Consider the following 57196-nt stretch of genomic DNA (forward strand, 5'->3'; position numbering starts at 1 on the left):
CATAGACTGCGAGTAATTGAAGGAGAGCTTAAACTCTGTCCTTATGCGACTTTTTCTGAAGTAATAGCATGGGGAGAACAATTAAAAAATGCAATTGGAAAAATTAAAGCAATACAAGAAAGTAGCGTTATAAAATCAAAAAAAGAGTGGGAGAATTTGCAAGAAAAAATGTTAGATTACATGAAAATAGATAGTGATTTTATTCAAGTGTTCTCTAGTCATGTAATTTTCCTTGTTCAATTGGAACAACGCTATCGTCAAAGATTAAGCATTTTTGCAAATAATTTAGATAATAGTGTTCGCTATCTAAAAAGATACGCAGATGATTTGGAAAAGCAAGGTTTCTCATTACAAGGAGTGCTTGCTGAAAGTAAAAATTTAAGTGATATGAACTGGTTAAGTATTTTAAACTACTAGTTGGTTCAGAAAGGAATATAAAATGGCAGAAATACAAGTCAAAAGAAATTATGCTATGTGGTTTGATGAGTTTATCAAGGTAAAAGGAAAAATAAAGGAAGCGTGTATTTATATAGGGTTAGCTGAAGATGAAGAAGGCTATGATTTTGATTATACTTTTATTCCAGTTGAAGAAAATGAAAATAAAATGATTCTTAATTTTGGGGGAAGTGCAAATTATAAATTTGTTGGTACGAAAACTTTTGAAAACCCTAGATTAAATTACCGTTATCCTCTTGGAACGTATGAATTTACAGAACCAGATGAAGCCACGAGATTTAATTATATGATGTTAAGTAGGTTACAGAGTGACTGTGAGTACGTTGTAGGGCATTTTTCCAATTTTTGTAAAAGAAAGATACCAGAAAGCAGTATTGCTAATGTTCTTTGGGGAACTACGATAGACCGTCATTTTGCGGAAATGTATCGTCTTTATGATAATTTTTCTGAGGAAGAAAGCCCCCAATGGCTCACAAGAGTACAAATTGATGAATACAAAAATAAAATTAAAAAGTTAGTGATAAAAGAATAAATTAAAAGAGCAGGAGAAATCTTGCTCTATTTTTTTGCGTTAGAAAGGTAAGAAAATGGAAAGAGATACATTTGATAAATGGGAAATTGCGGAATTATTTGGTTTTGGAATAAAAGTTGTTGAAAGAGATTTAACAGAAATGAGAAAACATGATGAATTTTCAAATTATGTATATAATCCAAGTAAAAAACGGGTATGTATAGAATTAGTTGGTTATAAAAAGTTTTTACGTTACAAAGATAGCCTTAGAAAAAAGAAGTTATAATGTGTTATAATAAATGCACTGTGTACTTCTTTTCAATTGAGAAGGAGAAATATGTTTATAAAACCTTTAGCAAGTGGCAAATTTCGATATTATCTAAAATTTTATGATGATAAAAAGGAAATTTGGAAACAGGTATCTTGTACAATGAATACTCGTTCAAGGGAAGCCAAAAGAGAAGCAGAAAAACGATTATCAAAGAAAATTGATAATTATTTTGAGAATGAATATTCTTTAATCTTAGATTCAAATAAAATTAAAGTGAAATATGTTTATGAGGAATGGCAAAGTTATAGAAAACAAGAGTTGCGTTCAAGTACATGGGTAGTTGAAAATGAGTATATGAGAAAATTTTTAAATGAGTTTGGGAATATGAATTTAAAAAATATAAATTCTCAAAGTTTACAAAAATTTTTAATATCATTGAATTGGACTCATAAGTCAAAAAAAACATTAAAAAGTAGACTTAATATTTTTTTTAGGTATTGTAAAAATATGGGGTATCTTGAAGAGAACCCTGTATCTTCTGTAATTCTACCCAGATATACTCAAACTATTGAAGAGTATGAGAAAAAACAAAAAAAGTTTTTGTCAAAGGAAGAAATGTCGCTGTTTCTAAAGTCAATGAACAAAGCTTGTTTAGATGTTCGTCAGAAGAGAATGATTTTACTGTTTGAATTTTTATTTCTTACAGGGCTACGTATTGGAGAAGCGTTGGCTTTACGTTGGGAAAATGTAAATCTTGAAGAAAATATAATTCATATAAAATATAATTTGGATTATCACTCTGTACGTGCAAAAGAGAAAAAATTATCATTGCCTAAAACTGCGGATTCTATAAGGAAAATTTTTATAAATGAACGGTGTATTGAAATATTAGTTTGGTATCAAACGGAAAATCAATTAAATAATTTTGATTCAGAGTTTATTTTTTTAAATAGCAAGGGAAATTTACATGCCCTAAATTCTTTAACTGTGTTTTTAAAACGTCAGGCTACAATTGCAAAAATTCCAAACAAAAATCCAAGAGATTTTTCGACACATTTGTTTCGTCACTCTCATATCTCATTGCTTGCAGAAATGGGACTTCCTGTAAAAACAATAATGCAACGTGTAGGTCATAAGGACGAGAAAACAACTTTACAAATTTATACTCATGTTACTCAATCAATGAATGAAGATACTTTAGAAAAACTTAATGAAATAAAATTATGATATATAGTTCTGTAACGAACCATACTATATTTAAATACTAACCCAAAATTAACCATAAACTTATAGAAGTAAGTAGGATATTATAGGAGTATTGAATACTAGATGGTATACAAGAATGAGTGATACAGAAGTATATAGGAGAATGTAGGAGAATAAAGAATGACTGTATTATACGATGAAATCATGGTTCGTTATGGTGAACTTTCAACCAAAGGAAAAAATCGTGGTTACTTTATCAATCGTTTGGCAAAAAATATCCGCGAAGTCCTTGCAGATATGCCTGAATTAAAAATTACAGCAGTAAGAGATAGAGCACACATTGAACTTAATGGAGCAGATTATGCTGAAGTTTCAAATCGTTTAACAAAAGTTTTTGGAATCCAAAATTTCTCACCTTCAATAAAAGTTGAAAAATCTATGCCTACAATCAAAAAAGAAGTTGTATCTCTTTTTAAAAAGATTTATAGCGAAGGGCAGACTTTTAAAATTGCTACCAGAAGAGCTGACCATAACTTTGAACTAGATTCAACAGAATTAAATATTGCTTTAGGAGATGTTGTTTTTGATAATTTCTCTTACGCAAAAGTGCAAATGAAAAAGCCTGACATCACATTGCGCGTCGAAATCAGACAAGATGCGACATATCTTAGTTTTGAAGATATTAAAGGTGCCGGAGGAATGCCAGTCGGAACAGCAGGACGTGGACATCTAATGCTCTCAGGTGGAATTGATTCACCAGTTGCAGGTTATTTAGCGTTGAAACGCGGAGTTGAGATTGAGGCTGTTCACTTTGCTAGCCCTCCTTACACTTCACCAGGAGCTTTGAAGAAAGCCAAAGACTTAGCAGCTAAATTAACCGTTTTTGGAGGTTCAATTACCTTTATTGAAGTACCATTTACCGAGATTCAAGAAGAAATAAAAGCCAAGGCTCCACAAGCATATTTGATGACAATTACACGTCGTTTTATGATGCGCGTGGTTGATCGGGTTCGTGAAGAACGTGGTGGAAAAGTGATTATTAATGGAGAATCTTTGGGACAAGTTGCTAGCCAAACGCTTGGCTCAATGTCTGCCATTAATGAAGTAACTAATACTCCAGTTATTCGACCAGTAGTAACAATGGATAAAAATGAAATTATTGAAATAGCTGAAAAAATCGATACTTTTAATTTATCAATTCTACCATTTGAAGATTGTTGTACTGTCTTTGCACCACCTTCTCCAAAAACAAATCCAAAACTTGAAAATTGTATTCAATATGAAAAGAGAATGGATGTTGAGGGGATGGTTGACCGTGCGGTCAAAGGAATTATGCTCACAACAATTACTGGTGAAAACTGGGACCAAACTGAAGAAGAAGAATTTGCTGATTTCTTATAATAAAAATGCTACTTATAATATTATGAGTAGCATTTTCATTTGATTAGGAAACTACGATTGATAGTCTAAACTTGACAAAGATTGGAAACAAGGATATAATTACCAACGTTATTTATAAACTAATAAAAATTAATTGAGTTCTCAGTATATCAAGGCTTATTAGGAGTTTTATTTAAAGAAGATGATACTCAATTTATAGGAAAGGATTTTATGTCAGACAGAATCAAGGCTTTAATTGCCTTAGGGATATTTACATTTATGTCAACATTGGATGGTTCAATTGTTAATATTGCTCTACCAACAATGTCAAAGGAGCTTCATGTTTCTACTTCTCAGATTACTTGGGTGGTGACAATCTATTTAATTGTAATTTCAGCGATTGTACTGATTTTTGGCCGTTTAGGCGATTTAATAGGTAAATCACGAATTACCCGAATTGGTTGGGGAATTTTTATTTTAGGCTCGGCACTTGCTGGCTTAAATTTTGGATGGGGCTTAGGTTTTCTTCTTTTTGCCCGGGTGATTCAGGCTATTGGTGCGTCAATGTTTATGGCAACCGGCTTTGGGATTATTTCAGAAATTTTTCCAGCTGAAAGTCGAGCAAGAGCACTTTCCATTTCAGCAATGTTTGTATCGGTTGGCTCAATTGCTGGACCTGCCCTTGGAGGACTGATTTTGCAGGTTGCTTCATGGAATTATATCTTCTGGATAAACGTTCCTATCGGAATTTTAGCATGGATTTTTGGAAATCATGCTTTGCCAAAAGAAAAAACCAGTGGAAAATGGTCGGATATTGATTTTAAAGGTGGAACACTAATGACTTCTGTTATTGTTTTACTTTTCTTAGCCCTTAATTTTGGACAATCTTTAGGTTGGACCAGTCCCTTAATTATTATTGGTGTATTGCTTGGCTTTGTTCTCTTTGGATTATTTATTCTAACTGAGAAAAAAGTCGCTCAGCCTTTGCTTGATTTAGGAATTTTTAAATCAAAATTATTTTCAATGAGTATTATTATGGCTCTTTTTAATTTCACAGTAGCGATGTTCTCAAGTATTTTATTACCATTCTACTTACAAGATTTTAGAAATTATGGGCCAGGCTTGGCAGGGATGATTATGATGGCTTATCCTATTGCTATGCTGATTGCGAGTCCGATAGCAGGAGCAGCGGCAGATAAAATGGACAAAGAAATAGTTACTTTTGTAGGTATTTCAGGGATTGTTTTATCGCAACTTGGTTATCTATTGATTAATCCGCATTCTGCTCCATGGTTAGTTGTTGTTATTCTTTTAATTCAAGGAATGTCTATGGGGATTTTTCAAAGTCCAAACAATGTTTTAATCATGGAAACTGTTGATCGTAAGTATTTAGGGATTGCTGGATCAGTTAATTCTCTTGCCCGTAATATGGCCTTTGTTTTAGGAACTTCTTTAGCAACATTGATTTTATTCACAGCAATGTCAAATCAGTTGGGCTATAAGGTAACAACGTATTTGCACAATCAACCAGATGTGTTTTTACACGGTTTCCATGTGGCCTTCTATTTTTCAACATTTCTTGTTTTAGTGACTTGGCTTCTTGGCCTATTCCGCTTGTTGGGGCGCAAAAAGTAAAATATAAACAATCATGATGATTGTTTTTTTTACTTACAGAAAAGTCTGTCAGCGAAATGTTTACATGTGTAAATTTTCACGTACTAAATATATTGAGAATTTATAAAAGTTTGCTATAATTATTTTTATAACACAAAAATATTTTCTATAAAGGAACAAAATATGTCTAAACTTCTTGTTGTAAAAGGTCACCCACTTACTGCTGATTATTCACTTTCACTCAAAGGTCTTGATGCTTTCGTCAAAGCCTATAAAGCCGCTCACCCAGAAGATGAAATTGAAGAACTAGATGTTTTCAGTGCTGATATTCCAACTTTGAATACTGAATTGGTCAGTGCAATGTTCGCAGGTGAAAATGCTGAACTTACAGCTTCACAAAAAGATAAATTGGCTCGTTTTGCTGGTTTTACAGAACAATTTTTGTCAGCTGATAAAGTAGTTATTGCTAATCCAATGTATAACTTGATGATTCCTGCTGAACTTAAATCTTGGGTTGATACAGTTAACGTTGCTGGTAAAACATTCAAATATACAGCTGAAGGTCCTGTTGGTTTGGCAAATGACAAAAAAGTCCTGCACTTACAAGCTAACGGTGGTGTTTATGGAGCACAAGACCCAGCAACAATTTACATGTCAGCAATCTTCAATTTTATCGGTAGCGACTTTAGACAAATTGCCGTTGAAGGGCATGCTTATGATCCAGAAAAAACAGAAGAACTTCTTGCTGAATTCATTAATAAAGTAGAGTTAGAAGCTCAAACATTCTAAAAAAGTCTGTCATTGAACAGACTTTTTATTAAATTTACTGATAGAAAATAGGATGAGTCATTTTTTTCTGTCAGTAAATTGAAAGGATAAAAAATGGTAAAACATCTTTTTAATTCACATATTGATTGGGTGGGAGGAAGAAATTCAATCGGTGATTTACAAGCTGGGGCACTGAATGAAAAAATTTCAATTCCTAAAACAATGGACGGTCCAGGAGTTGGAACAAATCCTGATGAAATGCTACTCGGAGCAGCAAGTACTTGTTATTCGATTACATTAGCTGCCATGCTTGAGCGAAATGGTATTCTCCTAGAACATCTAAAAGTAGATGCTAAAGGAGTGGTTGATGTGACCAAGGGAATTTTTACTTATGAAAAAATTACTTATCATGTCGCTATGAAATTGACAAGAGAGTCTGATGATGTTAAAGCAATTAAACTTGCCAAACGGGCAGAAAGTTCTTGTATGATTTCAAGAGCTATTCAAGGAAATATTGAGTTAGAAACGATTATTAGAATTGAAAAATAGAAAGTTACTGACAGGTCTGTCAGTAACTTTTTGTTTTAATTTTTATTTTTCCGACGTTCTAAAAAGTCAAAAAGTAAAGTATGGTGATTACTTGCAAGTGAATAATCTTCAAGAACATTCACATTAAGCCGCATATCTTTAGCTTCTCTTGCAGTAATTGCCCCAGAAAGCTCATGTTCAAAAATAACTTTACGTTCCAAATAGTATGCTCGCATCATTTCAGTAATGTTATTAGGCTGAGCTTTATTCATCATTCGCGAAATGTGACCACCAGTTGCGACAATTTCAGATGTTCGCAAACGCTCAGATTGCAAGAAGTTTAAAAGTTGTTCATCAAAGACCCCATTTAAATTATCCAAAGCTTGCAAGATAAGTTCGGTATTATTGAAATAAAGTTCGGTAATTTCATCCCGCGTTGTTTCCATTGCTGCCTTTGTTTTCTTGAAATAAAAATCAACATGTAAGACACGAGAGGTAAGTAAATGAAAAGCACGCAAGGCAATGACATAAACAAATTGAATACTAGAAACGAGTGAATGGACAATACTTGATTCCAATGAGCGGATATATCTTTGATAAGTTCGATAAGTATACATCGAAATCTTATTTTCACGCAAGGCGACCTCAAGACCTTCAGATTCAATTCTTATAATCAAAAGTTGCAAATCATTGTAATCAATCGCCATATCTGTTGACTCTTGTTCAATAATTAATTGTTGAATTCGTTCTTGATAAGCATCAATGGCTACCTCATAACCCTGAGGGTTTTTAGCCGATTTCATATCATGACGTAATTCATCAACTACCTCAGATAAAATCGCAATTTTAGAGATATTATTAACTTTAGAAACTTTTTTAACTGCAAAGAAAGGAAGAATGAACATCCCGACTAGGAAACTTAAACCAGTTACCGCAGCTGCTAGGAAGACGAGAACCGGTTGAATATCGACAGTTCGTGGAACCAAAAGAATCGTTGCAATACTTACTGTTCCCTTAGAACCAGCAAAGGTTAGAAGAAATACATCATTCCAATAAGCAGAAAACGGTTGTTTTTGTTTAAGGGAACGAAGCCAATAATAGAAAGTAATGACAATAAATCTCAGTGCAAATAATCCAGCAGTTAAAGCAAGAGCAAGAACAATTAAAAGTGCTGATGAATAAACAGGATCAACTAAAAGTGGAACTACAAGTTGATAAAGTTCAATTCCCAAGAAAAGAAAGACAAAGGAATTTAAAATAAATGTTAAAGTATCCCAAATTGTACTTTTTAGTTTTTCAACTTGAGCATCAAACAGTGTTGTTCTTTTAAGGCCATTTGCCGACATGACTCCAGCAACAACTGCAGCAATGATTCCAGAAACATGTAATTCTTCAGAAATGAGAAAGGCAGCAAGAGGAACAACCAGTTCTAAAAGAAGATAACCAGAAACATCTCGGGCGTCAACATCTTCCAAAAGTCTTAAGACAAGTCCTTTGATATAAATTAAAGTAAAACCAATAGCAGCCCCACCAAGTGCTGAAATAACTAATTTCATTGTTGCATCTGGAAAAGAGAAATAACCTGTAACTAAAGCAACTAAAGCAATCTGAAAGGAAATAATCCCGGAAGCATCATTAAGCAAACCTTCCCCTTGTAAAATACTCATGACTCTTCGAGGAAAAGAGAAGTTTTTGGACAGAGCTCCGACGGCTACGGCATCGGTAGGAGCAAGACTTGCTCCTAAAGCAAAACAAGCAGCTAAAGGTAATCCCATGTAAATCCAATTAGAAATCAAACCTAACCCAAGGGTTGTGATGAAGACAAGAGGGAAAATTAAAACTAAAATAATTTTACTATGTTTTAAAATATGTTTGACATCAGCTTCCTCACTCTCTCTAAAAAGAAGAGGAGCGATAATAAATCCTAGGAAAAATTCAGGTGCAACATGTAAAACTTCGTCAGCACCAAAAAAGCCCAAAATAAGTCCTAAAACCACTTGAATAAGAGGGAGGGCAAGTTTTGGGAAAACTTTGTTGAGGACATTTGAAAAAACTAATACCAAAAGGAAAATAATGACATAAAAAATAATATGGAGCATAGAGTCCTTTCTGTGTAATTGATTAATGAGCGCCAAAAAGTACAAAGTAGAGCTATCAAAGCTAGCTCTACCGTACCTAATCTACTAATTTATCTCAAACGATTAATTGCTTTTTTCTTCAAAGCAATCTTTTCATTGATTTTTGAGCAGTCTTTTTTACCTAAAAGTGCCTTACAACGTTTGAGTTCCAAATCAGTGAGCTGACGTTTTACACGTTCTTTACGAGCAGCATCAAACTCACCATTTTTAATTAATTCGAGTTTTTGTTCAAGAATTAATTTTTTATTTTTAACTGCATCAATATAATATTTAAGCTCGGAAATATCGTCGGAACTTGCGTCGTTAGCTAACAAATCCCCTAATTTTTCATCAAGGCTGACGAGCTTATCAGTAAGTATTTCAAGTTTAGCGTTGAGCTTTTCTTCTTTTTCTTCATCCGAAAGGGCCATGAAAGCTTCAAATTTCTTACTATCATCAAGTTTTTCAGATTCTTCAGGACGTTTATTGATGTACATCTCACGCAATTTATTTAACTTATCTTCAAATTTTTTATCTATCATTTTGATCACCTAAAAACATATTCAGTACAGTTATTATAACATATTGTAGCCTAAAAGAAAGAGCAATGCTCAAAATTTTTTAATAAAAAATTCTGTTCCCAATTGAACAGAATTTTTGTTTTATTAATAAGTTAATACGAAGTTTTTCTTTTTCCCACGACGAATTACAGTTAAACGGTTTTCAATTTTATCTGAATTTGAAAGAACATAATCAAGTTCTTGAACACGTTCACCATTGATATAAATCGCACCATTTGTAATATCTTCACGAGCTTGTCTTTTTGATGGAGCTATACCGGCAGAGATTAAAAGTTCAACTAATGTTAAATCTTCATCATCAGCAACTTGATGTTGTGGTGCTGCTTTAAGACCAGTTAAGATTGATTTAGCGTCTAATTGACGCAAATCTCCACCGCCAAATAAGATTTCTGATGTTTTAACTGCTTGTTCATAAGCAGCTTTTCCGTGAACCAAGCTGACAACTTCACGAGCCAAAACTTTTTGGGCTAAGCGCTCATGGCGAGCTGCTTCAAATTGTTTCTCAATTTCAGCAATTTCTTCTAATGAAAGAAACGTGAAAATTTTCAACATTTTTACAGCATCCGCATCATCAACATTAAGCCAGAATTGGTACATTTCATAAGGAGATGTTTTATCAGCGTCAAGCCAAATTGCATTCCCTTCTGATTTACCGAATTTTTTACCAGTTGAATCTGTAATTAAAGGAATAGTGATAACATGCCCTTGCTTATTGGCTTTACGACGCAAAAGCTCCGTTCCAGCAGTCATATTTCCCCATTGGTCAGAACCACCAAGTTGCAGAGTGACATTGTGCAATTGGTTCAATTCGTAGAAATCATAACCTTGCATAATTTGGTAAGCAAATTCTGTATAAGAAATTCCACTTTCCATCCGTGATTTTACAGAGTCTTTAGAAATCATGTAGTTAACGGTGAAATGTTTACCCACATCTCTGAGGAAATCAATAAAAGTCAGATTTTCAAACCAGTTGTAGTTATTGGTCATTTCTGCCTTATTTTCACCATTTTCAAAATCCAGGAAACGCTCAAGCTGACTACGGATTTTTCCAGACCATTTTGTTACAGTGTCTTTTGTTTGAAGTGAACGTTCTGAATCTTTGAAAGAAGGATCACCAATCAAACCAGTTGCACCACCAACAAGCGCATAAGGTTTATGTCCAGCCATTTGTAGACGTTTCATTGTCAAAATTAGTACAAGATTACCTAAATGAAGGGAATCAGCGGTAGGGTCATATCCTACATAATAGGAAACCATGTCCTCCGTCAGCGCTTTAGAAAGCGCAGCTTCGTCCGTTGTTTGGAAAACCAAACCACGTGCTTTAAGTTCGTCAAAAATGTTCATAAAAAAATCCTTTCTATAATGATTGAGCTGTCCACTTTGGATAAAAAGTAAAAAAATTAACAGCACTGTTTTACATTATAACAAATTAATAAAAAAAATTCTGAAAGTGGCGAAAAATCATTTTAAATTTGATATAATAAAGGCATGAAAAAATCCTCAATTGACTCGCAAGAAGAAGCACGTGCGCGTTTAAAAGAAAAAATGGAAAATAAGCGGCGGAAGAAAAGTAAAGCTCTGTCCAAAAGTCCGAAAGATTCTAAAGATAATGATGAAAAAACAGGGTGGTCCATCACCTTTAAGGTGATACGCGGGCTTAGCGTAATTTTTGGAATAATTTTTGTTTTAGTTGGTATTTTTGGTGCGGCTACAGGTGTAGGTTATTTCGCTAGGTTAGTTGAACAAACGAAGGTACCAGACAAAACTGAAATGCTTGCAAAAATTAATGATATTCATGGTGTGTCTGTGATTAATTATAGTAATGGTCAGCCAATTTCAGACATTTCTAGTGATTTGGTGCGTGTTACCGTCAAAAGTGACGAGATTTCTCCTAATGTTAAAAATGCTTTAATTGCAACGGAGGATGATAGTTTTAAAACAAATAAAGGCGTCGTCCCTAAGGCTGTTATCCGTGGGATTATTGGTTCAGTGGGAGGAGGCACAAGTTCTGGTGGCTCAACCCTTACTCAACAGTTAATTAAACAACAAGTTTTAGGAGACAGTGTTACTTTTCAACGTAAAGCTAGTGAAATTGTCTATGCCCTTAAACTCAATAACTACTTGACTAAAGACCAAATTTTGACTGATTATTTAAATGTTTCACCTTTTGGGCGAAATAATAAAGGCCAAAATATTGCTGGAATTCAAGAAGCCGCTCTTGGTATATTTGGAAAATCTGCTAAGGATTTAACAATACCTGAGGCTGCCTTTATTGCTGGGTTGCCACAAAGCCCTATCGTCTATTCTCCTTATGCGGCTGATGGTTCTCTAAAGTCAAAAGAAAACATGAGTTACGGCCTCGAGCGTCAAAAAGAAGTCTTGTTTTATCTTTATCGTGGGGGCTATATTTCAGAAGCTGATTACAAGAAATACAAAGCTTATGATATTTCAACAGAATTTTTACAACCAGGAGTAGCTCAATCACAAGAACATGGTTATTTATATAATGTTGTTTATAATGAAGCAATTACTGATATCTATAATTATTTGATTAAGCGAGATAAAGTTTCGACAACTGATTTAGGAAATGATAGTACTAAACAACGTTATCGAGAGTTAGCTGAACAATCATTGCAAAATGGTGGTTATACAGTGACTACAACTATCAATCAGCAAGTCTATGATGCGATGCAAAATGCTGCAAAGACCCAAAATTACTTGATGCAAGATGGTACGGGCCTTATACAAACTGGTAATGTCTTAATGGATAATAAAACAGGGGCTGTTTATGGCTTTATTGGCGGATTAGACTTCTCACAAAGCCAAGTAAACCATGCTTTTGATACTAAACGCTCACCTGGTTCTTCAATCAAACCGATACTAGCTTATGGACCGGCAATTGACATGGGATTGATGGGTTCAGCAAGTGTTCTTTCTAACTATCCGGCAAAATATACTGGCGGACAAGATATTGAACACGTCGGTGATAAGGGAACGGAGATGATGCCATTTTCAGAAGCCTTGAATGTTTCTTATAATATTCCTGCTTATTGGACCTACCAAACGATTTTGAATAAAGGAAAATCTGTTGAACCATACATGACAAAGATGGGATATGATATTGCAGATTATTCTGTAGAATCGCTTCCTCTTGGGGGAGGAGTTGATCCGACGGTTGTTCAACATACGAATGGCTATCAAACTTTAGCCAATGGTGGAAAATATGAACCATGGTATATTGTTGATAGTATCAAAGATGATACAGGAAATGTAATTTATCAACATCAAAGTACTGGAGGGACTCAGGTATATTCTGAAGCAACATCTACTATTATGGAATATATGCTTCAAAATGCTATCAAATCTCAAAAAACAAGTAAGTTTTATGGTGAGTTACAAGGCCTTAATTCCTCTCTTGCAACTAATGTTCAATGGGCTGGTAAAACAGGAACAACTGATAATTATACAGACGTTTGGATGATGCTTTCTACACCTTCAGTCACACTTGGTAGTTGGGCTGGTCATGATGACAATTCACCAATGTCTAAGGAGTCAGGCTATATTAATAATGCCAAATTTACAGCCCAATTGGTGAATGCAATTAATACTGCTGATTCTAATATTTTTGGACCTGGTCAAAAATTTACTGACCCTAATAGTGATCCAAATGTGACTAAGAGTAAAGTATTAGTTTCTACGGGTGAAAAACCAGGAAAAGTTAATGTTAAATTATCAAACGGTAAGACACAAGAGGTTAATCTCGGTGGAGACACTACGACAAGCTTCTGGGCTACAAAGTCTGGTGCCCCTACAACCACATATGATTTTTCCATTGGTGGTTCGGCAAGTGACATAGCTGCTGGTTGGAAAAAGATATTGCCTAATTATAACTTTGGTCAATAAAATACAAAAATCACTAGGATAGACTTCCTAGTGATTTTTTCTTTTGTTTTTAAAATTTAATAGTTTTTAATTTCAGCTACTTTTTCAGTACTAAGTGATGTTACGATATTTCTCAAGAAAGTTTGAGCTTGATTGAAATCATCAATATTGAAAATTGTTTGATGGCTGTGAATATAACGAGCAACAACACCAATCGTTGTTGAAGGGACTCCATTATTAGCTAAATGGGCAGCACCTGCATCAGTTCCACCTTTAGCCATATAAACTTGGGTTTTAACTTTAGCATTATCAGCAGTTTCAAGCAAGAAATTTTTCATTCCAGGGAGCATGATATGACCAGGGTCGAAGAAACGAAGCGTTGTCCCTTCTCCAAGACGACCATTATCATCACCAAAAGTATCACTAGCAGGTGAACAATCAACAGCAAAGAACAAATCAGGATTGAACATAGTTGTAGAAACTTTGGCTCCACGAAGACCAACTTCTTCTTGAACATTGGCTCCGATAATCAATGTAACCGGTAATTCTTTGTCAGCTAAAAATTCAAGCAGTTCGAGAATCATTAAACAACCGTAACGATTGTCCCAAGCTTTAGAAATAATATTTTTACCATTAGCAGAGAGAATGGTTTCAGTTTCTGGAATAATGACATCACCTTGAGCAATTCCGAATTCAGTAGCTTCGGCAGCATTCTCAAAAGCTCCATCAAATACAATGTCAGAAATAGCTGGAATTTGGGGAGTAAGACCAGTTCCACGAAGAAGGTGAGGAGGAAGTCCACCGGTTACGACAGGAATTTTTTTACCTGTACGTGTGAATAATGTAAAACGTTGTCCAGAGACAACTAAAGGATTCCAACCACCAAGTGGAACGACCCGGAATGTTCCATCAGCTTTGATTGAGCTGACCATAAAGCCAACTTCATCCATGTGGGCTGCAATCATAATACGTGGGGCATTTGCTATTTTTGAAGTTTTAGTGACAAATATACCACCAAGCCCATCGAATTTTGGTTGATAACCAAGAGCAATCATGCGTGTTTTTAAATAGTCACGAACAGGTCCCTCAAAACCAGAAGTCGCTTGAATTTCTGTCAGTGCTTTTACTTTGTCGAATAGTTCCATTTTTCTCCTCCGGAATACTGAAAAATTTACTGACAGATTTGTCAGCAAAAATTTTGATGATTTACACTATAATTATACCAAGAAATATGTTAAAATTTCCATATGAAAAAAATACTAAAGTTTGGTTTGGGAATTATTGCGGGTGCAACAGTTGCTCACGTTGCTTATCATGGCTATAAAACTATGGAAGAAGAAGTGATTCATGAACTTACTGCCAGAGCTCGGCAACATTTTTCAACAAGAAAAATAGACGCTTTTTGGATTTTTGAGGAGCCAACTACGGGTGCTCTTTTTGAGGGAGGACTTGTTAGCGAAAATAAGGCAATCACTTTTGAAATCAATGCTAAAACTTTAGAAGTCTTTGAAAAAAATGAAGAAATTCTGTAAGAAAACTTGGTATTCATATAGAAATAAAAGGAGAATGTAGAATGATTATTCCAGAAAATATTGAAAATTTAGCCGAACTTGTAAAAGGACCAGAAAAGACAGTCTTCTTTTTCACGGCTGGTTGGTGCGGAGATTGTAATTTTATTAAGCCAAAAATGCCAGAAATTGAAGTAGAAAATCCAGACTTTAAATTTGTTGAAGTGGACCGCGATGAATATATGGATCTTGCTATTGAATGGGGAATTATGGGAATTCCAAGTTTTGTCGTGATTGAGGATGGCAAAGAAAAAGCTCGTCTAGTAAATAAATTACGTAAAACAAAAGAAGAAGTCAATACTTTCTTAGCGAGTGCGAAATAGTATCATCGCAGGATAAGCATTGATATATTAAGAATTATATTCTATAATAATCAATGTTAAGAAATTAAAAGGGAAAAATAAGAAAATGATTGCAACATACAACACAAATGTCGGTGATGTTTTAATGCTTATCACTGCAAATGACAAGGGAGAAAAAGTAAACTTCGAACGTAAGGGAAAAGTAGCTCGTGTTTTTCTTGAAGAAACTGGAGCGACGGTTGCTTGGAATATTTTTGAAGCGAAATCTCTATTGGCTAATTTGTCAGGAAATGGTCAAGTCAACTTATCATCTGATGATATTGAAATATTGAACAAAGAGCTTGGAAAATCAGGATTTAGCGATGTTCTTGTTCACGATGCACAACCTAAATTTGTTGTTGCTGAAATTGTTGAAATGGAAGATCATCCAGATTCAGATCATTTACATATCTGTAAAGTTAATGTTGGTTTTTCCGACCCGGTACAAATTGTTTGTGGTGCTCCGAATGCAGCCCTTGGTTTAAAAACAGTTGCTGCTTTGCCTGGTGCTATGATGCCTAATGGCTCATTGATTTTCCCAGGTGCTCTGCGAGGTGTTCAATCTTACGGAATGCTTTGTTCAGCTCGTGAACTTGAATTACCAAATGCTCCGGAGGTTCGTGGAATCATTGAATTATCATCAGATTTATCCGCTGGTAAAGCTTTTGATCCAGAAACAATGTGGCAAGCATAATAAGAAAACTGTCCAAATATTTTATTTTGGCAGTTTTTTTATCTAAAAAAATTAAAATAATTTTTTCACAAAGTTCACAAGCGCTTACAAAAGAAAATAGAATGACTTATGCTAAACTGAATAATGTAAAAACAATTTTACATTTAAAGGAGAGTTATTAGCATGAAAATCGTAGTTATCGGTACGAATCACGCAGGCATTGCTACAGCAAATACATTAATTGATCAATATACAGGCCATGAGATTGTTATGATTGACCGTAACAGTAATATGAGCTATTTGGGGTGTGGAACAGCTATTTGGGTCGGAAGACAAATTGAAAAACCAGATGAGCTGTTTTATGCCAAAGCAGAAGATTTTGAAAAAAAGGGAGTAAAGATATTAACAGAAACAGAAGTTTCAGAAATTGACTTTACTAATAAAATGATTTATGCCAAGTCAAAAACTGGAGAAAAGATTACAGAAAATTATGATAAACTCGTTCTGGCAACAGGTTCACGTCCAATTATTCCTAACTTGCCAGGAAAAGATCTTAAAGGAATTCATTTTTTAAAGCTTTTTCAAGAAGGACAAGCCATTGACGAAGAGTTTGCTAAGAATGAAGTGAAACGTATCGCGGTGATTGGTGCTGGTTATATTGGGACAGAAATTGCTGAAGCTGCCAAACGTCGAGGAAAAGAAGTCCTACTTTTTGACGCAGAAAATACTTCACTTGCTTCTTATTATGATGAAGAATTTGCTAAAGGGATGGATGAAAACCTTGCCCAACATGGGATTGAACTCCATTTTGGTGAGTTAGCTCAAGAGTTTAAGGCAAATGAAGAAGGTCATGTATCACAGATTGTAACCAATAAATCAACTTATGATGTTGATCTCGTTATTAACTGTATTGGTTTTACAGCTAATAGTGCACTGGCTAAGGAACATTTAGAGACCTTTAAAAATGGAGCAATCAAAGTGGATAAACATCAACAAAGTAGTGACCCAGATGTTTATGCTGTAGGAGATGTTGCCACAATCTATTCTAATGCTTTACAAGACTTCACCTACATTGCCCTTGCCTCAAACGCTGTTCGCTCAGGGATTGTTGCTGGTCATAATATTGGAGGAAAATCAATAGAATCTGTTGGTGTACAAGGTTCTAATGGAATCTCTATTTTTGGTTACAATATGACTTCTACGGGCTTGTCGGTTAAAGCTGCGAAAAAAATCGGCCTAGAAGTTTCATTTAGTGATTTTGAAGATAAGCAAAAAGCATGGTTCCTTCATGAAAATAATGATAGTGTGAAAATTCGTATCGTTTATGAAACAAAAAGTCGCAGAATTATTGGTGCTCAACTTGCTAGCAAGAGTGAAATAATTGCAGGAAATATTAATATGTTTAGTTTAGCTATTCAAGAAAAGAAAACGATTGATGAATTAGCCTTACTTGATTTATTCTTCTTACCACACTTCAATAGTCCATATAATTACATGACTGTTGCAGCTTTAAATGCAGAATAAACCATAAAAATCTATCAATTGATAGATTTTTTATTTTTTTTGTGACAAATGTTCTAACTTTTCGTATAAAAAGTTAGGAGGATTTTATTATGAATAAAACCATGTTAATTGGACGCTTAACCAGTGCGCCAGAAATTTCAAAAACAACAAATGATAAATCATATGTCCGTGTGACCTTAGCAGTCAATCGCCGTTTCAAAAATGAAAAAGGAGAACGAGAGGCAGATTTTATTTCAATTATTATTTGGGGAAAATCTGCAGAAACTTTGGTTTCTTACGCAAAAAAAGGAAGTCTTATTTCAATTGAAGGAGAAATTAGAACTAGAAATTATACGGATAAGCAAAATCAAAAACATTATGTCACAGAAATCTTAGGACTGAGTTATGATTTACTTGAAAGTAGGGCAACAATCGCTTTACGAGAAAGCGCTGTAAAGGTTGAAGAAACCTTACTTGATGCGGAAGAACTCCCTTTCTAATTTATTTCATAAAATCTAAATGTTTTCTCTTGACTAAATCTGACCATTGAGATAAAATAAGAATATGTTAGCACTCGTTTAATAAGAGTGCTAAAAAATAAAAAATGGAGGAAAATATAATGTTGAAACCTTTAGAGAATCGCGTAGTTTTACGTGTAAAAGAAGAAGAGGAAAAATCAATGGGTGGAATTGTGTTAACAAGCGCTTCCCAAGAAAAACCTCAAACAGCTGAAGTTGTTGCCGTCGGTGAAGGGAAAACAAATCATCATGGAACACTGATTTCTCCACTCGTAAAAGTAGGGGACACAGTAATTTTTGAAAAATTTGCTGGAACGACCGTAAAAATGGATGGTGAAGAATTCTTGATTCTCAAAGATTCAGACCTTCTTGCAATTGTAGAGTAAAATTATAAAAGCAATCATTTTTTGGTTGTCTTTTGTCTATCTTAAAATCTATAAAATTAAAAATATATTCTTAAAAAGGAGCTAAAATGTCAAAAGATATTAAATTTTCAAGTGATGCTAGAACAGCGATGATGCGTGGGATTGATATTCTTGCTGATACAGTAAAAACAACCCTTGGACCAAAAGGTCGTAATGTTGTGCTTGAAAAATCATATGGATCACCTTTAATTACAAACGATGGTGTAACGATTGCCAAAGAGATTGAGCTTGAAGATCATTTTGAAAATATGGGGGCTAAACTTGTTTCAGAAGTTGCTTCAAAAACAAATGACATCGCAGGTGACGGTACAACAACAGCGACAGTTTTGACACAAGCTATTGTTCGTGAAGGTTTAAAAAATGTTACCGCAGGTGCAAATCCAGTTGGTATTCGTCGAGGAATTGAACTTGCTGCTGAAACAGCTGTTGCTTCAATTAAAGAAATGGCAATTCCTGTCCACGATAAATCAGCAATTGCGCAAGTAGCTACCGTTTCATCACGTAGTGAAAAAGTGGGTGAGTATATTTCTGATGCAATGGAACGTGTAGGGTCTGACGGAGTTATCACCATTGAAGAATCAAAAGGAATGCAAACTGAACTTGATGTTGTTGAAGGGATGCAGTTTGACCGCGGATATTTGAGTCAATATATGGTTTCTAATACAGAAAAAATGGTTGCTGAGTTAGATAATCCTTATATTCTTATTACCGACAAAAAAATCTCGAACATTCAAGAAATTTTACCTCTCCTTGAACAAATCTTGAAAACAAATCGTCCACTTCTTATTGTAGCTGATGATGTTGATGGAGAAGCATTGCCAACGCTTGTTCTTAATAAGATTAAAGGCGTCTTCAATGTTGTAGCTGTAAAAGCGCCAGGATTTGGTGATCGTCGTAAAGCTCAATTGGAAGATTTGGCTATCTTGACAGGTGGTACAGTAATTACTGAAGAACTTGGTCTTGATCTTAAAGATGCTACTCTTGAAGCTTTGGGACAAGCAGCTAAAGCAACTGTGGATAAAGATCACACAACCATTGTTGAAGGTGCTGGCTCTGCTGATGCTATTTCTGATCGTGTAGCTATTATTAAAGCGCAAATTGAAAAAACAACTTCTGATTTTGACCGTGAAAAATTACAAGAACGTCTTGCAAAATTAGCTGGTGGTGTTGCAGTTGTTAAAGTTGGTGCTGCAACTGAAACAGAACTCAAAGCAATGAAACTCTTGATCGAAGATGCACTTAATGCAACACGTGCAGCCGTTGAGGAAGGTATTGTTTCTGGTGGTGGTACAGCACTTGTTAATGCTATTGAGGCTTTGGATAAACTTTCAGAAGAAGGAGATATCCAAACAGGAATTAACATTGTTCGCCGTGCTCTTGAAGAACCAGTTCGTCAAATTGCTGCCAATGCAGGATATGAAGGTTCAGTTATCATTGATAAACTTCGTTCAGAAAAAGTAGGTACAGGATTCAATGCTGCAACTGGTCAATGGGTTAATATGATTGAAGAAGGAATTGTTGACCCTGCGAAAGTAACTCGTTCAGCTTTGCAAAACGCGGCTTCTGTTGCTGGTTTAATTTTGACTACTGAAGCAGTAGTTGCTAATAAGCCAGAACCAGCTGCTCCAGCTATGCCTCCAATGGATCCTAGCATGGGAATGGGCGGTATGATGTAATAAAAAAAGAACCCTTAGGGTTCTTTTTTATTTGCTGATGAGCAACTAAATATCGTAAAGTTGGCTAGCATGTTCGTGACTAGTATCAAGGATCTTCAAGTCCTTTTTAGTATCGACATCATGTTGCTGTAAGTAACCGTCCATAGTAAGATGAGCAAGCTCTTTAATATTATTATTTAAACTCAAGTGTCCTAGAAAAATTCGTTTTGTCTTATTGCCATGGATACTAAAGGCAGCTTCAGCGCCATCCTCATTAGATAAGTGACCTTGGTCACTTAGGATACGTTGCTTTGTCCTCCAAGGATAGGCTCCCATACGAAGTATCTCAATGTCATGGTTTGATTCCATAAGATAGGCATCTGCATTTTCAATGGTTCCACGCATTCTGTCGGATACATAACCCGTATCAGTTAGCATAACAAAACTCTTGTTATCTTTCATGAAACGATAAAACTGTGGTGCGATGGCATCGTGACTCACGCCGAAAGATTCAATATCAATATCACCAAAAGTCATTGTTTTTCCCATTTCAAACAGATGTTTTTGTTCAACAGGGATTTTTCCTAAAGCATTTTTACTATCTAGTTCAGACCAAGTATCTTCATTTGCATAAAGGTCAATACCATATTTTCTTGCCAATACACCAATCCCTTTAATATGGTCACTATGTTCATGGGTAATTAATAAAGCGTCAATATCATGAATGTCACGGTCAATTTCTGATAGTAAACTTTCTATTTTTTTTCCAGATAGTCCGGCATCAACAAGAATTTTTTTCTTTGGAGTTTCTAAGTAAAAAGAATTTCCAGTTGAACCAGAGGCTAAAATGGAATATTTAAAGCCATTTTGTTCAGTCATACAGTCTATTGTAGCAGAAAAATAGTGGGATTGCCATGAGCTTTTATATTATTTGAAAATAAATTTATCAGGGATTCATTAGCTTAAGAGAGTTTTTTTGTGGTAAAAGTCTAGGTTTATTCATAAAAAAAAGCCCACAAAATATGTATGGACTCTTTTTGGTGAGATAATCAATCAATTATGCATTATCCTCAAAGTCAAACTCATCAGTATCGTCATCCCAATCATCAGCAGCTTCTAATGAATATGGAAGTGTGAAACTAAAGGTTGTTCCTTTACCCTCTCCTTCAGACCTTGCAAAAATTGTCCCACCATGTATTTTAACAATATCATGGACAATAGAGAGGCCTAAACCTGTTCCACCAACTTTTGAATTTCTTGAAGCATTGTCAACTCGGTAGAAACGGTCAAAAATCTTAAGTAAATCAGATTTTGGAATTCCCATTCCTTGGTCACTGATGGAGATTAGAACGTCACTTTCACGTTTTTCAACGGAAATTGTAATAGTTCCACCTTTAGGTGAATATTTAATTGCATTTCCGATGATATTGTCAATGACTTGAGCAATTTTATCGGTATCAATTTCGACCCAGATGGGCTGTTCAGAGTATTTTCTGACTAGAGTGAAATTAGAAGAGATTAAGTCGTTTGATTCGGTTTCTAAAATTTGGTCTAAACGGTTGATTTGATAGTCTAAGAAGGCAATTAAATTAATCATTTCTTTGTTAAGAACGATTCGGTCTTGATCCATTCTTGATAAAGTCAAAAGATCGGAAATCATCCGAATCATTCGATTAGTTTCAGTAAGAGAAACATTAATAAAGTTTGAAGCTGTTTCTTTATCCTCAATTGCTCCGTCCTCCAGTGCTTCCAAGTAGGCTTTTACTGAGGTGAGCGGAGTTCGGAGTTCATGAGAAACATTGGAAACAAAGAGACGACGCTCTCGTTCGGCCTTATCTTGTTCAGTCATATCATGTAAAACAGCAATAATTCCTGAGATGAAACCAGATTCGCGACGAAAGAGGGCAAATTTAATGTGGAGTGAAATGGCTTCATTTCCAGCATCATGACTTTCGATAGTTATCTCTGGCTCTTTTTCCAATAAATCATAGAAATTATATTGGTCTTCAATTTTTAAGACTTGAACAATATTTTTTTCCATCAGATGTTCGTTGTCTGTATTTAAATAATGTAAGGCTGATTTATTAGCCATAATTATATTGCCCCGACGGTCAGTGGCAATGACACCATCAACCATATATGCGAGGATGCTATCTAATTGATTACGCTGATTTTCAAGATTGTTCTGAGTGCGAACAATATCTTCACCAAGTTTTAAAATTTCATCGTATAATTCATTGATTTCACTAGTCCCTTTTGGGAGTTTATCACGATTTAAATAGCCATTTTTTATGTCATTCATCTGTTTAGAAACATTCACAATCATGCGATGTTGCTGATTGAGAAAGACTAAAACAAAGACAAGTGAAAATAAGTAATAACCAATAAAAGTACTTAAATGAGCAAAATTGTAATCAAAACTACTCATAAAAATTATGACAAAAAGAAGTAGGTGGGCAACTACTCCTTTAAAAATCATTGAATTAAAAAATTTAATCATGTGGGTTGCTCATGTAGTAGCCAACCCCACGGCGTGTTGAAACGTATTGTGGACGACTTGGTGTATCTTCAACTTTTTCGCGCAAGCGACGAACAGTAACATCGACTGTACGTACATCACCAAAATAGTCATAACCCCAAACTGTTTCCAAAAGATTTTCACGTGTAATCACTTCGCCAAGGTGTTGAGCAAGATAGTAAAGCAATTCAAACTCACGGTGTGTAAGGTCGAGTTGTTTATCATTTTTATAAGCCGCATAGTGTGCTGGATTGATACGGAGGTTTCCGATAATCAATTCTTTCTTGACATTATCAGTAGATTCAGCAGGCGCGACATTGATACGACGCAAGTTTGCTTTAATACGAGCTAAAAGTTCACGGTTTGAAAATGGTTTTGTGACATAATCGTCAGCACCAAGTTCAAGACCAATTACTTTGTCAAATTCACTATCTTTAGCTGACACCATAATAATTGGAGTATCAGAAGTTTTACGGATTTCACGTGCAACATCAAGACCATCAAGTTTAGGTAACATCAAATCAAGTAAAATAAGGTCAGGTTGTACTTCTTTAAATGCTTCAAGAGCTTCTTCACCATCAAAAGCTGTAAAGACTTCAAAACCTTCTTTGGTTAAATTAAATTTTACGATATCTGAGATTGGTTTTTCATCATCAACAACAAGAATTTTTTTCATAGTTGTCCTTTCAAGTGGAAAATTTTTTATTGAATGTTACTCGTATTTATTTGAATTAACAAATCAAGTAAGCTGTTTCAGTTATATTATACAATTTTTAGTAAAATTACGCAAAAAGAGACCCTGTTATTTTTAGAAAAAAGATAAAATGTTTGTTTTTTTGGTATAATAGAGGCTATGAATGGAATTTTAATTTCCCTTGAGGGACCTGATGGAGCAGGAAAAACAACGGTTTTAAAAGAAATTTTACCTGAAATCCAAAAAATGAAGCGTGAAATTGTCCCGACTCGTGAACCAGGCGGTGTTCGAGTGGCAGAAGAAATTCGTCAAATTATTCTTGATCCAAAGAATACAGAGATTGATTCTAAAACTGAGTTAATGCTTTTTGCGGCAGCGCGCCGTTTACATATGCAAGAAAAAATGTTGCCAGCTTTACAAGCGGGTAAAGTTGTCATTGTTGACCGATTTATTGATTCATCTGTCGCATATCAGGGATATGGCCGTGATTTGGGTGTAGAAGTTGTTGATTGGCTTAACTATTTTGCAACAGATGGTTTAAAACCTGATTTGACGCTTTATTTTGATGTTGATACGGATGTTGCCCTTGAGCGAATTATGCAAAATCGAGCTGATGAGGTAAATCGTTTAGATTTGGAAAGAGCTGAGATGCATCGTAAAGTTCGTGAAGGTTATTTGGAGATTGTTGCAAAAGAACCTGAGCGCTTTGTAAAAATAGATGCAAGTCAGCCTTTAGAAAAAGTGGTAGCTGATACACTTTCCGTTCTCAAAAAAAGATTTGTCAGTGAATTTTAAAGACAATTTAATCTGTCAGCAAAATTAAGAATGCTAAAAAATACTTACATTTTTCAAAAAATGAGGATGTTAAATAGTTTTTTTTATTTTGTTATTTAGACTAGATTTGGTAAATATTTAGAAAGGTTTCTTGTGGAAATAAAAGATATTCAACCTCAACTTTATAAGCAGTTCTCAACGATTTTGCAACATGGAAAATTAAGTCATGCTTATTTATTTTCAGGTGGATTTGGTTCTTTTGACTTAGCAATCTGGCTGAGTCAAGCCTTATTTTGTGAGAATCCTGAAAATGCTTTGCCCTGTGGTCATTGTCGTTCTTGTCGTCTTGTTGCACAACAAGAATTTACTGACTTACATATCGTTGAACCTGATGGACAAACGATTAAAACAGCTCAAATTCGGGAACTGACACAGGTTTTCAATGAATCTGGTTATGAGGGAAAACAACAGGTGCTTTTAATTAAGGAAGCTGAAAAAATGCATCCTAATGCAGCAAATGCTTTATTGAAATCAATTGAAGAACCAGAAACAGAAATTGTTGTTTTTTTACTGACAGATAATGAAAATATGATTTTACAAACAATAAAATCACGGACACAAATTATTAATTTTCAAAAAAATGTTCAATATTTACAAGATTTTTTGGAACAGAACGGTATTTTAAAAACACAAGCAGAACTTCTTGCAGAAATCTGTAATTCGACTGATAGAGCATTAGAATTAGCTCAGCAGAGCTGGTTTAACGAAGGGATTCAAAGACTTCAACAATTTGTAAAACTTTTAAAAACATCTGCTGACGAGGCATTCTTGTATTTGAAAGAATTAGTCGAAATTTTTGATGAAAAAGAAAAACAAAATCAAGCGTTTGAACTTTTATTACAACTTTTTAATCAAGAAAGAATGAGTAAGGAACTTTTAAAAACATTTCAGGCAATAAAAATGTGGAAAAGCAATGTCCGATTTGAGTCAAGTTTAACTTTTATTGTTTTATGAAACTTGTCAAACTTATCCTTTGATTGAAAAATCTTATATCAGGAGAATATTATGATTTATGAAATAAAATTTGCACATGGCGAATCAAATGTATTTGCAATAAGTGATATAGAACTTGCTCCACAAGCAGAAGTTGTCCTTCACTCAGATAAGGGAAACTTTTACGGAAAAACTGTACGTGAAATTTCTGAAGAAGCAACTCTTGAAATTCACCACACGATCGTGCGTGAAGTAAACGATGATGATCTCCAAATTATTGCAAAACTTGAAGAACGTTCTAAAAAAGCCAAAGATAAAGTGCGTCAACTTGTCATTGAACAAGGTTTGGAAATGAAAATTATTGATGTTGCTTATAATTTTGACCAAATGCAACTTTTTATTTCGTTTACGGCAGAGAATCGTGTTGATTTTCGATTACTTTTGCGTGAGTTGGCAACAACTTTTAGAATTAGGATTGAACTTCGCCAAATTGGGCCAAGAGATGCCGCAAAAATTCATGGCGGACTTGGACCTTGTGGCCGTCCTTTATGCTGTTCTGAGTTTGTTTATGAATTTCCGAATGTTTCAATCAAAATGGCCAAAAATCAAAATTTATCTTTGAAACAAAATAAATTAAACGGTCTTTGCGGTCGTTTGATGTGCTGTTTAACTTATGAAGATAGTTTTTATAAAGAAGCCCAACAACTTTTTCCCGATTTTGGTGAGTTTGTAAATACTTCAGAAGGAAAAGGAAAAGTTGTTGGCTTAAATGTTTTAAAAAATAGAGTAAAAATCCGCTTTGGAGAATATAGTAAGGATTTTGAACTTGCAGAAATTGAGGTGAATCATGGCTGATAAATATGATGTTTTCGACCAACTGGGCGAACTTGAAAATACATTAAATACCACATTAACGCAAATTTCAGGAATTCGCCAAGTGCTTGAATCATCAATGACTGAAAATGCAACCTTACGCATGGAATTAGAAAAATTGCGTGACCGTTTGGCAGAATTTGAGAAAAAAGAAGTAAAAAAAGAGACGCCTAAAGACCAGCCAAATCCTAACCTGATCCAAATTTTTAATGAGGGCTTCCATGTTTGTCATTTGCACTATGCAGAAAGATTGGCCGAAGGGGAATCTTGTTTAGATTGTTTGGAGCTTTTGTATCGCTAATGGAAAATAAATTTAATATTCAACGGTCATTTAAAGGCCTAAAAACTGCTGGAAGTCTTTATTTGGTTCCAACACCAATTGGCAATATGCAAGATATGACTCTACGTTCTCTTGAAACTTTGAAAACTGTAGATTTGATTTGTTCAGAAGATACGCGAAATACTTTGCGCCTTTTAAATCATTTTGAAATTAAAGTTCCGCAAGAATCTTTTCATGAACATAATTCCCAAGAAAAAATTCCTAAATTAATTGATTTTTTGAAAAAAGGACAATCTATTGCACAGGTTTCTGATGCTGGGATGCCTTCAATTTCTGACCCAGGTCATGATTTAGTTCTAGCTGCAATTGATGAAGGGATTGATGTAATCGCTCTCCCGGGTGCCTCAGCAGGAATTACTGCCTTGATTGCCTCAGGATTAGTTCCTCAACCTCATATTTTTTATGGTTTCCTTCCTAGAAAAAAAGGGGAGCAGCAAAAGTTTTTGAAAAGTAAGCTTTCTTATCCAGAAACACAAATTTTCTATGAAAGTCCTTTTAGAGTAGGGGATACTTTGGCTAACATGCAAGAAATTTATGGGGATAGAGAAGTTGTTTTAGTTCGCGAATTAACGAAGATTTATGAAGAATATCGTCGTGGTAAGATTTCAGAGGTTTTAGAATCTTTAACGGACCAACCAATAAAAGGGGAATGTCTAATTATTGTTTCAGGAGCGGATGAAGTGGCTCAAGAAGTTCAAGAGCCAGAATTGACAGCGCTCGAAGCAGTTAAAGTTTTAGTTGAACAAAATGTAAAACCCAATGTTGCCATTAAACAAATTGCTAAAGAACGAGGTCTAAATCGTCAAGAATTATATGCAGAATTTCATGACTTATAAGCAAAAAGTTACTGACAGGCAGTCTGTCAGTAACTTTTTTATATTCTTGATTGATTAAAATTTCTGTCAGTAAAATTTAACAGTGTCCGTCAACATTTTCGTTAATCCATTTTTGATTTTCTTCATCAAAAATTCTTAAAGAATGTTGTGAACGTACAAAATCAATGATTTCTTTGCGATTTAGCTTTGTTTTACTGACAGCCGAGCCAACAGTAACAATTTCCATTTTTTCGATGAGTGATTGAAGAATTTCGTATTGATTTTCCATAAGTTATCCTTAGTGCAAATTGATAGCTTCATTATAACAAAAAAAGATGGTCATAAACCATCTTAAAAAGAGTAAATCCAAGTATTATTTTAGAGTATAAATCTGCATAAATATATTAGTATTTAAACAAGTAAAATCTAGGTTTCTATTAAATCAAATCTATATAAAAAGACTTAATAAAACTTCAAAACTCTGTTAAAATACGCTGTTAAAAATGCACCGCCGTGCGCAGAATTGAGAATCATGATAAGCACTTATTGAGTGCTTTTTATTTTTATTATTTTACAAGTGTACCTTCAGGTACGCTTGTTTTAAATATCCATATAACAAGCGTAGTTTCAACTACGGATGTTCAGAACAGTATGTAAATTTTGTATGTTGCTAGAATTTGCTGTGTATTTGTAACTACGGAGCTATGATATTTTTGTTTTGAATGGGTACACCTCAAAGTTACCCCATAAAAAACGGGAATGGGCGTTAAAATCTTTACACCCTTAACAGTATTTTAGTGGCATAGCTTTCTGCCACAAGTGGCAAAAACGAAAATTTCGTTGTATTCCTGAGGGGGTCGTGATTCGCGACTCCTTTTTAATAGGTCCGACAACTCCGAATACTTTTGCGTTCTTCAACTTAGGACAGGTAATAATTTACCTATCCTGTAAAATGTTTACTGAGGGGACTTTTTCCTTTAGTAATATGAGATCAAAGTATTTTTGCTTTGAGCTAAACCAATCCATTTTTGGATTGGTTTCTAAAATTAACAGAAGAAAGCTGATGTTGATAGGGTGTACCTCAAACTACACCCTATCCATTATTGATTAACTTAAAAAATCGCTCAGCGCAAACTTGCGCTCTCCTGAATCTTCTGTAAAGTAGCTCGCCACACTTTTGTGGTCAGCTATTTAGGACGAGCCAATTTTGGTTTCACCTCGACTATCAGAAATTTAGGAATACAAAAAAGCTCTCCTCAGGACAAGGAGAAACTTTTTCAACTTATTATACCACAGCGCATTTCTGCGACTTTTTATTGTAACTCTATTATATCATGCTTTGGCTATAATTTCCTTAGCTTTCTTCATGATTTTTCCTGTCCTTTTAGAAATTTGACTATTAGTTAATCCTGTGAGTTCTGCAGTATCTGGAATACTTAATAACTCAACATACCTAAGGCATAATAAAGCTATAGTGTCAGTATCTGTGTTATCAAATATTTCATCAAGGGCCTCTAATAGTTTGAGAAGTCTTGGTAAATTGCCAGGTTCAGCGCCTGTCTTTTCAATATAGGTCTGTTTACTTGCTGCGCTTAAATGTAATATCCCTCGGAGGTACCATTTTATTACATCATTAGGTTTGCCCCAGTAATATCTTACTGCCATTATTTCTCCTTGCTGTTGTCGTATAGTTGTAAGAAGTAGTAAGCGCCTTTCTTGGCTAACTTTCTAATGTATCCCTCGGACACCCCTTGCTCACGCGCTATGGTTGTATAATAGACATGTTTAAGATGATGACGGATAATAATTTTATATTCTCTGTGGTGTTCTGTACTGAATTTTTTGAGAACTTCGTTTATATGCTTAATTTCTTTATCTGTCAGGTCAGTCTCTCCGAACCGATAAACACGCCAGACTTTAAAAATAATGTTCTCAAACCGCCTGTATTCTTGCTCTGTGATTAGTATCCTACTCATATCTTTGTCCTTTCCGAGATTCCAACATTTTCCAACAAATCGTACCTTTTTTAGGGACTCCCGAATTTTATGGACTCCCGAATCTACATTTTGCAATTTTTACCATACGCCACCGTGTCCTAAATGTCCGGATATCATCCTTTTTAAGGCCTCCAAAATCTCCAATATCGTACCCCGTATATTATTAGAAAATCTTTCAATTAGCCTATTGCTGAGGGCTTTTTTAGTAGAAAAACATAAGCCTACAAAATAGTAGGCCTTTTTTATTATTTAATCTCTTCTCGCACTTTGCGTTTAATTACATCCGCTTTTTCTCTAAAAGTAAAAGTATAGCTAAATATATGATTAAGGCTTGTATCCCACTCTGCCCCAGCTTTACCAAATTCAACTTTAATTTTTCCAAGAGCCGTTTGCAGATTACCTTGATACTCTGTTTGTAAAGCGTGGCGTTTTTCTAATACCGCCATCACATCTTGTATGAATTTGTCAGTAAGAGTATCTACATCATTTCCAAGCTCCTCAATAGGTTTGAGATTATCTCTATCTTGATTTTGGGCTTTGTTCAACTTATGCTGTAAATCAAAGTCAGCAATTGCTTTTCGTTGCTCTGCATGTAACTCTGACAATTCTTTGTCTATTGATTCAACATCTAAGCTGTCGTTCTTTCGTTTTCTAATATTATCAATTGAAAAACGTTCTTCAATTGGTAGCTCCTCAATTTTTTTAGATTCCTCTCGCTGCATTAAGAGAGCTTGCTCGCCTTTGTTAAAGGGGGCCATTGCCTCTTGAAACTCAGAAACCACCTTCATAACATTTCCGTCTATAAATTTTTCTACCATTCCTAGCTCCTCTTTATTCCATATCATTGATTTGTAATTTCAAAAGTTCTGCTTGAGTTTTATCGCCATTCGCTACAGCTTTTTGCAACCGCGCTTTTAAAATTCCTTTTCTGTCAGATAGGTAGTCCTCTGTAAAACCTGCTTGAAAAATCGGTTCCTCAACTCCATTTTCAAAAGATTTACCTACAAGAATGCCACCTCTTGCAACCTCTTTTTTTATTTCTGCTTTTTTACTTTGCTTTTCTTCCAAAGCATCCAATCGCTCATTAATCGGATTGAGAACCTCATCTAAAGTTTCCTTAAAAATTTCTGGTGTAACGTTTGCCATTTTTCCTTCTTTCTTGCTATAAGAAAACAAAAGAGGCACTCAAACTTCCCCAGAAAGTTGGGGAAATCTAAGCGCCTCTAGTTATCTAGTCAGCATATAAATTTTATAACTCTATTATATCAATTTAAAGGCTTTTCTGCAACCTCTCTAATCACGCGCACAGCCTTTCCGTCTTGAATTTTAACCGTGATATCACAATATGGTTCTACCATTCTATTAATGATAATTTTGCCATCCAGCATAATGATGATTTCTTTTTGTTCAGCCAAGTTATCTCCTCTAATTCATTCTTTTATCTTTGAATTCCTTTACTGGATATATTCATTATTTGAGCTTTATTAATCCTTTTCCGTAAGCGAATTGGTAATTGTTCTAATCTGTAATCGCTCTCCGGAATTGTCAAAATAACGATAGTACCCGTTTCTTTTACACTTAGTAACATTGCATTGATATCCTCGAGTTCTTTATCTACAAAATCAGCTAATGAGTTAAGAATTAGAATATCAGCAGTTTCAATATCATATTTGAGTTTTAGAAATTTTTGCTTTTCTTCCTCGCTCATGAAACGATTACGGCGTTGCTCTGCATATTTATCGGGTCTAATTACTTTAACTTTTACGCTTTGACCAATATTATCAGAAATCCATTTAACAAAACTTTCAGCATTATTAACACTTAACTCATCAGCATAATCATATTTGACAACAACATCTTTTCTAAGGTCCACACCTTTTTGAAGCTTTATTTTTTCAAAATAATCAACCTCTTGTGGCTTAGTGACATCAGTACCATATTCTGGTGAGGCTCCCAATTCAACGAGCTTTCTATCTTTATATTCATTTTGGCATTGAGGGCAGAAACGAGGCTGATAAGTTCTTTTTTCTCCGGACTTAGAACTACCTGCCATTGAATTAACTTCTCTCTGTACCTGCCATAAGTTGCAATGATGTATGCTACAAGTTCCGACATCTTCTTTTATGATTTCTACCTCATAATTGGCAAAATGGTCTATTGCTTCTTTTTCTTCAATCATCAAATATAACCTCCCAGTCTAGGCTGAGTGCTTAGTTGAGGTAGAACTTGGAAATCATCAAAAGTCTCCTTATTACCATTGATAAAATTAATAGCATTAACAGAAAACTTTCCAGTTGAATCATCAGATTTTTCCCGCTTATACCATTGATAATAATTCTTAGCTCCGATTACTGCTTGTTCTTTCTGTGAATCTGATAATTTAACAAACTCAATTTTCACAGCTTCGCGCAATTTATTATTTTTCATTGCTAATTTGGTAAAAGTTTCAAAATAAACAGAAAGCAAAGAATTTGTATCTTTATCTATTCTTTCCTTTTCTGTCCTAACCTCTCCTGACCTATCCTTACTCTTACCTAACCTTACCTGTGTATCCAAACTGGACACATTTTGTATACATTTTGTATACGTTCCGTTTTCTTCAATTAAAAGTTGCTTTTTTTCATCTAAATATTGAGTTTGATTGTATCTGTCCTTTTGGATGTAATTGTGAATCTTCCAGTCTTTGATTACAATAACTCCACTATCAAATGGGATGATAAACTGTTTAGCAATAAGTATTTTTAAGTCATCATCAGTAGCTCCACTAATTAATTTAATTGTTTTAGGATTTCCAACAAAGCCATCATCATCAGCGCTCATATTTAGATAAAAATATAATATTTTTGCTGTCGGAGACATCTCCATAAACAGGTCTGTTTCAACAATTTTTTTGCTGAACATTCTTCTCTGTGCCATTTTATCCCCCCTTTAATCAATCATTTTATCAAGCCAATCAAGAGAGGCACTGCGAACGCCCATAACTGCTTTTAAGGTACTGTATGCCATGTTTTCTTTTTTGGTAATGCCTTTGGTTCGCTCCTCTTCGTTGAGCGGTGCAAAATAGCCGATATTATCAATTGAGCCAATGGCGCACCCTTTGCCTTGTAAGAACTCAATACGAGCTTGTAAGGTGCGTAGATTAACATTTAAGGATTGAGCTAATAATTCTCCGTCAATAGCTTTATCAATTCCCCTATGGTCTGCTAATATCTTAATAATGTTTTGGTCTAATCTTTGTAAATCAGTTATTTTCATTTTTGTTATCCTTTATCTGTAATTTTATAGCGGCTAGCTCCTTGCCCAAAACTGGGATTACTTGGGTGCATAGGTTATTTCTCACTCCCACAGGAAAGATGATACCTGTACTATCTTCAAACTGCTGTATAAGGCCATGTTTAACTGCGCGTGCGTTATGAATAAGTTTGAATGGGTGTTTGCCTATCGGTCTAAAACTATTCCGTCCGTGCCGTTTTATAGCCGTGTAGCCTTGGTAGTGTTCTATCATTTATCCACCTCATCAAAGAGACTGATTTCTCCGCCTGTTTTTTCCCCCTCGAATCGTGTACCAGTTTTTGCTCTATTTGGCTTATAAGTGTAGCCGTATAAAATACCTTGATTCACGTTTAAAGGGTCAAATGCTTCAATCTGCTTGCCTGTCAGCTCTGAGTGGTAGGATTTCAAACTTCTCATACCAGGACTATCAACACCAACCACATAAGGACAAACTCTAATAATATTTGTATCCATGATTAACCCTCACTTTTCTAAATCACTAATAATATTTCTGATGATTTGTAAATCTTTCGTTCGCAACTCCGCGTAGTGGTTTGGTGTTAATTCTGAATGGCTTAACACAGCGCTTTCTGTTTCATAATTTTTTATAATTCTAGCGTAAACATTAGAGTTGGTACAAATTACCCAACCAATGTTTTTATCGAAATTTACACAAAGTTCGTGTTCGCAATCTGCGCTATTACAACACTTTTTGATTTTACTCATTTTATCCAACTCCTTTAATTTTTCACTATTCTGCTAGTCTGTTCATGAGCTGCTCTAGTTGAATTTCAGACACCCAAACAGTTTTGTCATTTTCTTCAAGAATGACTTCGCGTAAACCAGCGGTCACTAATTTTTGATAGTAAGCTTCATTGATTGATAATTTACGTTTCAAGTCAGCTTTTTTCTTATAGGGAAATTCACGGAGTTGTTCCACTCTTAACTCAACTAGCTTATCGGCTCTTTTTAATACTGATAGAATGAGTTCTTGCTCTGCCTGTTCAGATAATAAGCTCATAGCATGCCTCCATTCTTGCGTTTAGAGATGACTTCCATAACTGCAGCGGTTATCTTATCTTCACTGACTCCTAACTCATGAGAAAGTTCTCTGACGTCATCAGCATTGATAATATTGAATGCTGATAGAGCCTTTTCTTTTAAGGTTTGACGCTGTTTTCTAATCCCCCGAGCATATCCAGCCCAATAACTATCTGTTGCAACCCAAAACGGGTCTTTGTCATTGTGAGCTTTATCAATGCTTATTTTTACTACTTCATTAAATAATGGGTCTAGTAAGCTTTTCCCTGTGATACATTTCAAGTCCTTTTTGGCTTGCTGTTTTGCTTTCCACTTTTCAACCATATTTGGTGTTATCTTTAGTTTCATTGACTCTCTATTATTATTGATAAATAAAGTATTTGCATAGGTATGCCCATTAATACTTGTTTTACCAAATGAACGGTGTTCGCTATCTTTTTCTAGTGGAGTTGATATAATCAGGATGTTTTTATTAATAGCAGCTACATTTTTCATATTCTTACCCCTTAACCATTTCTACTTGAATGTTATTTTCTAAAGTTATGAAAGTCACTACTGATTGACCGTCAAACAAGCGGTAGACATACTCATTTAGTTGGATAAAATGGCGTGCTTTGGCTTTTAACATGCCCATAAGTTCAAATGCGATTGAATCATCAAGGATATAAGTTTCCTTGTTTACTGGTTTGTTCATATTGAAAATTCCTCTCATTATGGTAAAATAGAGAGTAGAAAACGTATGATATTGCGCTTTCTACTCATGTTGATTAAAATCCCGTTCCTGTCCAAAGTTTTGGGATTTTTTTATGTTCTCTGCGCCTCACGCGCGTGTTTCTGATTCGCTTAGAAACTCCTTTATTTCATGAAACGCCATGCCTATTTCTAACATGCAGATAATACTGTCAGTGTAGCGCTTGAGCGTTTCTTTTTGTTCTGCGGTTAATTTATCGCTTGACTGTTTAAAGCTCGTCAGACTTCGATATTTTCCGCTTGTCGTAAACTGGACTAGTAAATCAATAATGATTTTATGATAGTACGGTTTCGAATGCTTGCTGTTTGAAATTGCGATATCTAATTTATTCATATTTTCATTTCTGCGTGTGGTGGTGCGCTTTTCTGTTTTAGAAACCTTTAGCAAGCCATTGAGTGATAGCTTCATAGGTACTTTTGCGTACTTTTTCATTACGTGCTGGACTTTCAAGACGGCCGTAGGTTAAGCGATTAATCCCTAACTGCTCGGCTGCTTCGCCTTTGGTTAAGTTTAATGAACCTCGCTTTTTCCGTAAAGCTGTTTTTATTTCTGATGTAAGATACATATTTCTCTCCTTTCTACGTTCAACCTGAACATTTTTATTATATATGTTCAAATTGAAAATGTCAATACAAAAATGTTCAAATTGCAAATTTTTAATTGTTTTTTTTATCAAATCTTGTTAAAATAGGTTTAAAAGGAGTTTTATTTATGGCTAAAAATAGAATTAAAGAACTGCGAAAAAAAAATAAACTTACTCTTAAAGAGCTTTCAGAAAAACTAAAAGATTATGGCCTAACTTTTTCAGATAGCCAATTATCGCAATATGAACAAGGTAAACGATCTCCTAGGAATGATAAATTATGGGAGGTCCTGTCTGAAATATTTGATGTAAATATTAGTTACCTTCTTGGGGTAAGTGATTCTGTTATTCCGAATTTTAAGGAAATGAAAGAAAGGCTAGATAATGATGAAATCCTGAGTAATGAAATTAGAATTACTAAATATAAACTCTACTTCAATGCTATTAATTTTTTGAGTGATCAAAATTTAAGTAAGGTAAATAGTTATAGAAAACAATATATATCAACATTCATAAATTATATTACCGAACTGGATAATGAATCTAGTGAGCTTTCTGAAAGTGAACTTGAGGAAATAGAAGATATGGTTGACCGCATATATGAATATATGAGAGATCAAATAAATGAACACGGAAAAAAAGGGTTCGAAAAATATCAATCTTGATTTTTTACTCTCTCATGTTTTGACTTCTGCGCGTGGTGGTGCTGGAAAGAAGAATCAACATGAACAAATTAAATATCAAAGAATACAAAACAAAAGGCGGAGAGGTGCGCTATATCCTCCGTGGCGCTTATATCGGTACTGATGTTCTAACTGGTAAGCAAGTTAAAACAGACGTCAGAGGGCGCACAAAAACAGGCGTCAAGAATGAACTTGAACGCCTTAAAAATGAATTTAAAAAGAATGGTAATACTAAAGGGAAAGTGTCTCTTGAAACCTTTGAAGAAGTTGCTGAGAGTTTTTTTGAACTCTATAAGCTGCAGCATAAAATTGGAACTATCGACCAAATGAGGTCTAATCTTGATACTTACGCTTTGCCGGCTTTTGGAAATAAAAGAATCACCAAAATTACCACAGCACAGATACAGCAGCAAGTTATCAAATGGGCTAAAGGTGCGGCAGCTCCTTTAAATGGAAAGCATAAGCGTGTTTCAGGCCAAGGAAAAGACTATAAGCTACAGCTTAATGTTATCAACCGTATTTGTCAGCACGCGCTTTCTCTTGGAATCATTGAGACTAACCCTTGCCAGTCGGTTATTGTGCCTCAGGTAAAGATAGAGAAGTCCAGTAAAGAACTGAAATTCTATACAAAAGATGAACTCTCACAGCTCTTTTCTTACGTTGAATCACTAGAAAGCGGCCAATGGTCAAATGAATATTTCAAGGCGTTGCTGCGCGTGTTAGTGGCTACAGGCGTTCGGATTGGAGAGGCTATGGCGTTGTCTTGGTCTGATATTGACTTAGATAATCAGACTATATCTGTCAGTAAAACTACAGTCCAGCGTGTAATAATACAAGATACTCCAAAGACTGATAAAAGTAATCGTGTTATTACCATAGATAGTAAGGCTGTTTTATCATTGAAACGCTGGTACTTATTCCAAAAAAAGCACTTCATGAGTTTAGGGAATCCACAGCAAAAGCTAGTGTTCCCTAGTTACAAAGGGAAAGTAAAAGATTATAACCACGTTACTAAGTTTCTAAAGGACTGTGAGGAAGCAGCAGGGTTACCAGTATTATCGTTTCACGGCTTTAGACATTCACACGCTAGCCTCTGTTTGAATGCTGGAATGAGTTATAAAGTGATTCAAGAAAGATTAGGTCATTCAACCTTACAAATGACTATGGATTTATACTCACATCTTGAACCTGAGAAGAAGAACCAAGAGCTAGAACTTTTCTCAAAATACGCTAATTTTTGAGTGAAACTCTGTTAAAAGCTCTGTTAATTAAAAAAAGACAAAAAGAAAAGCCCTGTAACTCCAAATACAGCAAGGCTTTTTATGATTTATATTTTTAAATAGAGTAAATCCAAGTATTTTTAGCGCCATTTTTTAGAAGACGTTGACTGATACGAATGGCATCTTTTTCATTTTCAGCAAGAGCAACCATGACACCACCTAGCCCTGAACCAGTTAATTTAGCACCAAGTGCGCCATTTTTACGAGCAGTTTCGACTAAATTATCTAGACGTGGATGAGAAACTCCCAAATCAGATAATCTTTCGTGAGCTTTATTCATGACATGACCAAATTCTTTGAGTTTGTCTGTCATCAAGAAATCTTTTGAATCGGTCGCTAATTGGCCTAAATGATTAATTGAATCTTGTGTTTTTTCTTTTTCTTCAACAAGTTTTTCGCGAACAATATTGATGGCTTGACTCGTAAAGCCGTGAACACCAGTATCGCCAATCACGATAAAACCATGAAGATTGAGTTCAAAGGGTTCAATTGTGCTGTCTTTAATAAACCACAAAGGGTGTTCAGAATTTACAGTTGCCACATCAATTCCAGAGGATTTTCCGTGAGTAATATTTTCTGAAAAGTTGGCATAAAAGAGTAAATCTTTTTGCGGAAGTTCAGCATCAAAGAAATCATAAAAAGCTCTGATAATGGCAGTTGCCAATGAAGCAGAAGCTCCCAAGCCACGTCCTTGAGGAATATTTGAATCAATTTCTAAAGAGAATGGCATTTTTGATGAATGAAATTTAGAGAGTAAGCGCATAATGAGTTGACGAATTCCTTCAAATTCATCTCCCATTAAATCAAGTCTTCTACGAAATTCGTTATTTTCAATGTATTGGCCATATTTTGATGAGGTAATTGTCACTGTAGTTTTAAGAATTGTTACAGGTAAGGCAATTGCTGGCTGACCATATACAACGGAATGTTCTCCAATTAAGATTAGTTTGGAATGGGCAATTCCCGTCCCCATTTTATTGATAGTCATTATTAACAATTCTCCTGCTAGATTAGTTTCTCATTTTGAAAATGTGAACTGCAAATTAGCATATTTTGGTTAAATTAAAGTCGTATCGAAGGAAAAATTCGATAAACTTTTTTCCAATATCATAATTATGAATACAAAAACGTACCTGACAATTTTATAAAATTTCCTCTTGAAAATCAAGTTTTTGTTTCTCTTTTGGCTGTAAATTCATCATTTAGTCTGAAAAAATGTATTTTTTAGTGTAAAAAATAACTTATTGAAATGATAGAAGAGAAGAAAGAATCAAATTTTTGATATAATAGTTTCATGAAAAATATTGTTACTGCAAGGGCGCATACAAATATCGCCTTGATTAAATATTGGGGAAAAGCGGATATTGCTCTAAATATTCCAACAACCTCTTCTTTGTCAATGACTCTAGAGCCATTTTATACAACAACCTCTGTTGAATTTACTGACAATAAGTCTGATCGCTTGATTTTGAATTCTGAAGTGGCGGATAGTAGCCGTGTCAGCCAATTTTTGGAAATGATGCGTGGACAATATGGAAATTTCCCTAAAGTAATGATTCAATCAGAAAATCACGTTCCAACAGCTGCTGGTTTGGCTTCAAGTGCTTCAAGTTTTGCTGCTCTGACAGCTGCTATGTTTGGACTTTTAGATTTAGAAAAAGATGATTCAGAAATGTCACGCATAGCTAGACGCGGTTCAGGGTCAGCTTCTCGGTCAATTTTTGGAAATTTTTCAGTTTGGAATAAGGGTGAAAATCATCAATCTTCCTTTGCGGAATCTTTTTACAACGAAGATATTGGTCTTTCAATGATTGTTGCTGAAATCTCTGCTGAAAAGAAAAAAATGTCGTCAACTAAGGGCATGCAATTGGCACAAACTGCACCAACTTACAGTGCTTGGGTTGAAAAATCAGCTATTCAACTGGAAGAAATGAAGCAGGCCATTTTAAATGCTGACATTGAAAAAGTTGGTCTAATTGCTCAGGATAATGCATTAGGAATGCATGAACAAAATCGTCTCTCTAACCAACCTTTTGACTATTTTACGCAAGAAACAAGACGAGTGATTGACTTTGTAAATCAGGCTTATCAATCAGGATTGCTTGCTTTTGTGACTATCGATGCCGGTCCAAACGTCAAAATCATTACTGACCAAGCGACTGAAAAAGTTCTCTTAGCTAAATTACAAGCGGAATTTCCAGAATTAACATTTGATATCGCACGTGCTGGGGGCGCTTATGAATATCTCTGAGAAGAAAATGACAATCAAAGTTCCAGGAAAACTTTTTTTTGCGGGAGAATATTCAGTCACAAAAGAAGGAAATCTCGCTCTTATTACAACAATTGAAACAAATTTTGAAGTAAGAATTTCAGCTACTACAGGGAAATCAATTTTCAAAACAAATGTTGGACTATCTGATTTTGAATTTTCTTTGTCTAAAATTGAATTCACTAAAGAAAATCCTTGGAATTTTGCACTGACAGCTTTAAAAAATACTTTGTCAGCTGCTGACAGCTTTGAAAAAAATTCTGTTAGTAAAATTTTATCATCATCTCCAGAAATATCTCTTGAGATTATCAGTGATTTAGGCTTTGGTGAAAATAAAAAAGGCTACGGCTCAAGTGCTTCAGTCGTTTGTGGCCTAGTTAACGCAGTCAATCAATTTTTTGATTTTCAGTTGTCAATTGAAAAACGTTTTGAAATTGCCGCAAAAACACATTTTGAAGTTCAAGGCTCAGGTTCAATGGGAGATATTGCTGCTATTATGTATGGTGGTTCTGTTTTTTATCAGAATCATAAGCGAGTCTTACCTCTCGAAATCCCTTGGGCAACTTATGTGGTTCAAACAGGAAAAGCGGCAAAAACGAGTGAAAAAATAAAAATAAAACTTTCCGATGAATTTTATCAAGCTTCAAACGAGCTGGTCATTGAATTGGCAACAGCGATTGATATTCAAGATTTTGCTTTATTCAAAGAAAAGTTATCAGAAAATCAACTTTTGCTTTTAGAAAATATTCCAGAAGGATATATGACTAAGGAATTAGCTATTGCTTTGAACTTACTCAATAACTACCCTGAATTTGCTGCTAAAATCTCTGGGGCTGGTTTTGGGGAGAATATTATTTTATTTGCTCAAAATACCCAAGCTATTTCTGAAGTCCAAAATAAATTATCGGAATATGGAATCAATCTTGAAAAATTTAAGATTGCTCAAAAAAATAACTGAGATAAGTCTGCTAAAAAAGCAGAGTTAGATTTTAATGAATTGAGAAATAACTGATGAAAACTGAAAAAGAAATCCATCAACATCGCAAAGATGAACACTTATCGTTAGCTTATAAATATTGGCGTGAAGAAAAAAATCAGACCTTGGGCCTGACTTTTTCTGATAGTCGAATCATTCCTAATAGCTTGCCAGAATTATCAACTGGAAAAATAAATTTTTCATCAGAAGTATTTGGACAGAATTTTGAATTTCCCTTTTATATTGAAGCTATGACTGGTGGAACAGAGCGAGCAGATAAAATTAATCATCAGTTAGCAGAAATTGCGAAAAATCAACATTTAGCCATGGCGGTCGGTTCTCAATCTATTGCTTTGAAATTTCCAGAACTAGCAGCTGGTTTCAGTGAAGTTCGTAAAATTCATTCTTCTGGTTTTCTTTTTGCCAATATCGGCGCAGGCCATTCTCTAGAAAATGCCAAGCGAGCGGTCGATATGATTGAGGCAAATGCTTTAGAAATCCATGTCAATACAGCGCAAGAATTGCCAATGGACGAAGGAGACCGTGAATTTTATTGGTTAGAAAACATTAATGAAATTGCCAATCAATTAGAAGTTCCAGTTATTGTCAAAGAGGTCGGCTTTGGAATTTCACAAAAAACCTTTAAAGAACTCGCAAAAACAGCTATCTCAGGAATAAATATTGGGGGAGCTGGCGGAACTAATTTTGCTTGGATTGAACGTAAACGGAGTAAAAATGGTTTTAACTTGGATGAATTTGGTTTGTCCACGCTTGAGAGTCTTTTAGAAGCTAAAATGGCTGATAATAGAAAAAGTTTGATTGCAACAGGTGGAATTACTTCGGCTCAAGAGATTTTTAAAGCATTAATTTTAGGGGCTGATTTGTCAAGTTCTGCTGGTTTTATCTTGAAAAATCTTATGCAAACAGGACCTGAAAAAGTAGAAGAAGTCATTGAACAATGGAAACAAGATTTGAATAAATTATTTGTTTTAACCGGTTCAAAAAATATTGAAGAATGTCGAAAGGTTGAGCTCCTTTACTCGACCAATATGCTTAATTTTATCCAACAAAGAAAATAATAAATTACAAATCAAATCATTTGGCAATGATTTCAAAAACGACTATAATGAGAATAGAATTAAAAAATAAACTAACTGAATTCATTCTCAATCTAGTCAAAGTACCAAAGTATTGAGACTTCAAAATGGATTCACATCTTAAAAGGAGAAATTACTATGGCATTTACATTACCTGAACTTCCATACGCGCCAAATGCGCTTGAACCTTTCTTTGATGAAGCAACAATGCGTTTGCATCATGGAAAACATCATCAAACTTATGTAAATAATCTTAATGCAGCAATTGAAAAACATAATGAACTTGATGACCTCAGCCTTGAAGAATTATTGACAGATTTGTCAGCAATTCCAGAAGACATCCGTACAGCTGTTCGTAACAATGGTGGTGGTCATTTGAACCATAGTCAATTCTGGCTTTGGCTTCGTCCAAATACTGATGGTTCTGAAAACCATGCTGACGGCGAAATTGGGGATGCAATTGCGAAAGAATTTGGTAGTTTTGAAACTTTCAAAGCAGAATTTAAAGCTGCAGCCACAGGTCGTTTTGGTTCAGGATGGGCTTGGTTAGTTGTTGATGAAGCTGGAAAATTGAAAGTTGTATCAACTGCAAATCAAGATAATCCAATTTCTGAAGGTTTGACACCAGTTTTAGGACTTGATGTTTGGGAACATGCATACTATCTTAAATATCACAATGTACGTCCTGATTACATTGAAGCATTCTTTAATCTTGTAAACTGGGATAAAGTTAACGAACTTTATGCTAAAGCAAAATAAAATGATGAATGAGGTTCTCCTTTAAAGGAGAGCCTTTTTTATTTTACAGAAATTTTTTTCAATATTAAACTAGTCTTTTGGAAATTAATCTTATTTTTACAAAAAGATGTTTTAAAGAGATTTTTTTAAACATAAATGTTTATATTTTTGATTAAATAGTGCTAAAATATTATTGTAATCGGTTACATTTAGTTCTAAAAATTATGGAAGGTCAAATGCATTAATAAGTGCATAGGGATAGAGGATTATGAAAGATATTGGAAACTCTTCAAACTTTACCGAAGAAGAAGAGCTATTTTTGTTGCGGAATAAACAAGGAAAAATTGTCGGAATTAAAGATTTAAAGCAGGCAAATTTTAAAGAAACAATGAAAGATTGGAAAAAACATTTACCAAAACCCAGTCTTTTATCAATTATCATTTGGGTGGCGGTCGCTTTACTAGGCGGTCTTGCTTGGTCGTTGATTGCTTTGGCTCAAGGAGAGACGATTAATGCGATTTGGTTTGTTATTGCAGCAGTATGTTCTTATTTGATTGGCTATCGTTTTTATGCTTTATATATTCAACGTAAGATTATGCGTCCAAACGATTTACGGGCGACCCCTTCGGAAAGCCATAATGACGGAAAAGAATTTGACCCAACCAACCGAGTTGTTTTATTCGGTCACCATTTTGCTTCAATTGCTGGAGCTGGGCCTTTGGTTGGACCAGTTTTAGCGGCACAAATGGGTTACTTACCAGGGACAATTTGGATTATTTTCGGAGTTATTTTTGCCGGAGGGGTACAAGATATGCTCGTTCTCTGGTATTCTCATCGTCGTCGAGCAAAATCTATTGGGGCAATGGCTCATGATGAAGTTGGCAGATTTGCTGGTGGCTTGACTTCATTTATTGTGTTTATCATGACAATGATTGTTATGGCTGTTTTAGCTTTGATTTGTGTGACGGCGATGGCAAATTCTGCTTGGGCAGTCTTTTCGATTGGGATGACAATTCCAATTGCCTTGTTAATGGGAATTTATTTGAAATATATTCGCCCAGGGCACGTGAATGAAATTTCAGCGATTGGTTTTATTCTCCTTTTAGTTGCTATTTTCGGTGGCCGTTGGGTTTCAGAATCTTCATTTGCACATATTTTCATGCTTTCACCAACTGCCTTAGTTTGGTGGGTCATGGGCTATACTTTTATTGCAGCCATTATCCCGGCTTGGATTTTACTTACGCCTCGTGATTACTTATCCATGTTTATGAAAATTGGTACCATTGCTATTTTAGCAATAGCTGTGGTGGGTGTGCGACCGGATGTTACGATTCCAGCTCTGACTAATTTTGCACATAATACAGATGGTCCTGCTTTTGCTGGTTCCCTCTTTCCCTTCTTATTTGTTACGATTGCCTGTGGGGCCTTGTCTGGTTTCCATGTAATGATGTCTTCTGGAACAACTCCTCATTTGATTGCTAAAGAGTCACAAACGCGAATGATTGGTTATGGCGGGATGCTCTTTGAATCATTTGTTGCCATTATGGCTTTAGTCGCTGCGATTTCTCTTAATCCTGGAATTTATTATTCTATGAATACCCCACAAGCTAGTATCCAAAAACTCGCAGCTTCAAGTTATCAAGCAGATAAAAGTGCTGAATATAATGCTGCCAAAGCAATTCCAAATGTAGCCATGATGCCTGATGGTTCAAAACTCAGTATTGACTGGGAAGGTACTACTGGTGAAAAAGCACTTGAGCAAGTGGCAAAAGATGTAGGTGAGCAATCAATCGTTTCACGGACTGGTGGTGCACCAACTTTAGCCGTTTCAATGTCAAATATTCTACATAAGGTTCCACTTATTGGTGGGACAAATATGATGGGATTCTGGTATCATTTTGCGATTATGTTTGAGGCGCTCTTTATTCTGTCAGCTGTTTCAGCGGCAACAAAATCGACTCGTTATTTACTTAATGATGCCCTGCGTGGCTTCAAAAAATTAGGTCGCTTGGGTGATGATGATTGGTTACCTAGTAAAATTATAACGACAGCAGTGATTGTTGGAGTTTGGGGGGCTTTGCTTTTGATGGGCGTTTCTGATCCAAATGGTGGAATAAAAATCATGTATCCGCTCTTTGGGATTTCTAATCAATTAATTGCGGCGGTAGCTCTGGCTATTGTTTGTGTCATGGTTATCCGTAAGGGTTATCTTAAATGGGTTTGGATTCCAGCACTTCCTTTAGTTTGGGATGTATGTGTAACTTTTGTGGCCAGTTGGCAAAAAATCTTCTCAACGGATGTCAATATTGGTTACTTTGCTTCTTATTCAGCAGCAAAAGCCCAAGTGGCTTCTGGTAAATTATCTGGTCTAGCATTAACGAACGCGCAGGCAACCATGCGTAATACAATGATTCAAGGAGGTCTGTCAGTCATATTCTTACTTTGTGTGGCTATATTATTAGTCATCTGTGCCTTTAAAGTTGCTAAAATTTTAAGCACAAATGAAGTCGGTGATAAATTTAGCTCAGAAGAAGTTTTTAAAGAATCAAATCTTTTTGAAACTGCAAGTTTCTGGCCTAGTAGGCTTGAACATAAGGTTTTAAAAAGTAAAGTTAATGAATAATGAAAAATAAAAGTTACTGACAGAATTTCTGTCAGTAACTTTTTATTTATAATATAATCACTGACAGATTTTAAAAATGAGTTTAAATAGTGACAAGAACTGGTTTCTTAAATGTTTTTTTTCTGATATAATAGAAAAAAGTCCCTTCCATGGATAAATCAGCAAAAACAGAGATTCGTCATTTTTTAAATGAAACGAATAATCCTCAACAAATGAAAGAAAAAAATGAAATTTACAGACTTTAATTTTAAAGATTATATTAACCAAACGTTAGAGAATATCAAATTTGAAAAACCAACTGAAGTACAAGAAAAATTGATTCCAATTGTTCTCTCAGGCCGTGACTTGGTAGGGGAATCAAAAACTGGTTCAGGAAAAACACACACTTTTTTACTCCCAATTTTCCAAAAAATTGATACTGATCTTGATGAAGTGCAAGCAGTCATTACGGCTCCTTCACGTGAATTAGCTACTCAAATTTACAAAGCAGCTCAAGAATTTACAAAAGTTAATGACAAGCTTCGTGTTTCAAACTTTGTCGGTGGGACTGATAAGGCCCGTCAAATCAAAAAATTGGAATCATCACAACCACATGTCGTAATTGGAACACCAGGTCGAATCCATGACTTAATCAAATCTAATGCTTTAATTGTGCATACTGCTAATACTTTTGTTGTCGATGAAGCGGATATGACGCTTGACATGGGATTTTTGGCAGATGTTGACCAAATTGCTTCAAGCTTTGGTAAACGCGTGCAAATGCTCGTTTTCTCAGCAACTATTCCTCAAAAACTTCAACCATTTTTGAAAAAATATTTGCATAATCCTGTTATGCAAAAAATCGCCAATAAGACAGTAATTTCAGATACAATCGAAAATTGGCTCGTTTCTACTAAAGGAAGTTCACATAATCAACTTTTGCTCCAATTGACAAAAGCAACGAATCCTTACATGGCAATGATTTTTGCCAATACCAAAGGTCGTGTTGATGACATTCATCATTTCTTGACAAGTAACGGACTTAAAGTTGCAAAAATTCATGGTGATGTACCGCCACGTGAACGTAAACGTATCATGAATTCAATTAAAAATTTGGATTATCAATATGTTGTGGCAACCGATATTGCCGCGCGTGGAATTGATATTGAAGGTGTATCACACATTATCAATGATGAAATTCCAAAAGATTTAACTTTCTTTGTTCACCGAGTGGGTCGTTCTGGCCGTAATGGATTACAAGGAACAGCTATTACGCTCTATAGTCCTTCTGATGATTCAAGCATTCGTGAGATTGAAAAAATGGGTGTTACATTCCAACCAAAAGCCATTAAAGATGGTGAGATTGTTGATTCCTATGACCGTGACCGTCGTGAAAAACGGACGAAAAAACAAGATGAAATTTCAACAAAAACCATTGGTGCCCTTAAAAAAGGTAAAAAACACGTTAAACCAGGTTATAAACGTGCAATTAAATGGCAAATTGAAGAAGATAACAAGAAAAAACGCCGTGCTGAGCGTAATAAAAATGCCCGTAAAACACGTGATTCTCGTAAACAAAGTTTCTAATTAATGAAAAAGATTTTTAAGATTATAGGCACTTTTGTCGGTCTAATTCTTTTGATTTCAGTAATTTGTCTTGCTTTGATTCTTAGCAAATCTACTGACAGAACTGCTGAAAACTCCACAGATATTCAAACAATTTTAATCCTTGGCTCACGAATAAATCAAAATAAAAAACCAACCAAGATTACTCAAGAGCGGCTAGATGCAGCACTTTTGCTTGCTAAGAATAATCCGCAGGCCAAAATTATTGTGTCTGGAGCAAAAGGAGCTGGCGAGCTTGTTAGTGAAGCTTTTAGTATGAAAAATTATCTGATGGCTCATCACATTAGTGCTGACAGAATTATTAGTGAAGATAAGGCGGGTGATACCGCGGAAAATATTGCTTATTCTAAAAAATATTTTGACGCAAAAACCGTGATTGTCACTAGCGATTTTCATCTTTACCGAGCCTTGTATCTTGCAAAACATGAAGGTGTAAAAGTAGAAGGCTTTGCTGCAAAGACAAAAGTCAATAATCTTCTTTATTATCCTAATTATTATGCTCATGAAATTCTTGGTTTAATCTATGCTTTCATTTTCGGAAAGGGCTAAGAAAATTTCAATTATTATCGAGGATAAAAGCTGTCAGTAATTTTTACTGACAGTTTTGCTAAAATTTGGCAAATCCTTTCAAACAATGATTCTGTCAGTAAATTTTTAAAAGAATTTGTGGCGGAGCTAAATATTTCCAAATACGGAGAGTAAAAAATGATGTTTCTACCCGAACAAATCAGTAAACTTAACGAGCTTGAAACGCTAGTTTTTGATTTTATCATTAAATCACCTGAAGAAGTCCAACAAATGACAATTCGTGATTTAGCAAGTCAAGCCCATGTTTCAACTTCGACAATTGTCCGACTATGTACAAAACTTGGTTTTGAAGGTTGGTCCGATTTAAAATTTTACCTCAAAAATCAACTCAAAGAAAAAACACCAGAAGAGCAACATTATGATAATATGCTCGAATTCAACATGTTTTTACGTCGAATGAATACAGATAATTATCAGGCAAAACTTAATAATGCTGCACAAATGATTGCGAAAGCTGATTATACCGTGTTTTTAGGTTTAGGAACATCTGGTTCATTAAGTGAGTATGCCACTAAATATTTTGTAAATACTGGATTACGAAGCTTCGTTATTTCTGACCCGTTTCAAGCTGTTCAAGTTCAGGGAATGGGAAATGTTGTGGCAGTAATCATGTCTGTATCAGGTGAAACAGAACAAGTTGTTAATAAAGAATTGGAGTTTAAAGCGGGCGGAGCAAAAATTATTTCGATTACCAATCATGAAGATTGTACTGTTGCTAAACTTGCTGATTATCAGCTTTCTTATAATCTTGTCAATGAATGGTCTAAACAGTATCCTTTAGGAAATCTGACCACTCAACTCCCAGTACTCGCGATTTTGGAAATTCTAGCCCATAAATCAATTGATTATTATCTTAAAAAATAATAAATTTGTTCCAAAAAGAGAAACAAATATTTCAAAAAGCTACTATTTGAGTGTAGCTTTTTTATTTTATGACTCATAAGTCGGTTAAAGCTTGCTATAAAGGGAAAGTTAAGTTAATTTTCGAATTTTATAAAGCACTTTTAAAAAATAGATAACGCTTGCATTATGAAAATGAAAACGTTATAATTATTTTTATAAAGAACGTTAAATTATAAAACGTTAAGAATAAGGAGAAATAATTATGGCAGATAAAGTTATTGCACTTGCATGTGCAGCCGGTATGTCAACATCACTTTTGGTATCAAAAATGCAAAAAGCAGCAGCAGATAACGGGAAAGATTACGAAATTTTCGCAAAATCAACAGCGGACATTGATAATATGCTTGCCGGAACAGGCTCACCAAAACCTGACGTTCTTCTTTTAGGCCCACAAGTTGCCTTCATGAAAGGTGAAGTTGCTAAAAAAGCTGAAATCGCTGGTGTACCAATGGATGTTATCAAAATGCAAGATTATGGAATGATGCGCGGAGATAAAGTGCTTGCAGCAGCTGAAAATTTGATGAAGTAAGGTTTGAAAATTTCAAACTTGTGAAAGAGCGAAAGCTCTTTTACTATGTAAAAATCTAAGCAAAGAGAAATGGGAAGATAAGAAATGACTGATAAATACGAGAATCCAACAAGTGATGACTACATGGGTGTTGTAATGGGCATTATCATGAGTGGGGGAAATGCCAAAGGTTTAGCCTTCCAAGCCATTCAACAAGCCAAAGCTGGTGAATTTGCCGAAGCTGAAAGTTCATTGAACGAAGCGAGCGAACAACTTCGTGAAGCACATGACGTTCAGACAGACCTTCTAACACGCTTAGCCCAAGGTGAAAAAATTGGTTGGAATCTTTACATGGTTCATGCACAAGACCACTTGATGAATGCCATTACCTTTAAAGATCTTGCTGTAGAAGTTGTCGGTCAAGAACAACGCCTTCAAGCTCTTGAAAACAAATAATATAGCTCCTAGCTTATTAGAAATGCAAAATTAAAAGTTGCGGAGACGCAACTTTTTTCTAACCAAAAAGTTTAAATAAGAAAGGAGAGAATTATGAGTTTTTTTGGAAATGTTGATTTTCAAAAGTTAACCTATACAGAAAGAACTTGTTATAGTTATTTACGAGATAATGTTGATAAAATTCCTTATATGCGAGTCCGTGATATTGCTCTGGAAGCACATGTTGGAACTTCTAGCGTCATGCGCCTCATTCATAAAATGGGCTATGATTCATATACAGATTTTAAAGAGTACATTATTGATAAAAAAGAATTGGAAAAAGGAAGTTCAAATACTGCAATTCCTTTTTCACTAGATATTTTCTCTAGCGATATCGAACAACGTTTGGATAATCTGGCACATCGAGTCATTGAAAGTGATAATATTATTTTTACAGGAGTAGGTTCCAGCGGTTTAATCTGCGATTATGCGGCCAGAAGATTAGCGGGAGTTGGAATTAATACTTTCTCATTTAGTGATGTGACTTATCCAATTGCTTCAAAATTACAAAATACGACCAACACTTTAGTAATTGCTTTATCCATCTCTGGGGAAACGAATGAAATCATTGAAGTACTGACCAGTCTGCGCTCCAATAAAGATGTTTATATTTCAAGTATCACACCAAAATTGAATTCAAGTATTGCTGAATTGAGCGATTTTGTCCTCACCTATCGAATTAATGAACACCGAATCAATACGCATTATGATTTGACGAGTCAATTACCAACAGTTTATTTGACTGAGCGTTTAACAGATTTGGTTTATCAATTATCAAATTAAAAAGCCAAATTGGCTTTTTTATCTGCTCAGCCGTTCCTAATCGTTTGATAGATAAAATAAAAAAAGTTAAATTGAGATAACAAATATAATTTGCAAGGCTAATTTTCGCAACCTTAAAGGAAACTTATATGACAATTTTGGCACATTAGTCTTCACGAGTGGTACAGAACCAAAGTTTTGGAAAAAGAAGAAACCGCTTTCTTTCTTTTGCTCTTTAGTGTTATAATGAAAATGTAGAAAAGATGAACGTGAAACCAGTTCATCAAAAAAAGTAAAGGAGACTGTTCAACCATGAACAATTTTATTCAAAACAAAATCATGCCTCCAATGATGAAATTTTTGAATACCCGTGCAGTCACGGCAATCAAAAATGGTATGATTTATCCTATTCCATTTATCATTATTGGTTCAGTATTCTTGATTCTTGGTCAACTGCCATTCCAAGCAGGCCAAGACTTCATGAACAAAATCAAATTGGGCCCGCTCTTTTTACAAATTAATAATGCTTCATTTGGTATTATGGCCTTGCTTGCCGTATTCGGTATTGCTTACGCGTGGGTTCGCGATGCAGGTTATGAAGGAGTTCCTGCTGGTTTAACTGGTATTATCGTTCACATCTTGTTGCAACCAGACACAATTCATCAAGTAACATCTGTTACTGACCCAACTAAAGTTTCAACTGCTTATCAAGTTGGAGGGGTAATTGACCGAGCTTGGTTAGGTGGGAAAGGGATGGTTCTTTCAATCATCGTCGGACTCTTAGTCGGTTGGATTTACACTGGCTTTATGCGTCGTAACATCACAATTAAAATGCCAGAACAAGTTCCAGAAAACGTTGCGGCATCATTCACTTCACTTGTTCCTGCAGGAGCAATCATTGCCTTAGCTGGAGTTGTTCACGGAATTACAACAATCGGATTCAACACAACTTTCATTGAATTAGTTTATAAATGGATTCAAACTCCATTACAACACGTAACTGATGGTCCTGTCGGCGTCTTCGTTATTGCCTTTATGCCAGTATTTATCTGGTGGTTCGGTGTTCACGGAGCGACAATCATCGGTGGGATTATGGGACCATTGCTTCAAGCCAACTCTGCTGACAATGCTGCCCTCTATAAAGCAGGACATCTCAGTCTTTCAAACGGAGCCCACATCGTTACACAATCATTCATGGACCAATACTTGACAGTTACTGGTTCTGGTTTGACCATTGGTTTGGTTATTTTCCTCTTAGTGAGTGCAAAATCAGTTCAAGGTAAAACTTTAGGACGTATGGAAATTGGACCTGCAGTGTTCAATATTAATGAACCAATTCTCTTTGGTCTTCCTATTGTCTTAAATCCTATTCTTGCAATTCCATTTATCTTAGCACCATTGATTTCAGGAATCTTGACTTACTTAGTGATTTATCTAGGAATCATTCCACCATTTAACGGAGCTTATGTTCCATGGACAACACCTGCAGTTCTTTCAGGATACCTTGTAGGTGGCTGGCAAGGTATGGTTTGGCAAGTTATTATCCTTGCATTGACATCACTTCTCTACTGGCCATTTGCCAAAGCTTATGACAATATTCTTCTTAAAGAAGAAGCTGAAACAGAAGCTGAAATTAATGCTGCTGAATAATAGCAAATTTTAGATGAGCTCAAGAATTCTTGAGCTTATCTTATTAAAAATGTTAATTCTAAAAATTTAAAAGGAGAAATTATGACTTTAAAAAAAGACTTCCTCTGGGGAGGAGCAGTTGCTGCACATCAACTTGAAGGAGGATGGAATGCCGGCGGAAAGGGAGTTTCTGTTGCTGATGTCATGACAGCAGGGAGCAATGGAGTAGAGAGAAAAATCACAGATGGGGTAATTGAGGGAGAAAATTATCCAAATCATGAAGCTATTGATTTTTATCATCGCTACAAAGAAGATATTGCACTCTTTGAAGAACTAGGTTTAAATTGTTTTAGAACTTCCATTGCATGGACCCGTATTTTTCCAAATGGAGATGAAGCAGAACCTAATGAAGAAGGACTGCAATTTTATGATGATTTATTTGATGAGTGTTTAAAACATGGGATTGAGCCTGTGATTACCCTTTCTCACTTTGAACTTCCTTATCACTTGGTAACAGAATATGGAGGCTTTTGTAATCGTAAACTTATTGATTTCTTCGTCCATTTTTCAGAAGTCGTAATGAATCGTTATAAAGATAAAGTTAAATATTGGATGACTTTCAATGAAATTAACAACCAAGCAAACTTTATGCGTGATTTTGCACCTTTTACTAATTCTGGTTTAAAATTCCCAGAAGGAGCAAGCGAAAAAGAACGTGAAGAAATTATGTATCAAGCGGCTCATTATGAGTTGGTTGCTTCTGCCAAAGTTGTCGCTCTGGGGCATAAAATCAATCCAGATTTCCAAATTGGATGTATGATTGCAATGTGTCCGATTTATCCTGCAACTTGTAAACCAGAAGATATGATGGCTTCAACCGTTGCTATGCAACGTCGCTATTGGTTTGCAGATGTTCATGTTCGCGGACATTACCCAAGCTATTTAAAAGCCTATTTTGACCGTAAGGAATTTAAACTTGATATTCTTGATGATGATTTGAAAGTATTGGAAGAAGGAAAAGTAGATTATATTGGTTTTTCTTACTACATGAGTTTTGCAATTAAAGACCATGGTAAAGCTCCTACTTTTGATTACAATGAAGATAAAGATTTAGTCAAAAATGAATATGTTAAAGCTTCTGAATGGGGCTGGCAAATTGATCCTTTAGGATTACGCTATGCAATGAATTGGTTCTATGAACGTTATGAAAAACCACTCTTCATTGTTGAAAATGGTTTTGGAGCTGTGGATGAAGTTGAAGCTGATGGAAGCATACATGACCCTTATCGAGTAGACTATTTAAAAGCTCATATAGAAGCAATGAAGGATGCTGTAAATTATGATGGAGTTGACTTAATGGGCTATACTCCTTGGGGATTTATTGACCTTGTTTCTGCTGGGACAGGAGAGATGAAAAAACGCTATGGCTTCATATACGTAGATAAAGATAACGTTGGGAATGGAACCTTGAAGCGTTCAAAAAAAGATTCTTTCACTTGGTATCAAAATGTTATTAAAACAAATGGAGAAGAACTTTAAAATAAAAAGACACTAAAGTGTCTTTTTATTTTTATTGGAATGTAAAGAAAACACTTCAAAAAATAAAAAAGTAGTATAAAGGGTACGAGAATGTATTTTATTAATTTTTTCACATTATTAATAGCCTTATAAAGTAAAAATATCAGATTATAAGATATTTCATTGTAAAAAACGTTTTCAATTTGAAAAGAAAAAAGATTGAAATTCCAACTAACTTTTGACAAATTTATTCATTTTGCTAAAATATCTTTACTGACTAGTTCATGTGTAACAGAAGGGGGAGTTATGCAAGCAAAATATCGAGGACAGCTTGTAGAAGTCTGGAAAATTTCGCATCGACCAATTCATGAGAGATGGGTTAGGCACGCTTTTGAACAAGGACGCCTTTCATGGAATGAATGGAATAAAAATGTTTTAAACTTTGAGTCAATTTCAGGAGATTTGGCTCTAGTTGGTGATTTTTTGATTCAAAAAGATGGAAGAAGATTTCATGTTGTCAGCAGAGAAAATGTTCAACGGGATTTGTTCTTTATGGACACAGAAGCAAATTTTAAAATTGGGGATTAAAATAGACAAGATTGCTTAGCTCAAGTCATTTTTTATTGGTTTGGAGTTAGCAAATGATTGTTAGAGCCTGTCAGTCTTGACTCAAATGTTTTAACAGGAAGTAGCGTGAGCTCATGCTTGCCATAAATTTATTTTTCCGCTATAATAGTTAATGTTGTGGCGGCGTAGTGAAGTGGTAACACATGGCTCTGCAAAAGCTTAATCGTCGGTTCAAATCCGACCGTCGCCTTAATAAAATAAAGATACTTGCTTGAAAAAGCAAGTTTTTTGTTTCAAATTACATCTTTTTTTTATAGAAAATAGCCTTTTTGATGTGCTTTGGTAATCATACTGACTGGTCTTTTGTGTTAAAATAGGAGCTATGAATATCGAGTCAAAAATTAAAGAGCTTACGGAAAAATTAAACCAGTATGCCTATGAATACTATACTTTAGATGAACCTTCGGTAGAAGACAGTGAGTACGATCGACTCTATCAAGAATTGGTAAAATTGGAAGCTGAAAATCCACAACTAACTAGAGCGGATTCTCCAACGCATCGAACAGGTGGGGTTATTTTAGATGGCTTTGTTAAATTTAGACACCCCTATAATCTTTATAGTTTAGGAGATGTTTTTTCGCGCGAGGAATTGGCGGTTTGGGAAGAACGAGTCCGCAAGGAAATTACTAACCCAGAGTATATTTGTGAATTAAAAATTGACGGTCTTTCTTTGTCTCTTTATTATGAGAATGGGTTACTTGTGACCGCAGCAACTCGAGGCGATGGGACAACGGGGGAGAACATCACAGAAAATGTGAAACGAATTAAAGATGTTCCTTTAAAACTCAAAGATGCTATCGATATTGTTGTTCGTGGTGAAGCTTATCTTCCGCGTAAGAATTTTGCTAAACTCAATAAAGAGCGTGAACTTGAAGGGGCAGCTCCTTTTGCCAATCCAAGAAATGCGGCAGCTGGGACTTTACGTCAACTTGATACGAAAATAGTTGCTAAACGTGGACTTGCAACTTTTCTTTATCAAGAAGCAAGTCCAGCAACTAATGATACTCAAGAAGAAGTTTTAGAATATTTTGAAGAACTTGGTTTCCAAGTCAATCCTGAACGTAAATTTGCTCGGAATATGGATGAAATTTGGGAATTTATTGAAGAGGCAACACGTCTGCGTGATGAACTTCCCTATGATATTGATGGGGTTGTTGTGAAAGTTAATAATCTTGCTGAGCAAGAAGAATTAGGTTTTACGGTTAAAGCTCCACGCTGGGCGATTGCTTATAAATTTCCAGCCGAACAAGCAGAAACAGAAATTTTGTCTGTTGACTGGACCGTCGGGCGAACTGGAGTTGTCACCCCAACGGCAAATATGACCCCAGTTCTTTTAGCACAGACAACGGTTGCTCGAGCAACTTTGCACAATGTGGATTATATTGAAGAGAAGGATATTCGCATTGGTGATCATGTCTTAATTTATAAGGCAGGGGATATTATTCCGAAGGTTGGGAAAGTACTTTTGGACAAAAGGGCAGAAGGTCTTGAATCCTTAAAAATTCCTACAAATTGTCCTGAATGTGGTTCAGAATTGATTCATTTTGAAGATGAAGTGGCTTTGCGCTGTGTGAATCCATTATGTCCGGCCCAAATCCGAGAGAAGTTAATTCATTTTGCTAGTCGTGATGCCATGAATATTGTGGGCTTGGGTCCATCAGTCATTTCTCAGCTTTTTGATAAAAAATTAGTGTCTGATGTCGCTGATTTATACAAATTGACGATTGAAGATCTACTAACATTGGACAAGGTCAAAGAAACTTTAGCTCAAAAAATTGTATCAGCAATTGCACAAAGTCGCGAAAATTCAGCAGAAAAATTATTATTTGGTTTAGGAATTCGTCATGTTGGTGGTAAAGCAGCTAAATTACTTTTGGAACGTTTTGCTAATCTTCGAGCGCTTTCGAAAGCAACTGAGGAAGAAATTTCTGAAATTCCGTCTTTAGGTGGCGTGATTGCTACGGCTGTCGTTTCTTATTTTGAAACTGACGGAGCAAAAATTTTACTGGATGAACTTGAAAATGCTGGTTTAAATTTTGATTATTTAGGCGCTGTTAATGTTGAAGGGTTATTATCAGGTAAGACAGTTGTCTTAACTGGTAAATTGACGACTTTGAAGCGCTCAGAAGCAAAAGAAAAATTGGAAGCGTTGGGAGCAAATGTTTCTGGTTCTGTTTCTAAGAAAACTGATTTGGTAGTCGCCGGTGAAGAAGCGGGTAGCAAACTGACAAAAGCTCAAGACTTAGGAATTGAAATTTGGTCAGAGCAAGATTTGCTTGATTTATAAACTAATTTGTATTGAAAATTACTGACAGACTTTAGTGAGAGCGTAATTTACTGACAGAAATTTGAACCTTGGTTCAATTGATTTGCTCACTCTTTTGATAGTCTGTCAGTAAATTATTTTTAAGAATGGATGAGAGAAGGTTTCGGAGAAAATGATGAAAGCGAGATTGATTTATAATCCGACATCGGGTCAAGAAATTATAAAAAAACATATTGCAGATATCTTGGATAAATTAGAGCAATATGGTTATGAGGCCAGTGCTTATCAAACCACAGCGGAACAAGATTCTGCAAAAAAAGAGGCGGCAAGGGCAACGGAAGCGGGCTTTGATTTAATCATTGCGGCAGGTGGTGATGGCACTATTAACGAGGTTGTAGCTGGAATTTCTCCATTTGAGAACCGCCCTCGTTTAGCGATAGTTCCAACTGGCACGACAAACGATTTCGCTAGAGCTTTAAAAATTCCAAGAGGAAAACCACTTGAAGCGATAGAAATCATTGGTAAAAACCAAATCCTAAATATTGATGTCGGTCATGCCGTTATTAAAGAAACACAAGATGAGCAATATTTTATTAATATCGCTGCTGGAGGAGGGCTGACAGAACTAACTTACAGTGTTCCCAGTCATCTAAAAACGGCGTTTGGTTATTTGGCCTATTTGGCAAAAGGTGCAGAACTTTTGCCTCGTGTTCGTAAAGCGCCAGTCCGTGTTGTTCATGATGAAGGCGTTTTTGAAGGTGACATTTCAATGTTCTTTGCCGCTCTTACTAATTCAGTTGGTGGCTTTGAAAAAATTGCACCTGATGCTAAATTAGATGATGGACTTTTCACACTTATTTTGGTGAAAACAGATAATCTATTTGAGCTCATTGCTTTACTTGCCATTGTAGCAAATGGAAAACATTTGGATGATGTTAATTTAGAATACATTAAAACGAGTAAAATAGAAATTGAAGCCTTAGGTGGTCAAAAAATTCTCCTTAATTTGGACGGAGAATATGGTGGAGATGCTCCAGTTCGATTTGATAACCTCAAAGGACATTTGGATATGTATGTAAATCTGGATGAAATCAATGATGATCACTATATTGGTGATGAAGAAACATTGGCTTTGGAGGCAGTTGCACAAAAATTTGCTGAAGAGGCAAATAAAATTAAAGACGAAGATGATGAAGTTTAAAGAGTTATTGACAGATTTGTCAGTAACTTTTTTAGTCTGTCAGTAAAATGTGCAACCTGTACAATAAAATTAGGCAGCTCACTGATTGTAAATGGAAAACGGTTACAGTAAAATGATATTAAAGAACAAATGTTATTAGAGGAGAAAAAATGACAACACTCAGTTTAGACAAAATTTACAAAAAATATCCCAATGCGACGCAATACGCAGTTGAAGATTTCAACATTGATATCAAAGATAAAGAATTTATTGTATTCGTTGGTCCTTCAGGTTGTGGTAAATCTACAACATTGAGAATGGTTGCTGGTCTTGAAGATATTACTGAAGGTGAATTTAAAATTGACGGAAAAATCATGAATGATGTGGCACCAAAAGACCGTGACATTGCCATGGTTTTCCAAAACTATGCCCTTTATCCACATATGACTGTTTTTGATAACATGGCCTTTGGTTTGAAACTGCGTAAGTTCAAAAAAGATGAAATTAAACGTCGTGTTGAAGAAGCTGGGACAATTCTTGGACTTTCTGATTTGCTTGACCGTAAACCTGCTGACTTATCAGGTGGGCAACGTCAACGGGTGGCAATGGGACGTGCGATTGTCCGTGATGCCAAAGTTTTCCTCATGGATGAACCTTTGTCAAACTTGGATGCTAAACTTCGTGTTTCAATGCGTACAGAAATTGCAAAAATTCACCGTCGAATTGGTGCGACAACAATCTATGTAACCCATGACCAAACTGAAGCGATGACTCTTGCTGACCGTATTGTTATTATGTCA

64 protein-coding genes and 1 tRNA gene (2 of these 65 running past the window's edge) are annotated in these 57196 nt (G+C 35.2%); 41 read left to right on the forward strand and 24 right to left on the reverse strand.

Annotation, left to right across the window (positions count from 1 at the left end; all coding sequences use genetic code 11):
• The 8 genes from QJV49_RS09530 to QJV49_RS09565 all read left to right on the forward strand — a co-directional run.
• Nucleotides 1-417: the 3' portion of a hypothetical protein gene (locus QJV49_RS09530; RefSeq protein WP_225512590.1), read on the forward strand. The gene continues 78 nt to the left of window position 1, outside the view; the window shows 417 of its 495 coding nt (coding positions 79-495); its start codon lies off the left edge, out of view; its stop codon occupies nucleotides 415-417.
• Nucleotides 418-439: 22 nt separating this feature from the next.
• A complete protein-coding gene (locus tag QJV49_RS09535) occupies nucleotides 440-988 on the forward strand; it encodes an LPD11 domain-containing protein (protein WP_225512591.1) in 549 nt (182 codons plus the stop codon).
• Between the two features lie 55 nt (nucleotides 989-1043).
• Nucleotides 1044-1253 carry a DNA-binding protein gene (locus tag QJV49_RS09540; protein WP_103054456.1) on the forward strand — a complete coding sequence of 70 codons (210 nt, stop codon included), beginning with the start codon at nucleotides 1044-1046 and terminating at the stop codon, nucleotides 1251-1253.
• 51 nt (nucleotides 1254-1304) lie between these two features.
• Nucleotides 1305-2465 (forward strand): site-specific integrase, encoded by a 1161-nt coding sequence (locus QJV49_RS09545; RefSeq protein ID WP_225512592.1) that lies wholly within the window; start codon nucleotides 1305-1307, stop codon nucleotides 2463-2465.
• A 159-nt stretch (nucleotides 2466-2624) separates the two neighbouring features.
• A complete protein-coding gene (gene thiI, locus QJV49_RS09550) occupies nucleotides 2625-3845 on the forward strand; it encodes a tRNA uracil 4-sulfurtransferase ThiI (protein WP_225512593.1) in 1221 nt (406 codons plus the stop codon).
• A 210-nt stretch (nucleotides 3846-4055) separates the two neighbouring features.
• Nucleotides 4056-5459 (forward strand): MFS transporter, encoded by a 1404-nt coding sequence (locus tag QJV49_RS09555; RefSeq protein WP_225512594.1) that lies wholly within the window; start codon nucleotides 4056-4058, stop codon nucleotides 5457-5459.
• Between the two features lie 162 nt (nucleotides 5460-5621).
• On the forward strand, nucleotides 5622-6227 hold the full coding sequence (locus QJV49_RS09560) for an FMN-dependent NADH-azoreductase (protein ID WP_225512595.1): 606 nt from the start codon (nucleotides 5622-5624) through the stop codon (nucleotides 6225-6227).
• 93 nt (nucleotides 6228-6320) lie between these two features.
• Complete coding sequence (locus QJV49_RS09565; RefSeq protein WP_225512596.1) at nucleotides 6321-6755, forward strand: OsmC family protein; 435 nt, start codon at nucleotides 6321-6323, stop codon at nucleotides 6753-6755.
• Between the two features lie 35 nt (nucleotides 6756-6790).
• Here the strand turns inward: QJV49_RS09565 and QJV49_RS09570 are convergent, their stop codons facing one another.
• The 3 genes from QJV49_RS09570 to tyrS form a co-directional block, all read right to left on the reverse strand.
• A complete protein-coding gene (locus tag QJV49_RS09570; protein WP_225512597.1) occupies nucleotides 6791-8833 on the reverse strand; it encodes a sodium:proton antiporter in 2043 nt (680 codons plus the stop codon).
• 89 nt (nucleotides 8834-8922) lie between these two features.
• Complete coding sequence (locus QJV49_RS09575; RefSeq protein WP_225512598.1) at nucleotides 8923-9393, reverse strand: hypothetical protein; 471 nt, start codon at nucleotides 9391-9393, stop codon at nucleotides 8923-8925.
• Nucleotides 9394-9516: 123 nt separating this feature from the next.
• Nucleotides 9517-10776: a tyrosine--tRNA ligase gene (gene tyrS, locus QJV49_RS09580; protein WP_225512599.1), complete on the reverse strand. Its 1260-nt coding sequence runs from the start codon at nucleotides 10774-10776 to the stop codon at nucleotides 9517-9519.
• 144 nt (nucleotides 10777-10920) lie between these two features.
• On the opposite strand from tyrS, the gene QJV49_RS09585 reads away from it, so the two are divergent.
• Entirely contained in the window at nucleotides 10921-13335 is a 2415-nt protein-coding gene (locus QJV49_RS09585) for a transglycosylase domain-containing protein (protein WP_225512600.1), read from the forward strand.
• Between the two features lie 56 nt (nucleotides 13336-13391).
• Here the strand turns inward: QJV49_RS09585 and pepA are convergent, their stop codons facing one another.
• Nucleotides 13392-14459: a glutamyl aminopeptidase gene (gene pepA, locus QJV49_RS09590; protein WP_225512601.1), complete on the reverse strand. Its 1068-nt coding sequence runs from the start codon at nucleotides 14457-14459 to the stop codon at nucleotides 13392-13394.
• A 102-nt stretch (nucleotides 14460-14561) separates the two neighbouring features.
• Between pepA and QJV49_RS09595 the strand changes: the two genes are divergently transcribed.
• From QJV49_RS09595 to groL, 7 genes are all read left to right on the forward strand, one after another.
• On the forward strand, nucleotides 14562-14846 hold the full coding sequence (locus QJV49_RS09595; protein WP_225512602.1) for a hypothetical protein: 285 nt from the start codon (nucleotides 14562-14564) through the stop codon (nucleotides 14844-14846).
• A 41-nt stretch (nucleotides 14847-14887) separates the two neighbouring features.
• Nucleotides 14888-15205 carry a thioredoxin family protein gene (locus tag QJV49_RS09600; RefSeq protein WP_003131595.1) on the forward strand — a complete coding sequence of 106 codons (318 nt, stop codon included), beginning with the start codon at nucleotides 14888-14890 and terminating at the stop codon, nucleotides 15203-15205.
• 85 nt (nucleotides 15206-15290) lie between these two features.
• On the forward strand, nucleotides 15291-15917 hold the full coding sequence (gene ytpR / locus QJV49_RS09605) for a YtpR family tRNA-binding protein (RefSeq protein ID WP_225512603.1): 627 nt from the start codon (nucleotides 15291-15293) through the stop codon (nucleotides 15915-15917).
• Nucleotides 15918-16079: 162 nt separating this feature from the next.
• Entirely contained in the window at nucleotides 16080-17420 is a 1341-nt protein-coding gene (nox, locus tag QJV49_RS09610) for a H2O-forming NADH oxidase (protein WP_225512604.1), read from the forward strand.
• Nucleotides 17421-17509: 89 nt separating this feature from the next.
• Nucleotides 17510-17899, forward strand: coding sequence for a single-stranded DNA-binding protein (locus QJV49_RS09615; protein WP_015425843.1), 390 nt, complete (start codon nucleotides 17510-17512; stop codon nucleotides 17897-17899).
• Nucleotides 17900-18018: 119 nt separating this feature from the next.
• The gene (gene groES, locus QJV49_RS09620; protein ID WP_003131589.1) at nucleotides 18019-18303 is read left to right on the forward strand and encodes a co-chaperone GroES; all 285 of its coding nucleotides are present in this window, start codon (nucleotides 18019-18021) and stop codon (nucleotides 18301-18303) included.
• A gap of 86 nt (nucleotides 18304-18389) precedes the next feature.
• On the forward strand, nucleotides 18390-20018 hold the full coding sequence (groL, locus tag QJV49_RS09625) for a chaperonin GroEL (RefSeq protein ID WP_225512605.1): 1629 nt from the start codon (nucleotides 18390-18392) through the stop codon (nucleotides 20016-20018).
• Between the two features lie 45 nt (nucleotides 20019-20063).
• Here groL and QJV49_RS09630 read toward each other — a convergent pair whose 3' ends face one another.
• From QJV49_RS09630 to yycF, 3 genes are all read right to left on the reverse strand, one after another.
• Nucleotides 20064-20876, reverse strand: coding sequence for an MBL fold metallo-hydrolase (locus QJV49_RS09630; RefSeq protein WP_003131583.1), 813 nt, complete (start codon nucleotides 20874-20876; stop codon nucleotides 20064-20066).
• 178 nt (nucleotides 20877-21054) lie between these two features.
• Nucleotides 21055-22497, reverse strand: a complete 1443-nt coding sequence (locus QJV49_RS09635; RefSeq protein WP_225512606.1) for a cell wall metabolism sensor histidine kinase WalK — start codon at nucleotides 22495-22497, stop codon at nucleotides 21055-21057.
• Nucleotides 22490-23191, reverse strand: coding sequence for a response regulator YycF (yycF, locus tag QJV49_RS09640; RefSeq protein WP_003131580.1), 702 nt, complete (start codon nucleotides 23189-23191; stop codon nucleotides 22490-22492). The genes QJV49_RS09635 and yycF overlap by 8 nt, the downstream gene beginning before the upstream one ends.
• A gap of 177 nt (nucleotides 23192-23368) precedes the next feature.
• On the opposite strand from yycF, the gene tmk reads away from it, so the two are divergent.
• The 5 genes from tmk (at nucleotide 23369) to rsmI (ending at nucleotide 27025) form a co-directional block, all read left to right on the forward strand.
• The gene (tmk, locus tag QJV49_RS09645; protein ID WP_225512607.1) at nucleotides 23369-24004 is read left to right on the forward strand and encodes a dTMP kinase; all 636 of its coding nucleotides are present in this window, start codon (nucleotides 23369-23371) and stop codon (nucleotides 24002-24004) included.
• A gap of 132 nt (nucleotides 24005-24136) precedes the next feature.
• The gene (locus QJV49_RS09650) at nucleotides 24137-24997 is read left to right on the forward strand and encodes a DNA polymerase III subunit delta' (RefSeq protein ID WP_225512608.1); all 861 of its coding nucleotides are present in this window, start codon (nucleotides 24137-24139) and stop codon (nucleotides 24995-24997) included.
• A 51-nt stretch (nucleotides 24998-25048) separates the two neighbouring features.
• Nucleotides 25049-25831: a stage 0 sporulation family protein gene (gene ricT, locus QJV49_RS09655; protein ID WP_225512609.1), complete on the forward strand. Its 783-nt coding sequence runs from the start codon at nucleotides 25049-25051 to the stop codon at nucleotides 25829-25831.
• Nucleotides 25824-26150: a DNA replication initiation control protein YabA gene (yabA, locus tag QJV49_RS09660; protein WP_003131570.1), complete on the forward strand. Its 327-nt coding sequence runs from the start codon at nucleotides 25824-25826 to the stop codon at nucleotides 26148-26150. The genes ricT and yabA overlap by 8 nt, the downstream gene beginning before the upstream one ends.
• Nucleotides 26150-27025, forward strand: coding sequence for a 16S rRNA (cytidine(1402)-2'-O)-methyltransferase (gene rsmI / locus QJV49_RS09665; RefSeq protein ID WP_225512610.1), 876 nt, complete (start codon nucleotides 26150-26152; stop codon nucleotides 27023-27025). The genes yabA and rsmI overlap by 1 nt, the downstream gene beginning before the upstream one ends.
• A gap of 76 nt (nucleotides 27026-27101) precedes the next feature.
• Here rsmI and QJV49_RS09670 read toward each other — a convergent pair whose 3' ends face one another.
• From QJV49_RS09670 to QJV49_RS09745, 16 genes are all read right to left on the reverse strand, one after another.
• Nucleotides 27102-27293, reverse strand: a complete 192-nt coding sequence (locus tag QJV49_RS09670) for a hypothetical protein (RefSeq protein ID WP_003131566.1) — start codon at nucleotides 27291-27293, stop codon at nucleotides 27102-27104.
• 1043 nt (nucleotides 27294-28336) lie between these two features.
• Nucleotides 28337-28669 carry a hypothetical protein gene (locus QJV49_RS09675; protein ID WP_129300062.1) on the reverse strand — a complete coding sequence of 111 codons (333 nt, stop codon included), beginning with the start codon at nucleotides 28667-28669 and terminating at the stop codon, nucleotides 28337-28339.
• A complete protein-coding gene (locus tag QJV49_RS09680; RefSeq protein WP_225512611.1) occupies nucleotides 28669-28980 on the reverse strand; it encodes a hypothetical protein in 312 nt (103 codons plus the stop codon). Before QJV49_RS09680 ends, QJV49_RS09675 begins: the two co-directional genes overlap by 1 nt.
• Nucleotides 28981-29246: 266 nt before the next feature.
• Nucleotides 29247-29819 carry a hypothetical protein gene (locus QJV49_RS09685; protein WP_225512612.1) on the reverse strand — a complete coding sequence of 191 codons (573 nt, stop codon included), beginning with the start codon at nucleotides 29817-29819 and terminating at the stop codon, nucleotides 29247-29249.
• Nucleotides 29820-29832: 13 nt separating this feature from the next.
• Nucleotides 29833-30147, reverse strand: a complete 315-nt coding sequence (locus tag QJV49_RS09690) for a hypothetical protein (protein ID WP_129300060.1) — start codon at nucleotides 30145-30147, stop codon at nucleotides 29833-29835.
• A 119-nt stretch (nucleotides 30148-30266) separates the two neighbouring features.
• Complete coding sequence (locus QJV49_RS09695; protein ID WP_153951467.1) at nucleotides 30267-30416, reverse strand: hypothetical protein; 150 nt, start codon at nucleotides 30414-30416, stop codon at nucleotides 30267-30269.
• 23 nt (nucleotides 30417-30439) lie between these two features.
• Nucleotides 30440-31180 (reverse strand): hypothetical protein, encoded by a 741-nt coding sequence (locus QJV49_RS09700; RefSeq protein ID WP_281449134.1) that lies wholly within the window; start codon nucleotides 31178-31180, stop codon nucleotides 30440-30442.
• On the reverse strand, nucleotides 31180-31917 hold the full coding sequence (locus QJV49_RS09705; RefSeq protein ID WP_225512614.1) for a phage replisome organiser protein: 738 nt from the start codon (nucleotides 31915-31917) through the stop codon (nucleotides 31180-31182). Before QJV49_RS09705 ends, QJV49_RS09700 begins: the two co-directional genes overlap by 1 nt.
• Before the next feature lie 12 nt (nucleotides 31918-31929).
• Nucleotides 31930-32256 carry an HTH domain-containing protein gene (locus tag QJV49_RS09710; protein WP_023163763.1) on the reverse strand — a complete coding sequence of 109 codons (327 nt, stop codon included), beginning with the start codon at nucleotides 32254-32256 and terminating at the stop codon, nucleotides 31930-31932.
• Between the two features lie 246 nt (nucleotides 32257-32502).
• Nucleotides 32503-32748, reverse strand: coding sequence for a hypothetical protein (locus QJV49_RS09715; protein ID WP_225512615.1), 246 nt, complete (start codon nucleotides 32746-32748; stop codon nucleotides 32503-32505).
• A 9-nt stretch (nucleotides 32749-32757) separates the two neighbouring features.
• Complete coding sequence (locus QJV49_RS09720; protein ID WP_054247183.1) at nucleotides 32758-33000, reverse strand: hypothetical protein; 243 nt, start codon at nucleotides 32998-33000, stop codon at nucleotides 32758-32760.
• Between the two features lie 25 nt (nucleotides 33001-33025).
• Nucleotides 33026-33295, reverse strand: a complete 270-nt coding sequence (locus tag QJV49_RS09725) for a hypothetical protein (protein ID WP_156647477.1) — start codon at nucleotides 33293-33295, stop codon at nucleotides 33026-33028.
• Nucleotides 33292-33810 (reverse strand): hypothetical protein, encoded by a 519-nt coding sequence (locus tag QJV49_RS09730; protein WP_225512616.1) that lies wholly within the window; start codon nucleotides 33808-33810, stop codon nucleotides 33292-33294. Before QJV49_RS09730 ends, QJV49_RS09725 begins: the two co-directional genes overlap by 4 nt.
• Nucleotides 33811-33814: 4 nt before the next feature.
• Entirely contained in the window at nucleotides 33815-34009 is a 195-nt protein-coding gene (locus QJV49_RS09735; RefSeq protein ID WP_225512617.1) for a DUF1655 domain-containing protein, read from the reverse strand.
• Nucleotides 34010-34135: 126 nt separating this feature from the next.
• Nucleotides 34136-34399 (reverse strand): hypothetical protein, encoded by a 264-nt coding sequence (locus QJV49_RS09740; RefSeq protein WP_309568399.1) that lies wholly within the window; start codon nucleotides 34397-34399, stop codon nucleotides 34136-34138.
• Between the two features lie 37 nt (nucleotides 34400-34436).
• Nucleotides 34437-34631: a transcriptional regulator gene (locus QJV49_RS09745; protein ID WP_039114633.1), complete on the reverse strand. Its 195-nt coding sequence runs from the start codon at nucleotides 34629-34631 to the stop codon at nucleotides 34437-34439.
• A gap of 146 nt (nucleotides 34632-34777) precedes the next feature.
• Here QJV49_RS09745 and QJV49_RS09750 point away from each other — a divergent pair, with 146 nt between their 5' ends.
• Nucleotides 34778-35314, forward strand: a complete 537-nt coding sequence (locus tag QJV49_RS09750; protein ID WP_225512619.1) for a helix-turn-helix domain-containing protein — start codon at nucleotides 34778-34780, stop codon at nucleotides 35312-35314.
• A 59-nt stretch (nucleotides 35315-35373) separates the two neighbouring features.
• Nucleotides 35374-36573: a site-specific integrase gene (locus tag QJV49_RS09755; RefSeq protein ID WP_225512620.1), complete on the forward strand. Its 1200-nt coding sequence runs from the start codon at nucleotides 35374-35376 to the stop codon at nucleotides 36571-36573.
• Between the two features lie 94 nt (nucleotides 36574-36667).
• Here the strand turns inward: QJV49_RS09755 and mvk are convergent, their stop codons facing one another.
• Nucleotides 36668-37600 carry a mevalonate kinase gene (mvk, locus tag QJV49_RS09760; protein WP_047686423.1) on the reverse strand — a complete coding sequence of 311 codons (933 nt, stop codon included), beginning with the start codon at nucleotides 37598-37600 and terminating at the stop codon, nucleotides 36668-36670.
• Nucleotides 37601-37906: 306 nt separating this feature from the next.
• Between mvk and mvaD the strand changes: the two genes are divergently transcribed.
• The 18 genes from mvaD to QJV49_RS09850 all read left to right on the forward strand — a co-directional run.
• The gene (gene mvaD, locus QJV49_RS09765; RefSeq protein ID WP_225512621.1) at nucleotides 37907-38863 is read left to right on the forward strand and encodes a diphosphomevalonate decarboxylase; all 957 of its coding nucleotides are present in this window, start codon (nucleotides 37907-37909) and stop codon (nucleotides 38861-38863) included.
• Entirely contained in the window at nucleotides 38850-39839 is a 990-nt protein-coding gene (locus tag QJV49_RS09770) for a mevalonate kinase (protein ID WP_225512622.1), read from the forward strand. The genes mvaD and QJV49_RS09770 overlap by 14 nt, the downstream gene beginning before the upstream one ends.
• 53 nt (nucleotides 39840-39892) lie before the next feature.
• The gene (fni, locus tag QJV49_RS09775; RefSeq protein WP_225512623.1) at nucleotides 39893-40936 is read left to right on the forward strand and encodes a type 2 isopentenyl-diphosphate Delta-isomerase; all 1044 of its coding nucleotides are present in this window, start codon (nucleotides 39893-39895) and stop codon (nucleotides 40934-40936) included.
• Nucleotides 40937-41092: 156 nt separating this feature from the next.
• Nucleotides 41093-41713, forward strand: a complete 621-nt coding sequence (locus QJV49_RS09780) for a superoxide dismutase (RefSeq protein ID WP_225512624.1) — start codon at nucleotides 41093-41095, stop codon at nucleotides 41711-41713.
• Between the two features lie 247 nt (nucleotides 41714-41960).
• Nucleotides 41961-44315 (forward strand): carbon starvation CstA family protein, encoded by a 2355-nt coding sequence (locus QJV49_RS09785; RefSeq protein ID WP_225512625.1) that lies wholly within the window; start codon nucleotides 41961-41963, stop codon nucleotides 44313-44315.
• A 225-nt stretch (nucleotides 44316-44540) separates the two neighbouring features.
• Nucleotides 44541-45881, forward strand: a complete 1341-nt coding sequence (locus QJV49_RS09790; RefSeq protein ID WP_003131558.1) for a DEAD/DEAH box helicase — start codon at nucleotides 44541-44543, stop codon at nucleotides 45879-45881.
• A gap of 3 nt (nucleotides 45882-45884) precedes the next feature.
• On the forward strand, nucleotides 45885-46469 hold the full coding sequence (locus QJV49_RS09795) for a YdcF family protein (RefSeq protein WP_225512626.1): 585 nt from the start codon (nucleotides 45885-45887) through the stop codon (nucleotides 46467-46469).
• Between the two features lie 156 nt (nucleotides 46470-46625).
• Nucleotides 46626-47372: a MurR/RpiR family transcriptional regulator gene (locus QJV49_RS09800; protein ID WP_225512627.1), complete on the forward strand. Its 747-nt coding sequence runs from the start codon at nucleotides 46626-46628 to the stop codon at nucleotides 47370-47372.
• Nucleotides 47373-47613: 241 nt separating this feature from the next.
• Nucleotides 47614-47940: a PTS sugar transporter subunit IIB gene (locus QJV49_RS09805; RefSeq protein ID WP_225512628.1), complete on the forward strand. Its 327-nt coding sequence runs from the start codon at nucleotides 47614-47616 to the stop codon at nucleotides 47938-47940.
• Nucleotides 47941-48024: 84 nt separating this feature from the next.
• Entirely contained in the window at nucleotides 48025-48375 is a 351-nt protein-coding gene (locus tag QJV49_RS09810; RefSeq protein ID WP_003131552.1) for a PTS lactose/cellobiose transporter subunit IIA, read from the forward strand.
• Between the two features lie 93 nt (nucleotides 48376-48468).
• Nucleotides 48469-49197: a MurR/RpiR family transcriptional regulator gene (locus QJV49_RS09815; RefSeq protein ID WP_225512629.1), complete on the forward strand. Its 729-nt coding sequence runs from the start codon at nucleotides 48469-48471 to the stop codon at nucleotides 49195-49197.
• Between the two features lie 291 nt (nucleotides 49198-49488).
• Nucleotides 49489-50826 carry a PTS sugar transporter subunit IIC gene (locus QJV49_RS09820; RefSeq protein ID WP_003131550.1) on the forward strand — a complete coding sequence of 446 codons (1338 nt, stop codon included), beginning with the start codon at nucleotides 49489-49491 and terminating at the stop codon, nucleotides 50824-50826.
• Nucleotides 50827-50907: 81 nt separating this feature from the next.
• Nucleotides 50908-52344, forward strand: coding sequence for a 6-phospho-beta-glucosidase (locus QJV49_RS09825; protein ID WP_225512630.1), 1437 nt, complete (start codon nucleotides 50908-50910; stop codon nucleotides 52342-52344).
• Between the two features lie 285 nt (nucleotides 52345-52629).
• Nucleotides 52630-52911 carry a hypothetical protein gene (locus QJV49_RS09830; protein WP_225512631.1) on the forward strand — a complete coding sequence of 94 codons (282 nt, stop codon included), beginning with the start codon at nucleotides 52630-52632 and terminating at the stop codon, nucleotides 52909-52911.
• A gap of 158 nt (nucleotides 52912-53069) precedes the next feature.
• Nucleotides 53070-53140: transfer RNA gene (locus QJV49_RS09835), tRNA-Cys, on the forward strand.
• A 132-nt stretch (nucleotides 53141-53272) separates the two neighbouring features.
• Nucleotides 53273-55237: an NAD-dependent DNA ligase LigA gene (gene ligA, locus QJV49_RS09840; protein WP_225512632.1), complete on the forward strand. Its 1965-nt coding sequence runs from the start codon at nucleotides 53273-53275 to the stop codon at nucleotides 55235-55237.
• Nucleotides 55238-55388: 151 nt separating this feature from the next.
• On the forward strand, nucleotides 55389-56417 hold the full coding sequence (locus QJV49_RS09845) for a diacylglycerol kinase family lipid kinase (RefSeq protein ID WP_225512633.1): 1029 nt from the start codon (nucleotides 55389-55391) through the stop codon (nucleotides 56415-56417).
• 149 nt (nucleotides 56418-56566) lie between these two features.
• Nucleotides 56567-57196, forward strand: partial view of an ABC transporter ATP-binding protein gene (locus QJV49_RS09850; RefSeq protein WP_003131545.1) — the 5' portion only. It continues 507 nt past the right edge of the window; only the first 630 of its 1137 coding nucleotides appear in the window; it begins with the start codon at nucleotides 56567-56569; its stop codon lies off the right edge, out of view.

The organism is Lactococcus sp. NH2-7C (genome assembly GCF_029953655.1).
In the GTDB taxonomy this organism is placed as follows: Bacteria; Bacillota; Bacilli; order Lactobacillales; family Streptococcaceae; genus Lactococcus; species Lactococcus lactis.

Bases quoted from the DNA above. Each gene is read 5' to 3' on its own strand.
- QJV49_RS09535 (WP_225512591.1), top strand. From the start codon at position 440: ATGGCAGAAATACAAGTCAAAAGAAATTATGCTATGTGGTTTGATGAG.
- QJV49_RS09540 (WP_103054456.1), top strand. From the start codon at position 1,044: ATGGAAAGAGATACATTTGATAAATGGGAAATTGCGGAATTATTTGGT.
- QJV49_RS09545 (WP_225512592.1), top strand. From the start codon at position 1,305: ATGTTTATAAAACCTTTAGCAAGTGGCAAATTTCGATATTATCTAAAA.
- thiI (WP_225512593.1), top strand. From the start codon at position 2,625: ATGACTGTATTATACGATGAAATCATGGTTCGTTATGGTGAACTTTCA.
- QJV49_RS09555 (WP_225512594.1), top strand. From the start codon at position 4,056: ATGTCAGACAGAATCAAGGCTTTAATTGCCTTAGGGATATTTACATTT.
- QJV49_RS09560 (WP_225512595.1), top strand. From the start codon at position 5,622: ATGTCTAAACTTCTTGTTGTAAAAGGTCACCCACTTACTGCTGATTAT.
- QJV49_RS09565 (WP_225512596.1), top strand. From the start codon at position 6,321: ATGGTAAAACATCTTTTTAATTCACATATTGATTGGGTGGGAGGAAGA.
- QJV49_RS09570 (WP_225512597.1), bottom strand. From the start codon at position 8,833: ATGCTCCATATTATTTTTTATGTCATTATTTTCCTTTTGGTATTAGTT.
- QJV49_RS09575 (WP_225512598.1), bottom strand. From the start codon at position 9,393: ATGATAGATAAAAAATTTGAAGATAAGTTAAATAAATTGCGTGAGATG.
- tyrS (WP_225512599.1), bottom strand. From the start codon at position 10,776: ATGAACATTTTTGACGAACTTAAAGCACGTGGTTTGGTTTTCCAAACA.
- QJV49_RS09585 (WP_225512600.1), top strand. From the start codon at position 10,921: ATGAAAAAATCCTCAATTGACTCGCAAGAAGAAGCACGTGCGCGTTTA.
- pepA (WP_225512601.1), bottom strand. From the start codon at position 14,459: ATGGAACTATTCGACAAAGTAAAAGCACTGACAGAAATTCAAGCGACT.
- QJV49_RS09595 (WP_225512602.1), top strand. From the start codon at position 14,562: ATGAAAAAAATACTAAAGTTTGGTTTGGGAATTATTGCGGGTGCAACA.
- QJV49_RS09600 (WP_003131595.1), top strand. From the start codon at position 14,888: ATGATTATTCCAGAAAATATTGAAAATTTAGCCGAACTTGTAAAAGGA.
- ytpR (WP_225512603.1), top strand. From the start codon at position 15,291: ATGATTGCAACATACAACACAAATGTCGGTGATGTTTTAATGCTTATC.
- nox (WP_225512604.1), top strand. From the start codon at position 16,080: ATGAAAATCGTAGTTATCGGTACGAATCACGCAGGCATTGCTACAGCA.
- QJV49_RS09615 (WP_015425843.1), top strand. From the start codon at position 17,510: ATGAATAAAACCATGTTAATTGGACGCTTAACCAGTGCGCCAGAAATT.
- groES (WP_003131589.1), top strand. From the start codon at position 18,019: ATGTTGAAACCTTTAGAGAATCGCGTAGTTTTACGTGTAAAAGAAGAA.
- groL (WP_225512605.1), top strand. From the start codon at position 18,390: ATGTCAAAAGATATTAAATTTTCAAGTGATGCTAGAACAGCGATGATG.
- QJV49_RS09630 (WP_003131583.1), bottom strand. From the start codon at position 20,876: ATGACTGAACAAAATGGCTTTAAATATTCCATTTTAGCCTCTGGTTCA.
- QJV49_RS09635 (WP_225512606.1), bottom strand. From the start codon at position 22,497: ATGATTAAATTTTTTAATTCAATGATTTTTAAAGGAGTAGTTGCCCAC.
- yycF (WP_003131580.1), bottom strand. From the start codon at position 23,191: ATGAAAAAAATTCTTGTTGTTGATGATGAAAAACCAATCTCAGATATC.
- tmk (WP_225512607.1), top strand. From the start codon at position 23,369: ATGAATGGAATTTTAATTTCCCTTGAGGGACCTGATGGAGCAGGAAAA.
- ricT (WP_225512609.1), top strand. From the start codon at position 25,049: ATGATTTATGAAATAAAATTTGCACATGGCGAATCAAATGTATTTGCA.
- yabA (WP_003131570.1), top strand. From the start codon at position 25,824: ATGGCTGATAAATATGATGTTTTCGACCAACTGGGCGAACTTGAAAAT.
- rsmI (WP_225512610.1), top strand. From the start codon at position 26,150: ATGGAAAATAAATTTAATATTCAACGGTCATTTAAAGGCCTAAAAACT.
- QJV49_RS09670 (WP_003131566.1), bottom strand. From the start codon at position 27,293: ATGGAAAATCAATACGAAATTCTTCAATCACTCATCGAAAAAATGGAA.
- QJV49_RS09675 (WP_129300062.1), bottom strand. From the start codon at position 28,669: ATGGCAGTAAGATATTACTGGGGCAAACCTAATGATGTAATAAAATGG.
- QJV49_RS09680 (WP_225512611.1), bottom strand. From the start codon at position 28,980: ATGAGTAGGATACTAATCACAGAGCAAGAATACAGGCGGTTTGAGAAC.
- QJV49_RS09685 (WP_225512612.1), bottom strand. From the start codon at position 29,819: ATGGTAGAAAAATTTATAGACGGAAATGTTATGAAGGTGGTTTCTGAG.
- QJV49_RS09690 (WP_129300060.1), bottom strand. From the start codon at position 30,147: ATGGCAAACGTTACACCAGAAATTTTTAAGGAAACTTTAGATGAGGTT.
- QJV49_RS09700 (WP_281449134.1), bottom strand. From the start codon at position 31,180: ATGATTGAAGAAAAAGAAGCAATAGACCATTTTGCCAATTATGAGGTA.
- QJV49_RS09705 (WP_225512614.1), bottom strand. From the start codon at position 31,917: ATGGCACAGAGAAGAATGTTCAGCAAAAAAATTGTTGAAACAGACCTG.
- QJV49_RS09710 (WP_023163763.1), bottom strand. From the start codon at position 32,256: ATGAAAATAACTGATTTACAAAGATTAGACCAAAACATTATTAAGATA.
- QJV49_RS09715 (WP_225512615.1), bottom strand. From the start codon at position 32,748: ATGGATACAAATATTATTAGAGTTTGTCCTTATGTGGTTGGTGTTGAT.
- QJV49_RS09720 (WP_054247183.1), bottom strand. From the start codon at position 33,000: ATGAGTAAAATCAAAAAGTGTTGTAATAGCGCAGATTGCGAACACGAA.
- QJV49_RS09725 (WP_156647477.1), bottom strand. From the start codon at position 33,295: ATGAGCTTATTATCTGAACAGGCAGAGCAAGAACTCATTCTATCAGTA.
- QJV49_RS09730 (WP_225512616.1), bottom strand. From the start codon at position 33,810: ATGAAAAATGTAGCTGCTATTAATAAAAACATCCTGATTATATCAACT.
- QJV49_RS09735 (WP_225512617.1), bottom strand. From the start codon at position 34,009: ATGAACAAACCAGTAAACAAGGAAACTTATATCCTTGATGATTCAATC.
- QJV49_RS09740 (WP_309568399.1), bottom strand. From the start codon at position 34,399: ATGAATAAATTAGATATCGCAATTTCAAACAGCAAGCATTCGAAACCG.
- QJV49_RS09745 (WP_039114633.1), bottom strand. From the start codon at position 34,631: ATGTATCTTACATCAGAAATAAAAACAGCTTTACGGAAAAAGCGAGGT.
- QJV49_RS09750 (WP_225512619.1), top strand. From the start codon at position 34,778: ATGGCTAAAAATAGAATTAAAGAACTGCGAAAAAAAAATAAACTTACT.
- QJV49_RS09755 (WP_225512620.1), top strand. From the start codon at position 35,374: ATGAACAAATTAAATATCAAAGAATACAAAACAAAAGGCGGAGAGGTG.
- mvk (WP_047686423.1), bottom strand. From the start codon at position 37,600: ATGACTATCAATAAAATGGGGACGGGAATTGCCCATTCCAAACTAATC.
- mvaD (WP_225512621.1), top strand. From the start codon at position 37,907: ATGAAAAATATTGTTACTGCAAGGGCGCATACAAATATCGCCTTGATT.
- QJV49_RS09770 (WP_225512622.1), top strand. From the start codon at position 38,850: ATGAATATCTCTGAGAAGAAAATGACAATCAAAGTTCCAGGAAAACTT.
- fni (WP_225512623.1), top strand. From the start codon at position 39,893: ATGAAAACTGAAAAAGAAATCCATCAACATCGCAAAGATGAACACTTA.
- QJV49_RS09780 (WP_225512624.1), top strand. From the start codon at position 41,093: ATGGCATTTACATTACCTGAACTTCCATACGCGCCAAATGCGCTTGAA.
- QJV49_RS09785 (WP_225512625.1), top strand. From the start codon at position 41,961: ATGAAAGATATTGGAAACTCTTCAAACTTTACCGAAGAAGAAGAGCTA.
- QJV49_RS09790 (WP_003131558.1), top strand. From the start codon at position 44,541: ATGAAATTTACAGACTTTAATTTTAAAGATTATATTAACCAAACGTTA.
- QJV49_RS09795 (WP_225512626.1), top strand. From the start codon at position 45,885: ATGAAAAAGATTTTTAAGATTATAGGCACTTTTGTCGGTCTAATTCTT.
- QJV49_RS09800 (WP_225512627.1), top strand. From the start codon at position 46,626: ATGATGTTTCTACCCGAACAAATCAGTAAACTTAACGAGCTTGAAACG.
- QJV49_RS09805 (WP_225512628.1), top strand. From the start codon at position 47,614: ATGGCAGATAAAGTTATTGCACTTGCATGTGCAGCCGGTATGTCAACA.
- QJV49_RS09810 (WP_003131552.1), top strand. From the start codon at position 48,025: ATGACTGATAAATACGAGAATCCAACAAGTGATGACTACATGGGTGTT.
- QJV49_RS09815 (WP_225512629.1), top strand. From the start codon at position 48,469: ATGAGTTTTTTTGGAAATGTTGATTTTCAAAAGTTAACCTATACAGAA.
- QJV49_RS09820 (WP_003131550.1), top strand. From the start codon at position 49,489: ATGAACAATTTTATTCAAAACAAAATCATGCCTCCAATGATGAAATTT.
- QJV49_RS09825 (WP_225512630.1), top strand. From the start codon at position 50,908: ATGACTTTAAAAAAAGACTTCCTCTGGGGAGGAGCAGTTGCTGCACAT.
- QJV49_RS09830 (WP_225512631.1), top strand. From the start codon at position 52,630: ATGCAAGCAAAATATCGAGGACAGCTTGTAGAAGTCTGGAAAATTTCG.
- ligA (WP_225512632.1), top strand. From the start codon at position 53,273: ATGAATATCGAGTCAAAAATTAAAGAGCTTACGGAAAAATTAAACCAG.
- QJV49_RS09845 (WP_225512633.1), top strand. From the start codon at position 55,389: ATGATGAAAGCGAGATTGATTTATAATCCGACATCGGGTCAAGAAATT.